This window comes from Paenibacillus sp. FSL K6-1096 (assembly GCF_037977055.1).
Classification (GTDB): Bacteria; Bacillota; Bacilli; order Paenibacillales; family Paenibacillaceae; genus Paenibacillus_AQ.
Window position 1 is genome coordinate 576,714 of the sequence record NZ_CP150274.1, and the last position, 57,671, is coordinate 634,384.

Annotated in this window: 54 protein-coding genes (2 of these 54 cut by a window edge); 19 read left to right on the top strand and 35 right to left on the bottom strand. The window is 55.0% G+C overall.

Annotated elements, in window-relative coordinates; all coding sequences use genetic code 11:
- On the bottom strand, window positions 1–104 hold the 5' end (the start) of the coding sequence (rhaA, locus tag MHI24_RS02545; RefSeq protein ID WP_340023998.1) for an L-rhamnose isomerase. It extends 1,153 nt beyond the left edge of the window; only the first 104 of its 1,257 coding nucleotides appear in the window; it begins with the start codon at window positions 102–104; its stop codon lies off the left edge, out of view.
- Between the two features lie 34 nt (window positions 105–138).
- Window positions 139–1,599 carry a rhamnulokinase gene (rhaB, locus tag MHI24_RS02550; RefSeq protein WP_340023999.1) on the bottom strand — a complete coding sequence of 487 codons (1,461 nt, stop codon included), beginning with the start codon at window positions 1,597–1,599 and terminating at the stop codon, window positions 139–141.
- A gap of 244 nt (window positions 1,600–1,843) precedes the next feature.
- Here rhaB and MHI24_RS02555 point away from each other — a divergent pair, with 244 nt between their 5' ends.
- Complete coding sequence (locus MHI24_RS02555; RefSeq protein WP_340024000.1) at window positions 1,844–2,599, top strand: DeoR/GlpR family DNA-binding transcription regulator; 756 nt, start codon at window positions 1,844–1,846, stop codon at window positions 2,597–2,599.
- A 36-nt stretch (window positions 2,600–2,635) separates the two neighbouring features.
- Window positions 2,636–3,691: an ankyrin repeat domain-containing protein gene (locus tag MHI24_RS02560; RefSeq protein ID WP_340024001.1), complete on the top strand. Its 1,056-nt coding sequence runs from the start codon at window positions 2,636–2,638 to the stop codon at window positions 3,689–3,691.
- Window positions 3,692–3,719: 28 nt separating this feature from the next.
- Here MHI24_RS02560 and MHI24_RS02565 read toward each other — a convergent pair whose 3' ends face one another.
- The 6 genes from MHI24_RS02565 to MHI24_RS02590 form a co-directional block, all read right to left on the bottom strand.
- The gene (locus MHI24_RS02565; RefSeq protein WP_340024002.1) at window positions 3,720–5,009 is read right to left on the bottom strand and encodes an L-serine ammonia-lyase, iron-sulfur-dependent, subunit alpha; all 1,290 of its coding nucleotides are present in this window, start codon (window positions 5,007–5,009) and stop codon (window positions 3,720–3,722) included.
- A 280-nt stretch (window positions 5,010–5,289) separates the two neighbouring features.
- On the bottom strand, window positions 5,290–6,183 hold the full coding sequence (gnd, locus tag MHI24_RS02570; RefSeq protein WP_340024003.1) for a phosphogluconate dehydrogenase (NAD(+)-dependent, decarboxylating): 894 nt from the start codon (window positions 6,181–6,183) through the stop codon (window positions 5,290–5,292).
- Window positions 6,184–6,253: 70 nt separating this feature from the next.
- The gene (gene zwf, locus MHI24_RS02575) at window positions 6,254–7,795 is read right to left on the bottom strand and encodes a glucose-6-phosphate dehydrogenase (protein WP_340024004.1); all 1,542 of its coding nucleotides are present in this window, start codon (window positions 7,793–7,795) and stop codon (window positions 6,254–6,256) included.
- Between the two features lie 175 nt (window positions 7,796–7,970).
- Window positions 7,971–8,201, bottom strand: a complete 231-nt coding sequence (locus MHI24_RS02580) for a hypothetical protein (RefSeq protein WP_340024005.1) — start codon at window positions 8,199–8,201, stop codon at window positions 7,971–7,973.
- A 6-nt stretch (window positions 8,202–8,207) separates the two neighbouring features.
- Entirely contained in the window at window positions 8,208–9,425 is a 1,218-nt protein-coding gene (locus MHI24_RS02585) for a Ger(x)C family spore germination protein (RefSeq protein ID WP_340024006.1), read from the bottom strand.
- A gap of 1 nt (window position 9,426) precedes the next feature.
- On the bottom strand, window positions 9,427–10,938 hold the full coding sequence (locus MHI24_RS02590; protein WP_340024007.1) for a spore germination protein: 1,512 nt from the start codon (window positions 10,936–10,938) through the stop codon (window positions 9,427–9,429).
- A gap of 179 nt (window positions 10,939–11,117) precedes the next feature.
- On the opposite strand from MHI24_RS02590, the gene MHI24_RS02595 reads away from it, so the two are divergent.
- The 3 genes from MHI24_RS02595 (at window position 11,118) to MHI24_RS02605 (ending at window position 14,395) form a co-directional block, all read left to right on the top strand.
- A complete protein-coding gene (locus MHI24_RS02595; protein WP_340024008.1) occupies window positions 11,118–12,224 on the top strand; it encodes an endospore germination permease in 1,107 nt (368 codons plus the stop codon).
- Between the two features lie 98 nt (window positions 12,225–12,322).
- The gene (locus MHI24_RS02600) at window positions 12,323–13,183 is read left to right on the top strand and encodes an AraC family transcriptional regulator (RefSeq protein ID WP_340024009.1); all 861 of its coding nucleotides are present in this window, start codon (window positions 12,323–12,325) and stop codon (window positions 13,181–13,183) included.
- Window positions 13,184–13,288: 105 nt separating this feature from the next.
- Complete coding sequence (locus tag MHI24_RS02605; RefSeq protein ID WP_340024010.1) at window positions 13,289–14,395, top strand: glycoside hydrolase family 88 protein; 1,107 nt, start codon at window positions 13,289–13,291, stop codon at window positions 14,393–14,395.
- A gap of 101 nt (window positions 14,396–14,496) precedes the next feature.
- Here the strand turns inward: MHI24_RS02605 and MHI24_RS02610 are convergent, their stop codons facing one another.
- Together MHI24_RS02610 and MHI24_RS02615 are read right to left on the bottom strand one after the other, a co-directional pair.
- Window positions 14,497–15,138: an alanyl-tRNA editing protein gene (locus MHI24_RS02610; protein WP_340024011.1), complete on the bottom strand. Its 642-nt coding sequence runs from the start codon at window positions 15,136–15,138 to the stop codon at window positions 14,497–14,499.
- A 129-nt stretch (window positions 15,139–15,267) separates the two neighbouring features.
- Window positions 15,268–17,385 carry a glycoside hydrolase family 52 protein gene (locus MHI24_RS02615; RefSeq protein WP_340024012.1) on the bottom strand — a complete coding sequence of 706 codons (2,118 nt, stop codon included), beginning with the start codon at window positions 17,383–17,385 and terminating at the stop codon, window positions 15,268–15,270.
- Window positions 17,386–17,564: 179 nt separating this feature from the next.
- On the opposite strand from MHI24_RS02615, the gene MHI24_RS02620 reads away from it, so the two are divergent.
- From MHI24_RS02620 to MHI24_RS02635, 4 genes are all read left to right on the top strand, one after another.
- A complete protein-coding gene (locus tag MHI24_RS02620) occupies window positions 17,565–18,530 on the top strand; it encodes an AraC family transcriptional regulator (protein WP_340024013.1) in 966 nt (321 codons plus the stop codon).
- Window positions 18,527–18,877 carry a cupin gene (locus MHI24_RS02625; protein ID WP_340024014.1) on the top strand — a complete coding sequence of 117 codons (351 nt, stop codon included), beginning with the start codon at window positions 18,527–18,529 and terminating at the stop codon, window positions 18,875–18,877. Before MHI24_RS02620 ends, MHI24_RS02625 begins: the two co-directional genes overlap by 4 nt.
- A 232-nt stretch (window positions 18,878–19,109) precedes the next feature.
- Window positions 19,110–19,865, top strand: a complete 756-nt coding sequence (locus MHI24_RS02630; protein ID WP_340024015.1) for a YdcF family protein — start codon at window positions 19,110–19,112, stop codon at window positions 19,863–19,865.
- 59 nt (window positions 19,866–19,924) lie between these two features.
- The gene (locus MHI24_RS02635) at window positions 19,925–20,752 is read left to right on the top strand and encodes an aminoglycoside phosphotransferase family protein (protein ID WP_340024016.1); all 828 of its coding nucleotides are present in this window, start codon (window positions 19,925–19,927) and stop codon (window positions 20,750–20,752) included.
- 315 nt (window positions 20,753–21,067) lie between these two features.
- Here MHI24_RS02635 and ybaK read toward each other — a convergent pair whose 3' ends face one another.
- The 4 genes from ybaK to MHI24_RS02655 all read right to left on the bottom strand — a co-directional run bounded on the left by ybaK (window position 21,068) and on the right by MHI24_RS02655 (window position 25,217).
- A complete protein-coding gene (gene ybaK / locus MHI24_RS02640; protein ID WP_340024017.1) occupies window positions 21,068–21,550 on the bottom strand; it encodes a Cys-tRNA(Pro) deacylase in 483 nt (160 codons plus the stop codon).
- A 20-nt stretch (window positions 21,551–21,570) separates the two neighbouring features.
- Window positions 21,571–21,822 (bottom strand): YolD-like family protein, encoded by a 252-nt coding sequence (locus MHI24_RS02645; protein WP_340024018.1) that lies wholly within the window; start codon window positions 21,820–21,822, stop codon window positions 21,571–21,573.
- A 144-nt stretch (window positions 21,823–21,966) separates the two neighbouring features.
- A complete protein-coding gene (aspA, locus tag MHI24_RS02650; RefSeq protein WP_340026586.1) occupies window positions 21,967–23,382 on the bottom strand; it encodes an aspartate ammonia-lyase in 1,416 nt (471 codons plus the stop codon).
- Window positions 23,383–23,567: 185 nt separating this feature from the next.
- Entirely contained in the window at window positions 23,568–25,217 is a 1,650-nt protein-coding gene (locus MHI24_RS02655; RefSeq protein WP_340024019.1) for a hypothetical protein, read from the bottom strand.
- Between the two features lie 226 nt (window positions 25,218–25,443).
- Here MHI24_RS02655 and kduI point away from each other — a divergent pair, with 226 nt between their 5' ends.
- From kduI to kduD, 3 genes are read left to right on the top strand one after another with little or no spacing between them, the layout of a single operon-like run.
- The gene (kduI, locus tag MHI24_RS02660) at window positions 25,444–26,277 is read left to right on the top strand and encodes a 5-dehydro-4-deoxy-D-glucuronate isomerase (protein WP_340024020.1); all 834 of its coding nucleotides are present in this window, start codon (window positions 25,444–25,446) and stop codon (window positions 26,275–26,277) included.
- A gap of 34 nt (window positions 26,278–26,311) precedes the next feature.
- Window positions 26,312–27,067, top strand: a complete 756-nt coding sequence (locus MHI24_RS02665; RefSeq protein ID WP_340024021.1) for a DeoR/GlpR family DNA-binding transcription regulator — start codon at window positions 26,312–26,314, stop codon at window positions 27,065–27,067.
- A gap of 42 nt (window positions 27,068–27,109) precedes the next feature.
- Window positions 27,110–27,868 carry a 2-dehydro-3-deoxy-D-gluconate 5-dehydrogenase KduD gene (gene kduD / locus MHI24_RS02670; protein WP_340024022.1) on the top strand — a complete coding sequence of 253 codons (759 nt, stop codon included), beginning with the start codon at window positions 27,110–27,112 and terminating at the stop codon, window positions 27,866–27,868.
- A 64-nt stretch (window positions 27,869–27,932) separates the two neighbouring features.
- Here kduD and MHI24_RS02675 read toward each other — a convergent pair whose 3' ends face one another.
- Entirely contained in the window at window positions 27,933–29,363 is a 1,431-nt protein-coding gene (locus tag MHI24_RS02675; protein ID WP_340024023.1) for a hypothetical protein, read from the bottom strand.
- The gene (locus MHI24_RS02680) at window positions 29,360–30,112 is read right to left on the bottom strand and encodes an ABC transporter ATP-binding protein (protein ID WP_340024024.1); all 753 of its coding nucleotides are present in this window, start codon (window positions 30,110–30,112) and stop codon (window positions 29,360–29,362) included. Before MHI24_RS02680 ends, MHI24_RS02675 begins: the two co-directional genes overlap by 4 nt.
- Before the next feature lie 166 nt (window positions 30,113–30,278).
- Between MHI24_RS02680 and MHI24_RS02685 the strand changes: the two genes are divergently transcribed.
- Genes MHI24_RS02685 through MHI24_RS02695 form a run of 3 tightly spaced genes read left to right on the top strand, consistent with a single transcriptional unit; the run spans window position 30,279 to window position 31,593 of the window.
- Window positions 30,279–30,500 carry a helix-turn-helix transcriptional regulator gene (locus MHI24_RS02685; RefSeq protein ID WP_340024025.1) on the top strand — a complete coding sequence of 74 codons (222 nt, stop codon included), beginning with the start codon at window positions 30,279–30,281 and terminating at the stop codon, window positions 30,498–30,500.
- On the top strand, window positions 30,487–30,939 hold the full coding sequence (locus MHI24_RS02690; protein WP_340024026.1) for a hypothetical protein: 453 nt from the start codon (window positions 30,487–30,489) through the stop codon (window positions 30,937–30,939). Before MHI24_RS02685 ends, MHI24_RS02690 begins: the two co-directional genes overlap by 14 nt.
- A gap of 27 nt (window positions 30,940–30,966) precedes the next feature.
- Window positions 30,967–31,593, top strand: a complete 627-nt coding sequence (locus MHI24_RS02695; RefSeq protein ID WP_340024027.1) for an NUDIX domain-containing protein — start codon at window positions 30,967–30,969, stop codon at window positions 31,591–31,593.
- Window positions 31,594–31,728: 135 nt separating this feature from the next.
- Here MHI24_RS02695 and MHI24_RS02700 read toward each other — a convergent pair whose 3' ends face one another.
- Window positions 31,729–33,807, bottom strand: coding sequence for a beta-galactosidase (locus MHI24_RS02700; RefSeq protein WP_340024028.1), 2,079 nt, complete (start codon window positions 33,805–33,807; stop codon window positions 31,729–31,731).
- Between the two features lie 183 nt (window positions 33,808–33,990).
- On the opposite strand from MHI24_RS02700, the gene MHI24_RS02705 reads away from it, so the two are divergent.
- Window positions 33,991–34,857, top strand: a complete 867-nt coding sequence (locus MHI24_RS02705) for an AraC family transcriptional regulator (RefSeq protein WP_340024029.1) — start codon at window positions 33,991–33,993, stop codon at window positions 34,855–34,857.
- A 66-nt stretch (window positions 34,858–34,923) separates the two neighbouring features.
- On the opposite strand, the gene MHI24_RS02710 is transcribed toward MHI24_RS02705, so the two are convergent.
- Window positions 34,924–36,663: an ABC transporter ATP-binding protein gene (locus MHI24_RS02710; RefSeq protein ID WP_340024030.1), complete on the bottom strand. Its 1,740-nt coding sequence runs from the start codon at window positions 36,661–36,663 to the stop codon at window positions 34,924–34,926.
- On the bottom strand, window positions 36,660–38,399 hold the full coding sequence (locus tag MHI24_RS02715) for an ABC transporter ATP-binding protein (RefSeq protein WP_340024031.1): 1,740 nt from the start codon (window positions 38,397–38,399) through the stop codon (window positions 36,660–36,662). Before MHI24_RS02715 ends, MHI24_RS02710 begins: the two co-directional genes overlap by 4 nt.
- A 167-nt stretch (window positions 38,400–38,566) precedes the next feature.
- Here MHI24_RS02715 and MHI24_RS02720 point away from each other — a divergent pair, with 167 nt between their 5' ends.
- Window positions 38,567–39,436 carry a LysR family transcriptional regulator gene (locus MHI24_RS02720; RefSeq protein ID WP_340024032.1) on the top strand — a complete coding sequence of 290 codons (870 nt, stop codon included), beginning with the start codon at window positions 38,567–38,569 and terminating at the stop codon, window positions 39,434–39,436.
- A 178-nt stretch (window positions 39,437–39,614) separates the two neighbouring features.
- Here MHI24_RS02720 and htpG read toward each other — a convergent pair whose 3' ends face one another.
- The gene (gene htpG, locus MHI24_RS02725) at window positions 39,615–41,498 is read right to left on the bottom strand and encodes a molecular chaperone HtpG (RefSeq protein WP_340024033.1); all 1,884 of its coding nucleotides are present in this window, start codon (window positions 41,496–41,498) and stop codon (window positions 39,615–39,617) included.
- Window positions 41,499–41,723: 225 nt separating this feature from the next.
- On the opposite strand from htpG, the gene MHI24_RS02730 reads away from it, so the two are divergent.
- Window positions 41,724–42,173 carry a GyrI-like domain-containing protein gene (locus tag MHI24_RS02730; RefSeq protein ID WP_340024034.1) on the top strand — a complete coding sequence of 150 codons (450 nt, stop codon included), beginning with the start codon at window positions 41,724–41,726 and terminating at the stop codon, window positions 42,171–42,173.
- Here MHI24_RS02730 and MHI24_RS02735 read toward each other — a convergent pair.
- Both MHI24_RS02735 and MHI24_RS02740 read right to left on the bottom strand, forming a co-directional pair.
- On the bottom strand, window positions 42,136–42,855 hold the full coding sequence (locus MHI24_RS02735; protein ID WP_340024035.1) for an MBL fold metallo-hydrolase: 720 nt from the start codon (window positions 42,853–42,855) through the stop codon (window positions 42,136–42,138). The genes MHI24_RS02730 and MHI24_RS02735 overlap by 38 nt on opposite strands.
- A 46-nt stretch (window positions 42,856–42,901) precedes the next feature.
- Entirely contained in the window at window positions 42,902–43,798 is an 897-nt protein-coding gene (locus MHI24_RS02740; RefSeq protein WP_340024036.1) for a LysR family transcriptional regulator, read from the bottom strand.
- A gap of 120 nt (window positions 43,799–43,918) precedes the next feature.
- On the opposite strand from MHI24_RS02740, the gene dapA reads away from it, so the two are divergent.
- Window positions 43,919–44,794: a 4-hydroxy-tetrahydrodipicolinate synthase gene (dapA, locus tag MHI24_RS02745; protein WP_340024037.1), complete on the top strand. Its 876-nt coding sequence runs from the start codon at window positions 43,919–43,921 to the stop codon at window positions 44,792–44,794.
- Window positions 44,795–44,910: 116 nt separating this feature from the next.
- Here the strand turns inward: dapA and MHI24_RS02750 are convergent, their stop codons facing one another.
- From MHI24_RS02750 to MHI24_RS02810, 13 genes are all read right to left on the bottom strand, one after another.
- Window positions 44,911–46,329, bottom strand: a complete 1,419-nt coding sequence (locus tag MHI24_RS02750) for a DEAD/DEAH box helicase (RefSeq protein WP_340024039.1) — start codon at window positions 46,327–46,329, stop codon at window positions 44,911–44,913.
- A 795-nt stretch (window positions 46,330–47,124) separates the two neighbouring features.
- Entirely contained in the window at window positions 47,125–47,697 is a 573-nt protein-coding gene (locus tag MHI24_RS02755; protein ID WP_340024040.1) for a phosphate propanoyltransferase, read from the bottom strand.
- A 160-nt stretch (window positions 47,698–47,857) separates the two neighbouring features.
- Window positions 47,858–48,844 (bottom strand): membrane dipeptidase, encoded by a 987-nt coding sequence (locus MHI24_RS02760; protein ID WP_340026587.1) that lies wholly within the window; start codon window positions 48,842–48,844, stop codon window positions 47,858–47,860.
- A 123-nt stretch (window positions 48,845–48,967) separates the two neighbouring features.
- Window positions 48,968–49,228 carry a stage V sporulation protein S gene (locus MHI24_RS02765; RefSeq protein WP_238653721.1) on the bottom strand — a complete coding sequence of 87 codons (261 nt, stop codon included), beginning with the start codon at window positions 49,226–49,228 and terminating at the stop codon, window positions 48,968–48,970.
- A gap of 204 nt (window positions 49,229–49,432) precedes the next feature.
- Window positions 49,433–50,227: a TIGR00282 family metallophosphoesterase gene (locus tag MHI24_RS02770; RefSeq protein WP_340026588.1), complete on the bottom strand. Its 795-nt coding sequence runs from the start codon at window positions 50,225–50,227 to the stop codon at window positions 49,433–49,435.
- Window positions 50,228–50,379: 152 nt separating this feature from the next.
- Window positions 50,380–51,921: a ribonuclease Y gene (rny, locus tag MHI24_RS02775; RefSeq protein ID WP_340024041.1), complete on the bottom strand. Its 1,542-nt coding sequence runs from the start codon at window positions 51,919–51,921 to the stop codon at window positions 50,380–50,382.
- A gap of 309 nt (window positions 51,922–52,230) precedes the next feature.
- On the bottom strand, window positions 52,231–52,965 hold the full coding sequence (locus MHI24_RS02780; RefSeq protein WP_340024042.1) for a RecX family transcriptional regulator: 735 nt from the start codon (window positions 52,963–52,965) through the stop codon (window positions 52,231–52,233).
- Between the two features lie 115 nt (window positions 52,966–53,080).
- On the bottom strand, window positions 53,081–54,145 hold the full coding sequence (recA, locus tag MHI24_RS02785; RefSeq protein ID WP_340024043.1) for a recombinase RecA: 1,065 nt from the start codon (window positions 54,143–54,145) through the stop codon (window positions 53,081–53,083).
- 240 nt (window positions 54,146–54,385) lie between these two features.
- Window positions 54,386–55,675, bottom strand: coding sequence for a competence/damage-inducible protein A (locus MHI24_RS02790; RefSeq protein ID WP_340024044.1), 1,290 nt, complete (start codon window positions 55,673–55,675; stop codon window positions 54,386–54,388).
- Window positions 55,676–55,738: 63 nt separating this feature from the next.
- On the bottom strand, window positions 55,739–56,317 hold the full coding sequence (gene pgsA / locus MHI24_RS02795; protein ID WP_340024045.1) for a CDP-diacylglycerol--glycerol-3-phosphate 3-phosphatidyltransferase: 579 nt from the start codon (window positions 56,315–56,317) through the stop codon (window positions 55,739–55,741).
- A gap of 150 nt (window positions 56,318–56,467) precedes the next feature.
- Window positions 56,468–56,959, bottom strand: coding sequence for a YajQ family cyclic di-GMP-binding protein (locus MHI24_RS02800; protein WP_340024046.1), 492 nt, complete (start codon window positions 56,957–56,959; stop codon window positions 56,468–56,470).
- Between the two features lie 139 nt (window positions 56,960–57,098).
- On the bottom strand, window positions 57,099–57,260 hold the full coding sequence (locus MHI24_RS02805) for a hypothetical protein (RefSeq protein ID WP_238653727.1): 162 nt from the start codon (window positions 57,258–57,260) through the stop codon (window positions 57,099–57,101).
- Window positions 57,261–57,347: 87 nt separating this feature from the next.
- A protein-coding gene (locus tag MHI24_RS02810; protein ID WP_340024047.1) for a RodZ domain-containing protein crosses the window boundary here: on the bottom strand, window positions 57,348–57,671 show its 3' portion. 636 nt of this gene lie beyond the right edge of the window; only the last 324 of its 960 coding nucleotides appear in the window; its start codon lies off the right edge, out of view — the gene reads right to left on this strand; its stop codon occupies window positions 57,348–57,350.

The window sequence follows — 57,671 nt, forward strand, 5'->3', positions numbered from 1 at the left end:
ATTTTGATCCGGGCCAGCTTCTCCAGCACCTCATCCGTATTAATGCCATGAGCGGCATATAATTTCTTGGCTTCGTTATAACTGCTTGTAATGCTCTGATCCATGCTGTGGCCTCCTTAAGTATGGTGATGCTCTTCATCAATTGCCGGCGGTCTGAAGCTGTTCCCAGCGGGCCAGGAGCGTCTCCAGTCCGGGGACCGCCCGGGGCAGATAGGACTTTACGGGAACGGAACGGGCGATCACCCTCCGGGCCTCCTGAATACCGGTCAGCCCGCCCGTCCCGATCATCTGTACGGCCAGATTGCCAAGCGCCGTCGATTCGGACGGCCCGGCCAGCACCTCCCTGCGGGTGACATCGGCAGTCAGCTGGCATAGCAGCTCATTATTTGCACCGCCGCCAACGATCTGCAGCATGTCTATGCTTCTGCCGGTCAGCCCCTCCAGCTCGGCCAGATACGTATGGTAAGACAAGGCCAGGCTATCGAAGATACAGCGGGCCAGCTCGCCCGGCGTCTGCGGCACAGGCTGGCCGCTCTCCAGGCAGGCCTGGCGGATCTCCCGGATCATATCGTCCGGGTTCAAGAACCGGGGATGATTGCACGGAATCAGGCTGCGGAAGCCTTCGCACGCTCCGGCCTGCTCCGCCAGCTCAGCGAAGCTGTGCCTGGACCCGTCCAGCCGGCGCACCTCCTGGATCAGCCACAGCCCCATAATATTCTTCAGGAACCGGTACGTACCGTAAGCGCCCCACTCATTGGTATAATTGGCGGCCATCGCTCTGCAGTCATTGATCGGCTGATCCAGCTCTACGCCCAGCAGAGACCAGGTTCCGCTGCTGATATAGGCAGAGGACCGTCCCTCCGGCACCGGCGCACCCAGGACTGCGGAAGCGGTATCATGTGTCGCTACGCAGATTAGACGGCACTCGGGCAGATCATGCTTCACCCGCAGCTCCTGCGTAATGAAGCCAAGCTCTTCACCTGGTTCGGTCAACGGAGCGAACTTCTCCCGCCGCAGCCCGAGGAATTCCAGCAGCTCAGCATCGAAATCACGGGCCGCAAGATTCAGCAATTGCGTCGTGGATGCGTTCGTGACCTCGTTCATCTTGCGCCCGCTGAGCCGGTAATAGAGATAGTCCGGCACCAGCAGAATCTGGTCTGCCGCCTCCAGCTCCTTCCGGTCATGCACATACAGCTGATACAGCGTGTTGAAGCTGAGCTGCTGGATGCCGGTCTTGGCGTAGACCTTCTCCGGCGGAAGCAGCCGCCCGACCTCTTCCATCACCCCGTCCGTGCGGCGGTCACGGTAAGCGTAGACCTCGCTGATCCGCTTGCCTTCGCTGTCCAGCAGCACATAATCAACGGCCCAGGTATCGATGCCGAGTGTGCATTCGTGAATACCGGCGAGCTTCGCCTGGTGCAGACCGGTCAGTATCTCCTGCAGCAGAGCATCGATGTCCCAGTAGCAGGAGCCACCCTGCTCGCTGAAGCCGTTGCGGAAGCGGTGAAGCTCCTCCAGCTTGAGACTGCCGTCCACAAGCCTTCCAAGTACAAGCCGCCCGCTGGAGGCGCCGATATCGACGGCGATATGATTGTTCATAGGGAATCTCCTGTCTAGATAATAGGTGGACTATGCATATCGTTGCTCTTCTCATCGTAATGGGATATATCTTTGTTGTCAACAAATATAATATTTTACATGTTGATTTTATTTGTTTATTGTCCGTTTCACAGATTTAGTCTAGTGTAAATGTGGTTTTTGGCGGAGATTTCTGTTAACTTTATTGTACAACACAGATGATGCAATCTGAATGGACTTGATCTGAACCGGAAAGGTGATATGTATGCTCGCTGCCGAAAGACGCAAAAGAATAATCGACCTGATCCACCAGGACAAACGGGTGCTTGTATCCGACCTGAGCCGGATGTTTGAGGTTACAGAGGAGACGATCCGCAGGGATCTGGAGAAGCTGGAGAAGGACGGGATCGTCAGCCGGACCTATGGCGGTGCGATGCTGAACAGGCATACCAATGAGGATCTGCCGTTTCTGACCCGGGGTGCCCTTAATACAGATATGAAGCGCGACATCGCCATTAAAGCGCTGGAGTTGATTAATGACGGCGATACGCTGATGGTCGACCCCAGCTCGACCTCGCTTGAGGTGCTGAAACTGCTGGTCAACAAAAGCAATCTGACGCTCATCACGAATTCCATCCATATTCTGCACGAGTTCGCAAATTCAAGTCTCAACATTATATCCACCGGCGGTTCCCTGCGGCACCGTTCCTTGTCGCTGGTGGGTCCGGTAGCCCATGAGACCGTTCAGCGCTACAATGTGGACACTGCCGTGATCAGCTGCAAGGCCCTCGATATGGAGCGCGGGGTGACCGATTCCAATGAACCGGAATGTGAGCTGAAGAAGCATATGCTGCGCCAGGCGGAGAAGGTCGTGCTGCTGGCTGACCATACTAAGTTCGGCAAGACCGCATTCGCCGGACTCGCCGACCTGAGCCGGATCGATGTGCTGATTACGGACCGCAAGCCTTCCGATGCCTGGATGAAGCTGTTGGCTGAGAAGAACGTGGAAGTGCTCTATTAATGTCATTGCAATGATTCTAGAGAGGAGAAGCCGTATATGGGGAAAAAGAGGAAAACCTTGCCCGCCGATTTCGGCGAACTGGTGCTGTCAGAGGATATCGGTACGTTAAAGGCGGTTTTTGATAAATGTGACTGGAATGCGTACGGAGGCTACAGCAAAGGCACCGCACTCAGCTTCCGGCAAGTACCGGACGAGCTGGTCCGCTGGCTGGTGGAGCAAGGCGCGGACATCAACGCCAGAGACAGCTACCAGCGGACACCGCTGCACTCGCAGGCCGGAACGTGGTCAGGGAATCTCTCCCTGCTGCTTGACTTGGGTGCCGAGCTGGAGGCGCTCGATTATCAGGCCGAGACGCCGCTGCACGCGGCGGCCTCTGCTTACCAGGTCAGCGCCGTCCGGGAGCTGCTGGCCCGGGGAGCGAATGTCCATGCAGAGAACCAGCGCGGCTATACCCCGCTCGCCAAAGCCCTGCTGCAATGCCGCAACATCGATATCGTCCAAATGGCGGACATCTCGGAGCTGCTGCTTGCAGCCGGAGCGGAGGTCACGCCGGAGATGAAGGCAGCCGTCGAGAAGATTGGCAAGAATTTCGAATTCATCAAAGCTGATTTCAATAAAGAGTATCTGGATGAAACGGTAGCGGGGCTGCGCAGGCTCTATGCGATCTACCATGTTGACGCTGTTGCGGAACGGGTGATCCATGACGGAGTCTCCCCGATCCGCGTCTCCGCTGCCCGCTGGCAGGAGCAGCATCAGGCGCTCTGGGAGATGCTTGTGCCCGGTTCAGGACATGCCCGGACCGTACAGGGCGAGGTCATCCGCATTACAGGCCGGGTGTCTCATGAGATTCTGCATAACGGCGGCGGGAACTGGGATGCCGCTTACCGCCAAATGCTGGATGCGCTGCTGCGGCATCTGAGCTCAGGCACTCCGCTGGCCCCTGCCCGCCTGGAGGCAGCCTCCCGGCTTGCTGCCCGGCTGCGCAGCGGCTACGGCGATGATGAACCCGCCGGATTATGCGAGCTGGCGGTGGAGTGGGTCATTGCCAACCCGCAGCCCGTGCCGCTGCCGGAGCCGGATTACGAGCGCTGATGCCCAAGCTTTCAGCGTGAAGCAAGTGTCAGGAGGACGAACCCTTGGACAGCATAATGTTGAGAATCGCCTGGTCCGTTGCGGCAAGGCCCTCCTGGACCAGGGTCTCCATATTGCGGATCGTATCCTCCACCTGCTCGAAGATCACGCCATCATTGAGACTCGGCGATATATTATTCATAGCGAGGGTCGCGGACTGGATGGCTGCATTGGTAGCTGTTGAGATTTTGAGCGCACAGGTGGGCTTGGCACCATCGCAGATCATTCCGGAGGTAGAGGCAATCGTGTTCTGGATGCTGTGCTTGATCTGGTCCAGACTGCCGCCCATCAGATAGACGATACCGCTGCCTGCCCCTACGCCCCCGGCAATGCCTGAACCACAGAGCGGCGAGAGGCGGCCGATGTAATGCTTGACATGGATGGTGATCAGGTTGCTGAGCGCCATCGCTCTGGCCAGCGTCTCCTCATCCTTGCCGAGAAGCTCGGCAAGGGCGATGACCGGCATGGTGCAGGCAATGCCCTGATTCCCGCTGCCGGCGGTGGTCATGACCGGCATGGCGCTGCCGTCCATCCGCGCATCCGAGGCCGCTGCGGTGGCGGCAATAATCCGGTTGGCCACATCCCCGCCGAACAGATTGACGGCAGACTGCTGGCTCATTTTCCGGCCCACCTGCAGGCCATACTCCCCGCGCAATCCTTCCTCGGAGATGGCTTTATTCATATTCGCCCCTTCCAGCAGGAAGCGCAGATCCTCGAAATCGGTAGTCTGGATGAACGCATAGATGTCCTCCAGGGAGACCGAGTACACCTCATCAGCCAGCGTGTGAGGGTCTTCGCAGTCGGCCTTGTCCACTTTTGGCTCAAGCCGCTTGCCGTCCTTGGCAACGGAGACCACATTGGTATGCTCCTTGGCCACGATTACCGTTGCAGTATGGCTGCTGCTGCGTACTGTAGCCTCAATATATAATTTCTCCGGCGTATCCTTCAGCTCTACCTTAATCAGCTTCCGCTTAAGAATGTCCTCGGCCTTAGCCAGCTCCTCCGGGGTCAGCCCGGACAGAATCTCCAGCTTCCGGTGCGAGCGGCGCACTACCGCCCCCAAGGCCGCCGCAATCGGCAGCCCGGTCTGACCAGTGCCCGGAATCCCGACACCCATGGCATTCTTGATAATATTGCCGCTAAGGTGCAATTCAATCGCCGTCACTTCTTCCTCTACCAGCTCGGCAGCCAGGGAGACTGCATAAGCCACCGCAATAGGCTCTGTGCAGCCTTCGGCCGGAGCAATCTCCTGCCGTAATACTTCAAGTAGGTTCACCATTCACCAATCACCATTCCCTCTGTCTATCTGTCTGTAGTTATTACTATATAGTACATCAGATAGACAGCCCGGGGAACTCCCGTTATTAACCATCACCCGCCCAGCTTCACCGGCCGCTTCAGCCCTTCCGTACAGGCCCTGATTCTCCATCCACAGCCATGACAAAGAGCAGCACCTCTCCTTTAATGGAAAAATGCTGCTCCTCCGCTCGTCAAGCCCACACCACTTCCGGGGAATTCGGGTGCATTAGTTCCAGCTCAAGCCTCAGCCGGGCAGTTGTTTACTTCGTCTCGACCGCATGACCGCCGAATTCGTTACGCAAGGCGGCGACGACTTTGCCGGTGAAGGTGTCGGTCTCCAGTGACCGGTAGCGCATCAGCAGTGCCATCGCGATGACCGGAGTGGCCGCCTGCAGATCGAATGCCGTCTCCAGCGTCCATCTGCCTTCCCCGGAGGAATGCATGACGCCCTTGATTTCCTCAAGCTTGGCATCCTTGGAGAAGGCGCGCTCGATCAGCTCCATCAGCCAGGAACGGACGACAGAGCCGTTGTTCCAGACGCGGGCCACCTGCTCGAAGTCGAAGTCATATCCGCTCTTCTCCAGCACCTCGAAGCCTTCACCGATTGCAGCCATCATTCCGTATTCAATGCCGTTATGCACCATCTTCAGGAAATGCCCGCTGCCCGATTTGCCTGCATACAGATACCCGTTCTCTACAGCGGTATCACGGAACAGCGGTTCAACCACCGTCCATGCCTCTTCATCACCGCCGACCATATAGCAGGCGCCGTGGCGTGCGCCCTCCATTCCGCCGGACGTTCCCGCATCCAGGAAGTAAACGCCGCCCGCACCAAGCTCCTCATGCCGCCGGATCGACTCTTTATAATGGGAGTTCCCGGCTTCAATAACAATATCCCCCTTTGACAACAGCGGCTTAAGCTCAGCAATGACCGTATCTACAATCGTATGGGGCACCATAATCCAGAGGATGCGCGGAGATTCCAGCTTGCCGGTAAGCTCCTCAAGGCTTCCAGCCGCAGACGCCCCGTGCCCGGCCAGCTCCTGCACCGCAGCGGGGTTTACATCATACGCCACGACCTCATGATCATGCTCTAACAGATTCTGGCCCAGATTAAGGCCCATTTTGCCAAGTCCGATTAAACCAACTTTCATTATGAATCCCTCCGAAAAAGTGTAGTCATATATAAGCTAACTCTGTCCGCTTGCTGTTACAACTTGCCGCTTATGCTCCCGGCCGGATGACATCCGGCTCGATCCCGGCTGTCCGATGGACACGTGCAGGCTCTTCTGCATTCTCCGGTTCATCCAGCCACCAGTGGAACTCGCCAAGGAGCTGATCTGCCGCGGCCGGGCCATTAGATCCGGCAGGATACAGTTCCAGCGGCAGGCTGCCTTCTGCTGTTGCTTCGATTATAGGCTGAACCCATTGCCAGGACAACTCTACTTCCTCCCAATGGGCGAAGAAGGTGGCATCGCCGAGCATCGCATCATAGATCAGATTCTCATAAGCCTCCGGCACATCGGAATTGCCCGGCTCATGCTTAATGCTAACCAGCTCAAGCTCACCGTGCTGAAGCGGGTTCTTAGTGTTCAGCGTCAGGGAGATGCCCTCATGCGGGCCAATATCAATCACCAGCAGGTTAGGGTCAAGCGGCAGCTTGTTACGGTTCATGTTATGCACATCATTAAACGGCTCTTTGAATTCTATAACAATCCGTGTGGCTTTCTCCTTCATGCGCTTACCTGTACGAATGTAGAACGGCACATCCTTCCACAGCGGATCATCGATCCATAGGCGTGCTGCAATATACGTCTCATTCTGTGAAGTGGCTGCGATTCCCGGTTCAGCGGTATACGCAGGCACTTGCTGTCCGCGCATCTCCCCCGCTGCGTACTGGCCGCGCACTACATGCTGTGCTACCTCTTCGGGGAGCAGGGGCCGGACGGAACGGATGACATGCCGCTTTTTGCTGCGGACGTCTTCTGGTGTACTCCCTTTCGGAAGCTGCATCGCCATCATCATGAGCAGTTGCAGCATATGGTTCTGGAACATGTCGCGCAGCGCGCCAGCCTTATCATAGTAACCCGCCCGCTCTTCCACACCCACCGTCTCACTGGCGGTAATCTGGACATTCGCGATATACCGGTTCTGCCACAAGGCCCGCAGCACAGGGTTAGAATATTTCAGTACCTCCAGGTTCTGCACCATCGGCTTGCCGAGGAAGTGGTCTATGCGGAAGATTTCCTCCTCTGCAAAAGCTGCACTCAAGCTCTCATTCAGCATGCGTGCCGACTGCAAATCCCGTCCGAACGGCTTCTCGATGATCAGACGCTTCCAGCCCTTGGTATCCCCGAGTCCGCTGGCATTGATATTACCGGCAATCTCCCCGAAGAATTCGGGACCGACCGACAGATAGAACATCCGGTTCTGCGGGAGTCCCAGCTCTGCTTCGCGGCGCTCTACATGTCCAAGCAGCTTCACATAATCCTCAGGACGTCCCACATCCAGCACACTATATTCGAAAGCCCGCAGGAAATTCTGCAGCACTTCTGTATCCTCTACCGTCCGGCGCGAGAAGGTACGCAGGGAATCAAGCACCTGACGCCGGAATGTCTCGCTTGAGAGCTCCCTTCTGCCCAGCCCAATGACAGAGAGAGGACCGGAAAGCTTACCGTCAGCGAACAGGTTGAATAGAGCGGGGAAGATTTTTCGCTTCGCCAAGTCCCCGGTTGCGCCAAAAAGTACAAATGTCGATGATTCCACTTTCATTCCTCCCGTTATTATCTTTTTAATATATAGTTACTTATTATTACTAATGAACTTTATAAATTACATCATACGACTATAAAATCAATTCGTCAATCTCATTTCGACATTTACGATAATTACCCAAACATGCCAAATAGCAGGCCTTCCATCAGAAGACCTGCTGAGAAACTCAGAACCAGGAAGAGACCAGATCATTAAACGGTTTATAGAGCACTGCAAGAAACAGCAAAGGGCTGGGGACCTTGATTCCCAGTAGCGTACAGACCGAGGCAGCTAGTCCGCCAATCCAGAGCACGAAGTACACCAGGCGGTCCCGCCGCCTCTGCCTGCCCTTCAAGGATGGGAGATCAATCGCCATACAGCCTACAGCCAGAATGAAGAACATCGTCACCATCAGCACGCGGGATCACTCCTTGATTTCATCAATGAAAGAATTATCGATCGTTCCTACCCGGTTGATGATTACCTCAGCCTTGTAATGCACGGGCAGGTGTGCGAGATAGTTCTCCTGCTCTTTCAGTTTGTACCACGCCTTGGGGCTCTTCCGGTAGACCGATTGGCCGAATCCAAACGAATCCACATTATAATTTTCAGTAATATTCTTTACCGCCTCCTCCATCCGTTCTACAATCCGCTCCTGTGTCTTCAGCTCCAGTTCATGGATTTTCCTCTCGTTATCCAGCTTGTCCGGCCCTTCGATTTCCTGCACATTACATAACGCCTTTACACTCAGAAAAATATGCGGCTCGCCCTCTATGATTTTCACCTTGCGCTTGGTTGTAGTATCTAGAGCCTCCATCACGATCAGGCTTCCATTCTTGTCTTTGAAGTATCCTGTGTTCTTCGTCACATTATCAATGATATAGTTGTAGCCCACCGTGATACCATCATCCATCCAGCCGATCAGCTTGTCCTTTTGAAAGAGAGCAACGCTTTTATACTGAAGCCTTGTGTTTGGATTGGTCCGCTCCACATTGGCCTTGTCGCCGCCCGCTTCGGGGTCTCCTTCTATTTCCACACCCGTCAGGACGGGATTTCTCCCTTCATACAGCAGATCCTCAATGAAATCGTCCAGCGTAACAGCTACGGTTGTGGAGGAGATTCTATAGGACTTGTCCAGTGAATTAAATAATTTGTTCGCGGGCAGACGGTCCAGCGGGGTAAGCACCTTCAGCACGTTCCCGGCAGTCGTCCCGCGTGCCACCATGACATAGAAATCCATGCGCGGCTCCCGGCTCCGCTTGATCACATCGAGCGTCTCGGCAAGGCCTTCACGCGCCAGTTCCTCCCCGACCACCATTACACGGATATGTCCCAGATACGGGGAGCGGGGGCTGAGCAGATTGAACTTGCGCAGCGATTCGTAGATTGTTTTGACCTTGAAGCTATAGAGCACGACGGGTACACCGCTTCCCCCTGAGCCTCCGGCGCTCTGTGAGGTGATAGAGGAAGGGATCACCACCTGCATGGTGACCATATATCCATCCTCCACCTTGTCCAGACCTAACCCCAGCACAAAAGCCAGCTCGTTCAGCTCCTTGCGCTCCCAGCACCCGGTAAGCAGCACAGGAAGCAGCAATAAGGGCAAGCAGACCGACAGGACCTTCATCATCCGCTTCTTCATCTTAAGACCCTCCCTGCTTCTTTGGAGGAGCCTGCCGCCGGAGGTTCTGTGTGCGGTTCTGCTTGGGTCTCGTTCTGAGCCGCGGCCAGGTCAGCCTGAAGATGGAATCCTTAAGATCCTCCTGGATGTAAGGGCCGATCGGGCTCATGTAGGGAACGCCGAACGAGCGCAGGCTGACGAGATGCAGAACAAGCACGAACACACCGCATAGAATCCCGTACAGTCCCATGAATCCGGCCAGCCCAATCATTACAAAACGCATAATTCTTGCTGCAACAGCCATCCCTGCTTCCGGAATGACAAAGCTGGAGATTGCAGTAATCGATACAATGATCACCATGGCCGAGGAGATGAAGCCGGCGGCAACTGCCGCCTGCCCGATGACCAGCGTACCGACAATGGAGACCGCCTGGCCGACATTCTTCGGAATTCGCACTCCCGCCTCGCGCAGAATTTCGTAGGTCACCTCCATTAACACCGCTTCGACAAAGGCCGGAAACGGCACCGTCTCCCGCTGGGCGGCCAGACTGATCACAAGATTGGTTGGAATCATCTCCTGATGGTAGGTAGTGACTGCCACATAGAAGGCGGGTGCGAACATCGTCAGGAAAAAGGCCAGAAACCGAATCCCCCGCAGCAATGTAGAGATATCCGCCCGCTGATAATAATCCTCCGCCGACTGAAAGAACGAGACAAACACCGTTGGCGCAAGCAGGACAAACGGAGTGCCGTCCACAAGAATGGCGACTTTCCCCTCCAGGACCCCTCCGGCAATCGTATCTGGACGGTCACTGTTATACATGGTCGGAAACGGCGTAACCGCTGTATCCTGAATGAACTCCTCAATATAACCGCTCTCCAGAATGCTGTCGGTATCGATCGCATTCAGGCGGCGCTTAACCTCAGCGACCAGATCGGGACTGGCAATGTGCTTCAGGTACATGATCGATACGCTGGTCTGGGTCACCCGGCCGATCTGCATGGTCTCCAGCCACAGCTGGCTGTCTTTGATTTTGCGGCGGAGCAGGGCGGTGTTCGTCCGCAGGTTCTCGGTGAAGCCCTCCATCGGGCCGCGCACCACAGACTGCGAGCTGGGTTCACTGACATTGCGGTCCTCCCAGCCGGGCAGGCCGATGCGCAGCGCCTCCGCCGAGCCCTCAACCATGATCATCACGTTGCCGGACAACAGATCATGAATGAAGGGAGTAAAGTCCCGGACGATGGTCACATCACCGGCCAACAATACGCGCTTGCTGAGAATCTCTATTTTCCGCTGCGGATTCTCTTCCTCCAGCAGAGCACAGATCCGCCCCTCTTGCAGTGAATACAGAATAGAATTATGCAGCAGCTGATTGTCGATAAGGCCGTCAATATAGAAAACAATAAGCTCCGTATGTTCACCCAATTGCAGCCGTTTGCTTACCAGATCCGTGCTCTGGCCCAGCTGGCGGGACAGCTGTTCCGCATTGTTCTCCAGCCGGGTGGATAATTTGCCGTTCGTATCGTCTGTCATCTGCAGCCCCACCTCTTCTTCTGAGCAATTCTGTACGGTGATAGTTTGGTTGGAGGGTTAGATAATTATTCCTGAGGGAGAGCCTGCATATCCGGCACATATTTCTGGAAGGAGCTGTCATACTAAGAAGATTGCAGCAAGACCTGATCGTGTCCATTTGATGGAAAGGAGAACTAGGGGTGAGCATTGAAAAGGAACGTATCAGCACAGCGCAGATGGTTATTCTCGGTCTCTTCACCTTGATTGGTGACATGGCGCTCGTCTATCCGACTACCATGACCACCGGAGCCCATCAGGATGCCTGGATCGCCGCACTGATCAGCATACCGCTCGGCTTGGCGCTCATCTTCCTGCTGGTCACCGTCGCAAATATCAATCCGGAGCGGAGCATTATTGAAATCGCCCAGATGGTGCTGGGCAAATGGGTGAGCATTCCGGTAAACGTATTCTATCTGAATTTCTTCATCCTCGCCGCCTCGACATATGTCCGCGAGATGGAGGATTTCCTGACGACCCAGATTTATGAGGGAACGCCCGGCGGAGTCATCCGCTTCATGAGTCTTGTGATTCTGGTGTACGGCCTGCGTCTGGGACTGGAGTCGGTGGGCAGAGCCGCACAGGTGTTTTTTCCGCTGTTTGCCTTATTTCTGGTCTCGCTGATGGTTCTCTTGTTCCCGCAGGCTCGGGTCGACCGGCTCTACCCGATGATGACTACACCTCTGCCGGAGATGCTGCATACTGTTATGTTCGGCGTGTTCTATCCGTTCGGAGAGATGTGTGTCTTCCTCATGATCTATCCGTATGCCCGCAAGAGCAGCAAGGTCAACCGCGATATCTTCTTGTCCATGTTCCTGGGGGCGGTGGGGCTGAATCTGATTCTGTTCCTCTCCCTGACCGTGCTGGGTGTCTATTTCTCAGAGCATAATTTCTATGCCGCCTACATCCTGGCCCAAAAAATCAATATCGCCAACTTTCTGCAGCGGCTGGAGGCGCTGATGGCGACTGCCTGGATTATTACTACTTATTTCAAAACTGCGGTATATTTCTATGCCTTCGTCCTGGGAACTGCCCAATTGTTCAAGCTGAAAAATCACCGTCCGCTCATCTTTCCCACTGCGTTTCTGATTTACGGACTGTCAGAGCTGAGCGCTCAAAATATCGTCTTCTATGTGAAGGAAATCCCGGTCTATTGGGTTGATTGGGATTTCACAGTCGCCTTCGTGCTCCCGCTGGCCATCCTCATCGTCTATAAAGTGAGACAATCCAGAGCATCCCCGCAACAATAAAAAGGAAGCTGCCCCGGGTAGCCTCTCCGGCAAATGACTATTATAATAGGAGCAATGAAATGTTTCTATTTTGTCATTACGGGGAGCTGGCTTGCAGCATGATGAAACAGCTGTTTGAACCGATTCGATTCCCGGACCGGCAATCGCTGATCTGGCAGTACCGCCTCTATACCGATGATCATTACAAGGGCTACTACCACTGGCACCAGTGCTGTGAGATCATGCTCGTCCACAGCGGGCAGGGCAGCATCGTGGTCAATCAGCAGATGTATGACATTAACCGCGGCATGCTGTTCTTCTTCCAGCCATATCAGCTTCACCGGGTCTCTTCCGAGGTATCTCCGGACAGTCCGTTCGTGCGTACCCTCTTCTATATCGACCCGCTGACGGCAGAGCACCTGCTGCAGGGCTTCGGCAAACGCAAGGCCGTCTTCACCGCATTATGGCAGGACAGCAGCAGTACTTGCGGGTTCAACCTGGGGGACAGCACGGAGGCGGCAGAGTGGGCCTGCCGGAACTATAATATGGGCCGCCGGGCCGCAGCAGGGGATGATTCCGAGGATATCACCCTCCTGCTGCTGCAGCTTCTTGACTGCATCGGGACAGGCGGGAGAGCGCCTGAAGGAACAGGAGAGCGGCGTAATCTGCGCTATTCTGAGCAGATGATGAGCTGGATTGAAGCCCATTACCAGGAGGAGATCACACTGGAGCAGCTTGCCGCGCTGACCCATCTGTCGAAATCCTATGTCTCGCGGATCTTCCATCAGGAGACGGGCAGCCGGCTGATGGATTACCTCACCGCCCGGCGGCTGAAGCAAGCCTGCCGCCTGCTGGAGACAACGGATTTATCTGTCGAACAGATCGGAGCCGCTGCCGGCTTCCCGAATCCGTCCTACTTCAACCAGCTGTTCAAGCGGGTGCTCGGCACCACGCCGCTGAAATACCGGAAGGAACGTTGAGAATCAGGACAATAAAACAACATTTTCTCATATTAAAGTGCAACTTCCTATTATCCGAAAGCGCTATACTGAGGCCATATCCTATATTCTATGGAGGCATCAGCGATGAACACAGCCTACTGGCAGGAAGTAATGAACCGTCTGGACAAGAAGGTATCCGGCATGAACGCACAGATGGACGGGCGGAGTCCGCATGCTGCCGGAGCAGACGGTAAATATGATAATCCCGCAACCGACTGGTGGACCTCAGGCTTCTGGCCCGGCATGCTCTGGGTCATGTATGATATGACCGGCAACGAAGCCTATAAGGATGCTGCCTGGCCCTGGGACGGGAGAATTGGACAATGGTTCGCGAAGCCGACCGAAGAGCTGCATCATGACGTCGGATTTCAGTTCCTGGCGACAGCGGTGTTCAAGCATACGCTGACCGGGGATGCGGACGGCCTCCGGCTGGGGCTTGAAGCCGCTAATTATCTGGCAGCGCGCTACAATCCGGCGGGCCGGTTCATCCGCGCCTGGAACGGGGACAAGCACGGCTGGGTGATCATCGACTGCATGATGAACATCTCGCTGCTGTTCTGGGCCAGCCGGGTGACCGGTGATCCGCGCTACAGCCATATCGCCGTAAGCCATGCCGAGACAGCTATGACTTATGGCGTGCGTGAGGATGGGTCCACCAAGCATATTCTCTCCTTCGATGCTGCGACCGGTGTGTATATCGAGAACTTTGGCGGACAGGGCTATTCCCCAGAATCCTGCTGGAGCCGGGGATCTGCTTGGGGGCTATACGGCTTCACGAACACCTACCGTAACACCGGGGACGCGCGCTTCCTCAATACTGCCAAGCGCATAGCCCATTATTTCATCGCCGCTCTCCCGGATGACCACGTGCCACACTGGGACTTCAGGCTGGCAGATGACAAGCGTATGTTCAGAGACAGCTCGGCTGCCGCGATTGCCGCCTCCGGCCTGCTGGAGCTGGCAGAGCTGGTACCGACGGGCGAGCAACGCGTGTATGCGGATGCCGCCCAGCGCATCCTGCGCTCGCTGACAGAGCACTATGCCACCTGGGATCAGCCGGAGCACGAGGCCATTCTGCTGCATGGCGCGGCCAGCGGCGATTCGCTCACCGATGTGTCGCTGATCTACGGCGACTACTACTATGTCGAAGCCGTAGCCAAGCTGAACGGCTGGAAGCACCGGGTGTTCTAGTTCCAGGCAGGCTGCAACAGGCTCAGGCAGCTTGCCTGGACGCGTGAGCCGAATGTAATCGGAAAACCGATTACATTCGGTGCTGCGTGGGCACAGTTGTTTTATTCACATAAATAGATTTCGATTCTTTCTTTCCCTCTCCCGATATTATTCCGCTTCAGCTTTATTTCTCCAACTTCACCTGTTTTCTTCAAATGAGTGCCGCCGCAGGAGACCTTTGAGAAGCCTTTAACCTCCCAATATCTTCGTCCATTTGCTTCGTCGCTGAAGGCACTAATAATGTCCAGATCTGCCTCAACGATCTCTTGGAATTCTTTCCCGATCCAAGGAAAGGATTTTGAAATGTTCTCATGCCATGCGAAATCTATGCGGGCTTTATCTTGAGAGATATGAGCGCCTATTTTCTCTATACCTGTCAACTGCTTATAAGCTAATTCTAGTACAACCTCCGCAGCAAAATGCAGCCTCATAAGTCTGTAACGACGTTCCCAATCTACAGTCATCGTCACCTGATCACCAACTTTTAAGTCATGCCCTTCTTCTATTGTATAAATGATTTCATGACCCTCTTTTTGGGCTTGATGGACGGAATACCCGTGAATTAATCCTGTATCACTCTCTTGTCCTCCAGAGAAAGCATACAAGATGGTTCTTTCCACTGTAATGTCATTGCCATTTACACTGGATACACGAGTATCTAATTTTGTTAAGTATGGGTCTGTCCAAAATACTTTTTCGACCATATTAGCACCTCTACTTTTGTTTATTATATTATACAAAAATAACAATATAAAAAACAAACAGCAAATCCCCGCCATGGGAGATTCGCTGTTTGTTTTGTTGCCGCCGGACATTTATCCGGCTTCAACTGCCTATGCGCGCTGCTCTTCCAGCCACAGAATGGCCGTGACCCCACGCGGGTAATATTTGCTGCCGGTAATCTCGCCGGAGATAATCTGGTCGCTCCAGCTCCAGATTGAGAGCTCAGGATGCGTGAGCCAGGCGCTATGGGCCTGATCGGCGGCGCGTCCCTGCTCGGTCCATTCCAGACCGAGAATCTGCCGGGCGATGAACTGGGAGAGATAGATTTTGCTCAGCCAGCTGTTATTGCTGGTGGAGGAGATTTTCCAGCCGCCGTCGGCGAACAGGCAGACCCCTTCAACCAGCACCGCCTTCAGGTGAGTGTCCAGCGCCTTAATATACTCTCCGAACCGTCCCCCGCGCTCAAGTGCTTCCTTGCAGCCGGTGAAGTACGGGAACACCAGACCTTCGATGGCCGGAATAATCTTCGAGTCGTTCCCTTCCCCGATGACTGCCGGGATATAGCCGTCCTTCGTCACGCTGGCCACAATCGTGGCCGCGCAGAGCTCGGCCTGCCGGCCCGCCGTCTGTGACAGCTCGGCATTGCCGTTCTCGCGGAAGATCCGCTCCATGGCCAGATACGCGGCCCAGCATTTGCCCGCCAGATAAATATTGTTGCGCGCCTGGCCCAGGGAGACGTCCAGACTGTCATAGGTCGTAATCTCCGCGCCGCCCATTGTCCGCGAGCTGTCCAGCGCCATAACGCCGTTACGCTTCGCCGGATCGGGATGATCCCGGTTCACCATGCTCTGCAGACAGCTCTCCAGCACGGTCAGATTGCGCTCCATCCAGCTGCGGTCGCCTGTGTGCTCCACATAGACGGCCGCTGTAAGAATCCAGTTCACCAGCTGCTCATGGGTCATATGCGAGAAGCAGCCGTCGATGCCATACAGCTCATAAGAGGAATACCCCGGACGCGACACCGCATTGGCTACCCCCATATCATGGGTGAAGCTCAGTCCGCCCGGATATTCGGTCTCATCGCCCGGGAACCGGACGGTATCCACATAGCTGAACCGGTCGACGAACATATCGAGTTCATTGCGTACGGTCCAAGGGTTCATCTTCAACTCATAGAAAAGCTGGTCAACCGTCAGATCGAACGTATTCATCATCCGGTATTCGCCTTCATTGACAATCCAGAACGGCTCGCCCTTGTGGCTCAGCAGCTGTGTCGAACCGTAATAACTGCGGATGGCGTGAGCCAGCATGAAGGTCTGGTCTTCACTGAGGCCCGTTCCCTCCAGCATGGCATTCGCCTGTTCAGCCTGCTGCTTCAGCGTATCGAACTGTGACAGAGCGTAATCCGCCACCGCCTCCACATTGCTGTAATAGCGGTTGTAGTAGTAACCGGCATCCATCCCCGACGTCACATAGCCGGAACGGTGGAAGCAGACCGCGAAACGGTACGTCTTCCGCTCTCCTGCCGGAACATCCATAATCAGCGCTCCGACCTGGCCCAGACCGAAGGTCCAGTTCTCCTCCAGCTCGGCTGCGAGAATATCCTCCATTGTAAAATGCATCGCCGCCTTCACACTTCCCTGCTCGGCGGCAACCGCCAGGAACCGGCCCTGGCCGACGCCCGTCAGCTCAGCCTGTCCTCCGTCGAATCTTCTCAGCGCACTGTAGGGATCATTCCCCTGGAAGCCGAAGAAGGCGCGGCGGGCCGAGCTGCCGGATGTATTATCCACTTCAAGCTCTACCAGCACCGCCGGCAGCAGTACCTCCTGAAGCTCCGCATCCGAAGCGGACTGCGGGTCTGGAACCGGCCGGACCGGCGAGAGAATGCGGAAGGTCAGATCCCCGGCCTGCCAGGTATCGGTCGCCAGGCGGAAATCGCGGGTAATCTCCTCATCCCCGTAGTGAAAGAGAATCTGCGGCTTATCCGGGTTCGGGTCGGGATTCTCAATGTCGTAGCGCTTGCTCTCATCATCGCTGCCCTGCTCATGGAACGGCAGCGTATCGTAACCGCGGCCATCCCTCCGCTCCAGGCCGATATATATATTCTGTCTGGGCGGTCTGCCCAGCTCCAGGTCGAAGCCGCCGGATGCTCCCTTGAATCCGAGGGTGAAGCTTGAGAAAGACCCGATCGGTGAATGATGGGCGTTGAAGAATTTATTCGTTGGCATAACGTAAATGCACTCCCTCCAGGCTGTCTCCCGGCAGACTGCCGGGCTATAGCTCTATGTTAGCGCGGCTTCCGCCGGGGCAACAGGCGCAAAGCCGCCATTTATTTGGACAAATCTGCCTTACCCTGCGGCCTATGCTATAATAGAGCCATCTTGCCATACAGAAGAAGAGGTTGACTATGAATGTATTAGATCCCGGTACACAGCACTCCGTGGACGGACGCATGTCCCCGGATATTCAGGCTGCCTTCCATATCTTCGCCGCCCATTGGCGCAAAGTGAACAGGGAATGGCAATATCCGGCCCATACCCATCCGATGTTCGAGATCAACATCGTGCTGCAGGGCTCCCAGCGGATGACGGTCGGGGGACAGTCTTATCTTCAGCACAGCGGGGAGATTCTGTTCATCCGCCCCGGTGTGCAGCATTCCAGCCTGGGCTCTGATTCCGGGGAGGACATGTCCTATTATTGCCTGCATTTCGACATCGATGACCTGGTGCTGCGCCGCTCGCTGCTGACAATGGATACCGTCAGCCTGAGCGGAGACACCCCGGAGCTGGCGGCCATCCGCTCCTCGCTGGATGCCATCATCAGCTCGACGATCCTCCCGGATGCCAGCGACGCCCAGAGGGGCCGGCTGGTGGCGCTGAATGCCTCGCTGCAATTCTTCGCCGCGCTCAGCGGCTGGGTGCTGGCAGCCCTGCCTTCCCCGGCCCGGAGCACGCTGCCGGGTGTCACCGAGAAGACGGTTGCCCTGGCGAATGCCATTGAAGGGCTGCTGCAGGAATCGGTCTTCACCGCTGCAGCAGAAGGCAGCCGAGCCGGCAGCATCGAGGATATCGCGGCCCGGCTCGGCTACAGCCCGAACCACTGTAACCGTGCCTTCCGGCAGATCTACGGGCTGCCGCCAAGGCAATATCTCTCCGGGCTCATTATCCGCCATGCCAAGCTGCTGCTGCTGGACAACAGCCTGTCGGTAGAGAGCATCGCTTACCAGCTCGGCTACCGCGATGTCTCCCATTTCAGCAAGCAGTTCAAGCGCTGGACCGGCCTGCCTCCGATGGGCTACCGCCAGCTGGCGGAGGAGCCGGGGAAGACGAACGAGGGAGCGCCCCTCCCCCGCTTAGGAGGAGGACCCCAATGAAGATATACAATTTCAAACTAGAATCCGGCAAACCCGTAACAGCCTTCAATTCCAATTTCATCCTATCCCGGATCATCCAGACTGAGGAGAGAACGCATATCGGCTGCGTATATCTACGACACCAGGGAGTAATAGGTTTTCATCAGGCGACATGTCCGCAGCTGCTGTTAATTCTGAACGGTGAGGGGTATGTGCGCGGAGAGGAAGCTGAATTTACAGCTGTGAGTGCAGGTCAAGCCGTCTTTTGGGAGCAAGGGGAATGGCACGAGACCCGGACAGATTCAGGATTGACTGCAATTATTATTGAAGGTGATTCGCTGAACCCTGCCGCCTATATGACTCTCTGACTGACAATGAAGAGGACTGGGATTCCGCTTCATTTGGAAAACCACCGAAAGCGCACATGGAGGACACATGAAGCACGAAGCAGCGCAGCCCCGATCCACGACTTGTCGAATCAGCAAGTCCAATTGAGAGCTCCAGCCGGACTTGTGGTACCATATAACTAGAATCGAGCTGCTATGCGGATGAATTTTTTGTTAAATATCTTGTATCCTATATGTAAAAGTTGGTGAACCCTTGATCTATTTCATTAAATTCGTCTACAGCTTTGTGCTGCCGCCCGGCCTCTTCGTCATCCTGCTGCTCGGTATGGCGGTCTGGCTATGGAGACTGCGCTCCCGCCGGCCCGCGCTGGTGCTGCTCGGCATCACCCTGCTGCTCTACCTGTCGATGACCCCGGTCGTGAGCGACCTGCTGATCGGCAGCCTGGAGCGCAAATATGCTCAGCCCTCCGCCCCCGAGGGGGATGTCATAGTCGTGCTGGGCGGCGGAGCAACCTCCGGCACCCCGGACCTGGACGGGCAGGGCAATATGTCCGGCCCGGCGTCGAACCGGCTGCTGGCGGCAGCGCGGCTGTACCGGGAGACCGGGCTGCCGGTGATTTTCTCCGGCGGCCAGGTGTTCGCGGACAGCGGCAATGAAGCCGACATCGCCAAGCGGCAGCTCATCGGCCTTGGCATTCCGGCGGAAGACATCCTGCCGGAGAACCGCTCGCTCAATACGGAGCAGAACGCGGTCAACACCGCGAAGCTCATGCAGGAGCATGGCTTCAGCCGTCCGGTGCTCGTCACCTCCGGCTTCCACATGCCGCGCAGCATGGTGCAGTTCGAGCATGCCGGTCTTGAGCCTCAGCCGTTCCCTGTGGACTACCAGGCCAGCCGTCCGATGTCCCTCTACGCGGGCAAATTCACCCCCACGGCCGGGTCCGTCTCCACGACAGGCCTGGCGCTGAAGGAATATCTCGGCCTGCTGGCCGCGAAGCTGCTGCCTTAACATTTGCTGGCTGGCAATGCGGGCAAACGTAATTTTGATTAGTAAGTGAGGGATCTCAAATGAACCAGACGAATGAAGAACGCCTGACCGGCGGAAATGTGAATGAGCTTGTGCGGATCGGCGACACCGTGCGTCGTCCTACAGGATATTGGAGTCCCAATGTTCATGAACTGCTGCTCCATCTGGAGCAGCAGGAGTTCGCCGGAGCGCCGCGCTTCTTCGGTCTGGATGAGGAGGGACGCGAGATCGTCTCCTTCCTGCCCGGAGAGGTTGCCGGGAATGATTACCCGGAGCTTGCGCCCTACATGTGGTCAGACAGAGTGCTTACCGGGATTGCCCGCCTGCTCCGCCGGTATCATGACGCCACCCAAGGCTTCGTCCCTAAGGCGGATAGGCAATGGCAGCATATCTATACGGGGGCCGAGGCGCAGGAGGTCATCTGCCACAATGATGCCGCCCCGTACAATATGGTGTTCCAGCATGAGCAGCCGGTAGCGCTGATTGATTTCGATACGGCCGGACCCGGCCCGCGCATGTGGGATATCGCCTATTCCCTCTACACCTCAGTGCCGCTGGCGGGCTTTGCGCCCGATTATGCTACAGGGTCCACAGTGGCCTATGACAGCGGGCTTCATGGGGCAGACCGCGGCCGGCGGATCAGCCTGTTCTTTGAAGCTTACGGATTGCCCGTCCCGGAGGATCTGCAGAGCTGGGTCATCCGGCGGCTGCACGCTATGTGCGATACGCTCCGCAAAGGCGCTGCCGAAGGCCATCCCGCCTTCGTCACCATGGTGGAGGAGGGCCACCTGGCCCATTATGAGCGCGAGATTGAGTTCGTTTCCAGCCATTACGGAGAATGGATTTCACCGGACCTGGGCCGCGAATAAGCAGCCGTAATGCTGCACTGAACAAGAACAAAATTTGGACCACGCGCCTCTGCAACGCCGAATGTATTCGGTTTTTCATATACATTTGGCCAACACGCCCACACACCGCCCAATGTGTTCGGTTTTTCGCATACATTCGGCCTTCACGCCCCCGCCATACCCAATGTATTCGGTTTTTCGATTACATTTGGCCCACGTACCTCTGTAGCTGCAAATTGTATTCAGTTTTTCATATACATGCCCGGCTCTTCATCATTTCCTAATCAATCAAAAAGGCCGGAACCCTATAACCATAGGTGTTCCGGCCTTTTGACGTTACTGCTCATCCTTGATGAGATCCGCAAATACGGCAGACACGGCTTCAGCCAGCAGACCTGGCGCAAGCTCCATCTGCACGCCGATCCGGCCTGCGCTGACAGCGATGGCCGGAAGGGCCTCCGCGCTGCTGTGAATGAACGTCGGATACAGCTTCTTCATCCCTACCGGAGAGCAGCCTCCCCGCACATACCCGGTCCACTTCAGCAGCTCCTTAAGTGGAAGCATCTCAATCTTCTTGACTCCCGCAGCTCTCGCTGCCTTCTTCAGATCCAGCTCTTCCGCCACCGGAATCACAAACACATAAGCCTGCGGGCCGCTGTGCGCGACCAGGGTCTTGAATACCGTCTCAGGAAGCAGGCCGATCTTCCCGGCCACCGCATTCCCGTGGATCTCCCCATCCCCGCTGTCATAGCTGTGAATGGTGTAGGATGTCTTATGCGCATCAAGAATACGCATTGCATTGGTTTTGCTCACCTGCATGTCCCGTTCCCTCCCGGCGGTTAATCCCGCGGATAATTGACCTGCATAATATCCATGAACGGAACCTTGGTGATGACTTCATTCTGCCTCAGATGCACCTTGCCGGTACGCGAGTCCATCGTAACGATTACGCCGCGGACCGCTTCCTCCATTCCCCAGACCGTGAGCAGAATCTCAGATTCCTCCTGCTGTGCCTCCACGAGCTGGTTGCCCAGCTCCTCCAGTACGAACTCGTCACGGGTGGGCCGTTTTGCCACTTTTGCCTTCGCCACACTATGCCTCCAGTAAGCCATTACAGAATATATGATAACGCTGGTGTAAATGCTCCTTAACAGTATACCATGTCCGGGAGCCTGATTTTACACGAATCGTGATGATGTATGGCTTACTTGTGCGTTCACAGTAACTACTGGCCCTTAATCGTTATGCAAAAGCGCCGCTCCCGCAATCCCGGGATGGGTCATTTCGTACGGATCAAGGATCAGATTCAGCTCTTCCTCGCTCAGCACATTGTATTTCAGGCACAGGGCGCGCACGGATTCTCCGGTCAGAATAGCTTCACGGGCGATCCGCGAGACCACCTCATAGCCCAGGTGCGGATTCACAGCCGTAATGATCCCGACACTCTGCTCCACTTCACGGGCAAGCTTCTCCTTGTTGGCTTCGATGCCCGCCAGACAATAGTCGGTGAAGACCTGGAAGGAATTGTTCATGATGCTGATTGACTGGATCAGATTGAACACCATCACCGGCTCCATCACGTTCAGCTCCAATTGGCCGGCCTGGGCGGCGAGACAGATCGTATGATCATTGCCAATCACCTGAAAAGCCACCTGGTTAATCACCTCGGCCATCACCGGATTCACCTTGCCCGGCATAATGGACGAGCCCGGCTGGCGGGCCGGCAGCGTAATTTCAGCCAAGCCCGAGCGCGGTCCGGAGGCCATCAGGCGCAGGTCATTGGCGATTTTGGACATATTCATCATGCAGACCTTCAGCGCCGCCGAGACCTCGGTGTAGGCATCTGTGTTCTGCGTGGCATCAACCAGATGCTCTGCGCTGACCAGCGGCAGGCCGCTGATCTCGGACAGCAGCTCCACCACCCGCTTAATATAGCGGGGATCGGCATTAAGGCCGGTACCGACCGCGGTCGCGCCCATGTTCACCTCATAGAGATGGCCCCGCGTATGCTCGATACGCTGAATATCACGCTCCAGCACCCGGCTGTACGCCTCGAACTCCTGGCCCAGACGAATCGGCACGGCATCCTGCAGATGGGTGCGGCCCATTTTGATCACCGGATCGAATTCTACGGCCTTCTGCCGGAACACTTCATGCATGTTGCGCATGGTGACAAGCAGCTGCTCCAGCAGTGATAGCGTTGCGATATGTATCGCTGTCGGGAATGCATCATTGGTCGATTGCGCCATATTCACATGGGTGTTGGGGCTAAGCTGCAGATAATCGCCCTTGGCCTTGCCCAGCAGCTCCAGCGCACGGTTGGCAATCACTTCGTTCGCATTCATATTCAGCGAGGTGCCCGCTCCGCCCTGAATCGGGTCAACGATGAACTGGTCATCCCATTTCCCGCCGATCACCTCATCCGCAGCAGCCACGATAACGTCACCAAGCCCCTTATAGAGCCGTCCGATTTCCATATTGGCGAGTGCGGCCGATTTTTTGACAATCCCCATAGCCTTAATCAGCTCATGATGCACACGGTAGCCGGTAATCGGGAAATTCTCTACCGCCCGAAGCGTCTGTATCCCGTAATAAGCCTGATTCTCGACCTGCTTGCTGCCTAGAAAATCCTTCTCCAGCCGGTATTCCATCTCTGTCACACTGCTCCCCTCAAGTCATGCGCAGCAGATTGCTCTGCTGTCTATAGTTGTCTTATTCTTCCCTGGCGTCTGTAAGGATATGACAATAATCACAATTTTACAGCTGCCTGCCCTCATAATACCCTATGGGGTGCTGAAAGTACAAAGAATAATGGAAGCAATGCTGAACTGCGGACTTACACTGAATATTCGTCAAAAGAAACCGGCTTCCCGTAGATCTGCGCCTGGGCCTCACCCGGTCCCGCAGCCCGTAGCTCAAGCCGGTCCCCGGAGAGCCACGATTCATATCCGGCCGACAGCACGTTCCCGTCCGCAAATACAGGTGCCCGCTGCGCGGCGGCTGCGGCGAAGGCCTGAGGCCCGGAGATTCCCAGTGCTTCCGCCTGCGTTGCACTCAGCGCCTCAACCACGGCTCCGCCGCCCTTGCCTTCGCACACGATCTCCAGATAATCCGGCCGCTCCAGCAGCGAATATCCGTGCATAAGGTAGACGGCAAAATATACACCACCCGCATATCCGAACAGCGCCTGCGGCTGTCTGATCCATTGGCCTAACGGCAGAACCCCGGTAACTGCGGCGGTCTCGTCTTCGGGAACCGGGAACAGCGACATAATGGTATTCCGGTGATACAGCACCTCCATATACCGGCTCTGATGCCGCGGATCGCCCGCGCTGTAGCCTTGCCCCGGATGGAAGAAGTAGAGCCGGTTCACGCCTTCAGCTGCTCCTACCGGCAGCGAGAAGGACCAGCGGAGCTGTTCATTGTCGAACTCCTCCACCCGCTCCCACATGCCGCCTGCCGCATAATCCCGGCAGATGTAGGCGTAAGAATGCAGCGCTGGCTGGCGCACCTGTGATCCGGCAATTACTTTCTCCGTTGTGGCCCGGACCTCCACCGGCGAGTCGCGGTTCACAGCGGTATGACGCGCCTGCTCAGGCGCTTCATAGAACAGGAAGCCCGCATATTCAGTGCGCGGCATCGCTGCGGGCAGCGCGAAATCGCCGAACTGTACATAGTCATGCAGCAGATTGCCGTCTGCCGGAACATCATGCGGCCAACCCCTGGAATGGGCCCCCGCCCACGCTCCCCGCAGATACCACCGGCTCCGTTCGGTCCACAGGAAGTCCAGCATTTCGCCAAGGAGTCTTTTGGTATCGCTGTCCTCTTCCAGCTCCCAGGCGCAGGTGAAGGCCTGCACCCAGTGCCAGAACCATGGCAGGCTGCCATATTCAGGCATCCCCTTCGTCCGTATATGCGCAAGCGTAATCTCCAGACTGTGCCTTCCGTCCTCCAGCAGCTCTTCGTCCCCGAACAGCCTGCCGAAAATCAGCTTCGCCGCTGTATATTTCGCTTCATGATGGCTGAATTCCGCTACCTGCTTCCGAAAGAAGCCGCTGCGGTAGATATGGCCGAGCGCGGTATGGAAGGCCACCCGCAGCCCGGCACTGAACTGTGCGGAGTACCGCTTGCAGAACCACACCATCAGACTGCCCATAATCTCCACCGGCAGCTCATGCGGAGCGGCCTCCCTTGGCACGGGAGACAGGCTCAGCGGCCAGTGTCCATAGAGCGCAGTCCCCGGCCTGCGGTTCTGGAGCAGCACCGTCTCCAGCAGCACCGCCTCCGCCTTCTGCCTGGCTTCCTCCCGGCCAAGCGGAAGCTCCCGTGCATCATCTGCCGCAGCAGCAAATAAATAGGAAGCATAATAGAAGTTATTCCGCACATCATCATGGAACCATAATCCGCTGTCCAGCAGCGGGCGGCGGCATGCCTCAGCCGCGATGGCGGAGATGATCTCCTGCCGGCGGCTTGTATAAGCTATCATTTTGCTCACACTCCATCATGTATTTTTCCTGCCTGGATGCTGTCTGTAGCTCCCGGCGTTTCAGCTCTATTGTGCACACTTTCCGTTCATATGGCAATCACTTCAGCAAATAAATGAACTAAAATAAACGTACTAAAAAAGATTATGCCTTGCAAAGTGAACGTAAATGAATTAAATTGTACCTATACGAACGAAAATATGTTTTTCTAAGGAGACTGAATATTCGATGGAAAGACGTTTTGCATCACATCCGAATGAAGTGAAGCAGTTTGACACAGAACGCCTGCGCAAGGAGTTTCATATCCCGGTGATTTTCGCTCCGGACGAGCTGAAGCTTGTGCTGACCCATGAAGACCGGATGATCATCGGCGGCGCCAATCCGGTGAACGGCGAAGTGGTGCTGACCACGGATCTCAAGGAGCTGGGCGTCACCTACTTCCTGGAGCGCCGGGAGCTGGGGGTCATCAATGTCGGCGGCAAAGGTTCGGTTGTTGTAGACGGAACTGAATATGAGGTTGATTTCAAGGAATGCCTGTATGTAGGGCAAGGTTCGAAGGACGTTGTATTCAAAAGCGCGGACAGCGCCAAGCCGGCCAAATTCTATCTGAACTCCGCTCCGGCGCATCAGTCCTACCCGACTGTGAAGACTACCCTGGCTGAATCCGAATCCGGCGCCATGGGCGGTCTTGAGAATTCCAATGAACGTACCATTCACCGCTTCATCCATACAAACGGCGTACAGAGCGCACAGCTTGTTATGGGGATGACCCAGCTCAAGCCGGGCAGCATGTGGAACACGATGCCATCCCACACACATCCGCGCCGGATGGAAGCGTATTTCTATTTCGACCTGCCGGACGATTCCATCGTCTTCCACCTGATGGGCGAGCCTACCGAGACGCGCCACATCGTCATGCATAATGAACAGGCGGTCATCTCGCCAAGCTGGTCCATCCACAGCGGTGTGGGCACTCATAACTATACCTTCATCTGGAGCATGGCCGGAGATAACAAGCGGTATGACGATATGGACCCCGTAGGCATGAAGGAATTACAATAGAAGCAAATCAACTACGGAAAGATGAGGCAGGCGGATGAACCCGATACGGCGGCATGAGATGATTATGGAAGTGATGTTGAACCAGAAGGATGTAACGGTGAACGAGCTCAGCGAGAAGCTTCGGGTTACCGGCAAAACGATCCGCGAGGACTTAAGCAAGCTGGAGGAGCAGGGGCTGATTCTGCGTGTCCACGGCGGTGCCGTGCTGGCCCAGAGCGACCAGTTCGGCATTCTCCCCTCCAGGAATCCGCTGGATAAGTATGCCGAGGAGAAGGCGGAGATTGCGGAGCGCGCCCTTAAGCATATCGAACCGGAGGACATCATTGCCCTGGACGGCGGAAGCACAACGCTGGAGATCGCGCGAAGCCTTACGAATATGCCGCTCACCGTCATCACCAATGATGTCTACATCATCAGCGAGCTGGCGCCCAAGGACAACATCCGGCTGGTCGTGCCCGGCGGCTACCGTGTCCGCAACATGCTGGCCGGTCCCGAGGCCGTAGCCTATGTCCGGAAGCTTAATATTCAAAAAGCCTTCCTCTCGGCCACCGCCGTTCATATCGAGCATGGCCTGTCCATCTATACCGGCGACTTAATCGATTTCAAGCAGGCACTGGTCGCTACCGCGCGCCAGGTGTTCGCTGCCTGCGATCATCACAAGTTCGGGCATTCTGCCCTGCGCACCTTCGCCTCCCTCCAGGAGGTCGACGTCCTGCTGACCGACAGCGGGCTGGCCCAGGAGACCGCCGAGCAGTTCCGCGAGGCCGGCGTCAACATTGAATGCGGCTAATTACAGTATTTTATCACTGATCTCAAAGGAGAGAATATTCAGATGTCATCCTCATTATTTAGTCTGGCAGGCAAAACTGCTATTGTAACCGGCGCCGCCCAAGGTCTTGGACAAGGCATTGCCCTTGCCTTCGCAGAAGCCGGAGCAGACGTAATCTGCGTCTCCCTGAACCCGAGCGACGAGACCGTAGCTGCGGCTGAAGGCTATGGCGTGAAGGCGCTCAGCATCGCTGCCGACCTGAGCGACCATTCCAAGCTTCAATCGGTATTCGATGAGGCGGTCAAGTTCACCGGCAAGGTGGACATCCTGGTCAACTGCGCGGGCATGATCCGCCGGACACCGGCTAAGGACCACAGCGAGAAGGACTGGTTCGATGTCATTAACCTCAACCAGAACACGGTGTTCCTGCTGTCGCAGATTGCCGGACGCCACTTCCTGGAACGGGGCAGCGGCAAAATCATCAACATCGCCTCCATGCTCTCCTACCAGGGCGGCATCAACGTGCCGGGCTACACGGCCAGCAAGCATGCCGTAGCCGGACTGACCAAAGCGTTCGCCAATGAATGGGCAGGCTCCGGCCTGAACATCAACGCCATCGCTCCGGGATACATGGCAACCGAGAACACGGCTCCGATCCGCGCGGATCAGAACCGTTCCGATGCCATCCTCGACCGCATTCCGGCCGGACGCTGGGGCACCGCTGAAGATGTGAAGGGCCCGGCGGTATTCCTTGCCTCCGCTGCCTCCGACTATCTGAACGGCCACATTCTGAACGTAGACGGCGGCTGGATGGCCAGATAACACCCTCTAATACGACCCCCCGGTTGCTTCTTATGAAGCGCAGCCGGGGGTTTGGTGCGTCCATTTATAATCTGCTCATGACTTGAGGACGCGTAATATGGTCTGAAATTTTCATTAGGCAGATCAGATCGCCAAGCAGCAGGATAGCGGAATAGATTAACGCCCACAGCAGCGGGTCCGGGGCCAGGTAGAGAATTGCCAACACCGGGAGGACGAACAGAAACGACAGCAGGCTTGTGGCATACAAGCCGTGACGCGGAGTTCGCAAGCGTACAGAAAGAATAGCCGCGATTAAGATCATGGACATGGATGACAGGAGACTGACGGGGAACAGCAGGATAAGCTGCAGGACCGTATAGCCCGGGATGGGGGCCAGCTCAGGCATCAGGAGCGGGATCATCCGGATGCCCGCCCATGTCAGCAAGGAGGAGACGGCCAGCATGGCCGCAGTCACCAGGACCGGAACGGTACACTTGGCAAGCAAGACCGGCCGGAGCTGCAGCGGCGTGGATAACAAGGCTTCTCCTGTCTTATAGACCTTCTCACCGCCAATGGAGTAGGCGATTAAGTTGGACGGCACTCTCGGAATGAGCAGAACCGTCAGAATCACCGCATAATTGAGGTCGAACGTCCCTGTAAAATACAGCAGCAGACACACCAGGGCAACCGGCGAGAAGCACAGCAGTCCAAAGCTGAGCAGCAATGATTTTAGAGCCATCAGTGCCTTCCATTCAAATTTCAGCACAATGCCATACTGCGACTTCGGCCTCGGCAACATGGATGAAGCACGATGCTTATACCCTCTCTCCGGCCTCCGGGTTGTTCCCGGCTTGAAGAAATCCGGCTGCTTCATTCGCGCGACCTTCACCGAATATACCGTCAGGACACTTAGGTAAATCTGTGCACATACAGTTCCCACGGCCATTGCAGACAACCAGTCAGCGTTCGCGATAACCCCCAGACACACCACGAACAGCAGACCTAGAGGATAAGCCATCCACGACACCCGGCTGTTGGCGGCCCGCATATCCCCCGATGTTGAAGAAGCATACACTCCCGCAAAACAGATTGCGCTGTAATTCAATACTGCCAGGACCATAACACCAAGCCATTGCCATGGAAGCAGCGCCGGTTCACCCCTGACCAGAAAGTATGTTAACGCGGAGCAAAAGAGGGTTAAGGTGAAATAACTGACCGCAAATAAGCAGCAGAATTGAAACTTCCTCCAGATAATGCTGCTCCCGCTCAATGGACTCGACAGTAGTGTTTCCAGGGTCCGGTGCTCCCGTTCACCCGCCAGGCTGTCGGAGAGCAGAGGTCTTAATAAGATTGCCGTAAGCAAAGCACCTATGGTTAAGGCAGCTTCTATCCCTCGCGTGACGATGGGAACAATGATGCCGGTAATGGCGATAGACAGGCCGTAAAAGAGAAGCATTCCTTTTTCACTGCTGAACTCTGCGCATGCTGCACGAAAAACAGGATAGGATCGTGTCATTGCCGTCCTGCCCCCTGTTCAAGCTCCATATACAGCTTTTCCAGACTGAATTGTCCGTGCTCCATATAATGCCCGCTGTCTTGGAGCGCTGCAATTGAGCCGGTAAAGAGATTGCGCCCATGCCGCAAAATCGTAATTTGATCACACATTTTCTGGACCTCCTCCAGATTATGCGTGGTCATGATGATCGTCGTGCCCTGCTCCTTGGCAAGCCGTAATAACATCGTTCTAAGATCTGCTGTGCTGACAGGATCAAGCCCGTTCGTCGGCTCATCCAGGATCAGTATGCGCGGGCTGTGAAGCATGGCACGGATCAGGGCAGTCTTTTTGCTCATACCGGTTGAAAGACCTTTTACAAGGAAATGCTTCTTGTCCTGCATCGCGAACGTCCGCAACAACTCATCAATGCGTCTCTCCGATTCTGCACGGCACATGCCGTAAATGTCTGCGTAATATATCAGATTGTCCAGGACAGTCAAGGACTCGTACAGCCCAACATCCTCAGATAAAACGCCACACATCCCCCGTACTGTACTCCCGTCCTTAATCGGATCGCATCCAAACACCGTGACCGCTCCACCGTCCGGCTCCAGCAGCCCCAGAAGCAACCGCAGGGTTGTCGTCTTACCCGCTCCATTATGCCCAAGCAGCGCGTAGACCTCCCCCTCTGCTATTGCAAGATTAAGCCCGTTAACGGCAGCCACTTCGCCAAAAGACTTGCTGACCCCTTCAAACCGTATATCGCCCATACTCCCCGCCCCACTTTAAGATCATCTTTATGTATAGCTTACTGCACATTTTTGGTGTAGTCAACTATACATAATTGGTGTAGTATACTTGACTATTCTCTGGTATGTACACCATAATATTAGAGTTAAGGTGAACTGTTATTGATCCAAAGGAGGTGGCGTCCAGGTGAAAACAAAAATACGCGAGCTGCGCAAAGAGCGGCGGATCTCCCAGGAGGAATTGGCTAAGGCCCTGCGCGTAACGCGCCATACCATCACCTCGATTGAGAACGAGAAATATACCGCCTCCCTGCCTCTCGCTTATAAGATTTCCAGGTTTTTCGGTTTGCCGATTGAGGACATTTTTGATTTCTCAGATGTGGAGGATATCGATTATGACATCTTTTGAACAGGAGCTAAGACGGCGGATACGTATTATGACTCTCTACGCAGTTGGTATCGGAATGACCATCATTGCTGCGTTTGTACTTAAAATGTTTGAGGTTGGCAGCACCGGTTCGCTTGACAGCTGGGACACCGGGATTCTTGCCGGATTATTGCTCGGTACGGGAATCACAGTCTCCCTCCGCATTGCCCGGCTCCGCAGAGCCCTCCGCAGCTCCGAGGTTCTGGAAGCCTTACATATTGCCGAGAAAGACGAACGCAACCGGATGATTGTCCTCAGAACGGCCAAGGCCAGTATGACACTTACCATCCTCCTGTTATCTCTTTCCGCCGTTGCCGCTTCCCTTATCAGCAAGGTTGTTTTCTTAACCATTTTTATTATTTTAGCCGCACTATTGGCGCTGTACCTTGTGCTGGCGGTCTATTATTCCCGGAAAATGTAACTTATCTATACGAAGGAGCCTACCGGTATGAATGAAGAATTACTGGCTACGTTTGATGAGCAAGGCAACCGCACCGGGGCTGCTCCCCGGGACGAGGTTCACCGCCGCGGCCTCTGGCATGAGACCTTCCACTGCTGGTTTGTGCGCATGGATGTGAGCGGGCTAATGATCTACCTGCAGCTGCGCAGCCTGCAAAAAAGAGACTACGCCGGTCTGCTCGACATCACCGCTGCCGGACATCTGCTGGCGGATGAGACCGTTAGGGACGGTGTCCGTGAGGTCCAGGAGGAGCTGGGGATCGCGGTTGCTTTTGACGGGCTGAAGCCGCTGGGGGTTATCCCCTACCAGATGGATACCGCCGGATTCATTGACCGTGAGCGGGCCCATGTATTTGTCTACGAGAACCGCTATGCGCTGAGTGAGTTCACATTGCAGCAGGAAGAGGTCGCCGGAATCGTCCAGGCCCGCTTCGCGGACTTGCGCAGCTTCATCATCAACGGAGCCAGCAGCAAGCTTCATGTAGAAGGCTTCCGGGTTGCTGATAACGGCGAACGAATCATGCTGGACGAGCAGGTGGACTTCACGCAATTCGTTCCGCATGAGCGTGAATATTATATGCGGGTGATTGAAGGTATTGAGGCGCTATATCGCTAAACCATGTGGCCGTTTCGCGGGTCGGCTGCGGGGCGGGAGAGCACCAGGCCGATTACATCCCGGTAAACGCAGCGCAGCGACCCTCCATCAACAGGAGAATCGCTGCGTTGTTTGAATTATGCACTTTTCAAATATCTAAACCTTCGCTGCCCCGCGCTTCAGAATCGCCAGCCCGTTCACGGCCAGCTTCAGCTCGTTTGGTGCGGCTGCGCCGGATTCCACATCGGTGTACTCCCGGCCGTCCAGTGTCACTACCTGCTCCTCGCCGCTGAAGTTCTGCACGAATACATAATCATGCTCGCCGTCAGTACGCAGCTGGGCAGTCACGCCTGTTGGAAGCTCGCTGTTCAGCGTGCGGCTGATCCGCTCCTTGCCGGCAATGGCAGCATACAGGTCCACATAGAATTGCAGGTCCTTGACGCGGGTGGCCAGATGATACGCTTTACCGGCTCCCAGCTTGTTCACAGTGAGTGCCGGACGTCCGGCGTAGAAGTCGCTGCGGTAATGGCCCAGCGCCTCGGCGCCTTCCAGATGGATCAGCTCGGCGATCTCATGCGCATCGTATTCACCGCTCAGCTTCAGGCTGTTGCCCGGGTCCATAACCAGGCCGTTCAGATCGCGGCTGTGCAGCCCTTCAGTCTCCTCGGCCCAGATGCCCAGCGTTCTGCGCAGCGGTCCGGGGAAGCCGCCCAGATGGCACAGATCCGTCTCGCCGACCACGCCCGACCAATAGGTCGCCAGCAGCGTGCCGCCCTGCTCCACGTACTTCTCGATCCGCTTGCCGTTCTCCTCGCTGATCAGGTACAGCATCGGAGCAATCACCAGCTTGTAGCCGGACAGGTCATCCCCAGAGCCTACGAGATCAGCCGGAATTCCCAGCTCCCATAGTCCCCGGTAATGCTGCAGCACGGTCTCTTCATATTTCAGCCCGGAATTGCGGATGCCCTGGGCATCCTTCACCGCCCAGCGGTTGTCCCAGTCGAACAGGATCGCCGTCTCTGCCGGTGTAGTCGTGCCTACAACATCGGTCAGCCCAGCAAGTGTGCGGCCTACCTCAGCCACATCGCGGAAGACGCGTGTCTCCGCATGGCCGCTGTGGTCGATGACCGCGCCGTGGAACTTCTCGCTGGAGCCGCGGCTTTTGCGCCACTGGAAGTATTGTACGGAATCCGAGCCATGCGCCACGGCCTGGAGTGAGGACAGCTTGTGCATGCCCGGACGCTTCAGCTTGCTGACCGACTGCCAGTTAGTCAGGGAAGGCGTACTCTCCATGAGCAGGAACGGCTTATTCTTGAAGCTGCGGTACATATCATGGTGCATTGCAGTCCACGCCGCCAGACGGGCATCGTCATCGTCCTCTGTGTATCCCCAGTCCGGATACGCATCCCAGGAGACCACGTCAAGAATCTTCGCCATCTTGCGGTAGTCCACGCCATCGATCATATGCATATTGGTTGTGACCGGCAGCTCAGGATTGAAGCGGCGCACCGAATCAATCTCATGCTGGCAGAAGTTGATGGTCTGATCGCTCACGAAGCGGCGCCAGTCCAGGTTGAGGCCGTGAACCTGTGTCTCTCCGTGCGGAGCCGGGGATTCGATCTGCTCCCAGGAGGTATACGTGTGGCTCCAGAAGGTTGTCCACCAGGCATGGTTCAGCTCATCCAGGTTGCCGTTGTACTTCGCCTTGAGCCAGTCTCTGAAGGCATTCTGGCAGTAATCACAGTGGCATTCGCCGCCGAATTCATTGCTGATATGCCAGCCGATAACCGCCGGATGATGCGCATAACGCTCAGCGAGCTTGGAATTGATCAGAGCGGTCTTTTCCCGGTAGACCGGAGAGGTGAAGCAATGGTTATGGCGGACGCCGTGCAGATTGCGCACCCGGTTGCGTTCCACGCGCAGTACCTCAGGATATTTCTCGGACATCCAGGCCGGACGCGCCCCGCTCGGAGTTGCCAGGAAGGCATAGATTCCGTTCTCCTGGAACGAATCCAGCAATTGGTCCATCCAATCGAAATTGAAGACGCCTTCTTCGCGCTCCAGCGATACCCAGGAGAAAATCCCCACAGACATTACGTTGCAGCCCGCCAGCTTCATCATGCGGATATCTTCTTTCAATACCTCAGGGTATTTCAGCCATTGCTCAGGGTTGTAGTCGGCACCGTGTAGCATAAATGGAACCTTGCTGCTGATTGCCGGAACTTTGCTGCTCATTATATTTCATCCTCTCTTGTGTGTGTAAGGTTAGAATGAGACTTTTCACTGATCTGAACTCTTCTTCAGCGTTGTCCCTTGGGGGTGAAACCGTTTATACTGTTAATAATAAAGGATAATCAGTGAGCGCTGGTAGGATAATCATAGCGACTCCATAGCACAAAATGAAGATGAGGTGTTCACTTGCTCCCCTTCTCCCTGATTGAAATGCCGCGCGACCTGAGCGCGTTCCCGCTGTACCCTTATTCGGTCGGCCGCCATATCCAGTATCACCATGTGCGTCCTGCGGGATTCCCGGTGCACCAGATTTTCCTGATCCGCAGCGGCACCGGCCGGTTCCGGGATCTGGAGAGCGGCATAGAAACGGTGCTCCAGCCGGGTATGGCGTATGCTTTTCCGCCCGACCGGGGGCATGATTATTATCCGTTATCCCATGAGCCATGGCATGTGGGCTTTATCGGGTTCCACGGAAGCCAGGCCGGTGCTGTGCTGGAGGGACTCGGCCTGCTGCCCCCAGTCCCGTTCCAGCCTGAACGGTTCAGCGAATGCTGGGAGCTGCTGGGCAGCATCTGGCATAAGGTGAACGGCAGCGCTACCAGCCGCCAGGAGGAGCAGCCGATGCAGGAGCTGTCCGTGATGCTCTACCGGCTGCTGTTGATGCTGCACCGCAGCGAAGTATCCGCAGGGCCAGTGACCCGGCTGGAGAGCGAGAATGTCCGCAACGATGCGCTGAACAAGGCGGTCAGCCTGATCAACGAGCATTTCACCGAGCCGCTGCTGATCACCAATCTTGCCGCTGCGGTCGGCTACTCCGTCCAGCATTTCCAGCGGCTGTTCCTGCAGGAATACGGCGTGACGCCGCATAAGTATCTGCAGAACCTGCGGCTGCAGCGGGCGATGCAGATGCTGACGGAGGACCCGGAGCGTCCGGTGCAGGACATCGCCCTGAATCTCGGCATGGAGACCAATTACTTCATCCGTGTCTTCCGCAAGGCTTATGGTGTGACACCGGGAGTGATGAGAAGCCGGCTGCATCCGGACAAGCAATAAAAAAGCTGCGGCCCCAGCTTCCAGAGGAAGCTTGAGCCGCAGCTTTTTTGTGTTAGACCGTATATTTTATACCGCAGCGAACTGGCTGTTGTACAAGCGGGCATAATAGCCTCCGCGTCCCAGCAGCTCGTCATGGGTTCCGCTCTCCACCACATCTCCATCCTTCATGAACAGAATCATATCCGCCTCGCGGATCGTCGACAGGCGGTGGGCAATCACGAAGCTGGTCCGGCCGGAGATCATCGCCAGAAAAGCCTTCTGAATCCGTGCCTCGGTCAGCGTATCAATGCTGCTCGTCGCTTCATCAAGGATCAGCATCGGCGGATCAACTAGCATGACGCGGGCAATGGTCAGCAGCTGCTTCTGGCCTTGGGAGAGGTTATCGCCTGACCGGCTGATGACCGTGTCATACCCGCCCGGCAGCCGCTTAATGAAGCTGTGCGCATTCGCAGCCTTGGCGGCAGCAATGACCTCAGCATCGGTGGCGTCCCGTTTGCCGTAGGCAATATTGTCGCGGATCGATGCACCGTACAGCCATGTCTCCTGAAGGACCATTCCGAAATTGCGCCGCAGACTGTCGCGGGTGATCGTGGTGATGTCCCGGCCGTCGATGGAGATCGTACCGCCGTCCACCTCGTAGAAGCGCATCAGGAGGTTGACGAGCGTCGTTTTGCCTGCACCGGTCTGGCCGACAATCGCCACGCGAGTGCCCGGCTTCACCTCCAGACTAAAGTCTTTGATCAGCGGGCGTTCAGGGGTATAGGCGAAGCTCACATGGTCGAAGGTAATCGTGCCCTGGCTGCTCTTCATCTCATAAGCACCGGGCTGATCCGGGGCCTCCTGCGGCAGATCCAGAATGTGAAAGATACGCTGCGCCGATGCCGTCGCAGACTGGAGCTGCGTGATGACACCGGTGATTTCGTTAAAGGGCTTCGCGAACAGACTCGAATAGATCAGGAAGCTGGACAGGTCTCCTACCGAGAACATGGCCTTGATGACCAGCGCACTGCCGACCATCGCAATCACCGAGAAGGTAATATTGTTGACCAGCCGGGTGGCCGGGTTCGACAACGAGCCGTAGAACTGTGACTTGACTCCAGTCTGGTACAGCTCGTTGTTCCTTTCAGCGAATTTGGCGAAGGAACGGTCCTCATAATGATAGGCCTGCACCACCTTCTGGCCGCCGACGATTTCCTCCACATAGCCGTTCAGCCCGCCGAGAATTTTGGCCTGCTCGCGGAACAGCTGCTGGGAACGCATCGTAATGAACCGGGCGACAAAAAAGGCCGCCGGAGCTGACAGCAGAACCACCAGCGTCATCACCGGACTGATATAGAGCATGAGCCCGATGGCTCCGGCTATGGTCACCACGCCGGTCAGCAGCGTGGAGAAGCCCTGCAGCAGCCCGTCCGAGACGGCATCCATGTCATTCACGAACCGGCTGATGCTGTCGCCCTGCGGATGATTATCATGGAACTTCAGCGGCAGCACATCCAGCTTGCCGAACAGATCGCGGCGCAGATCATACACCGTCCGGTAAGCCAGCTTATTGGTGTAATAGGTCAGCAGCCAGGTGAAGAAGCTTCCGGTCAGATAGACAGCCCCCAGGATCAGCAGCAGCCGGAGAATTTCCGGGAAGTCCACCTGATCCGGCCCGATCATATAGTCGATCGCCCGGCCGATCAGCAGCGGGCCGATCAGGCTGGCGATGACGCTTAGAATAGCGCAGAAAATAGCGCCGTAGGTTATTTTGCGGTACTTGCGCGTATAGGTAAACAGACGTTTCCAGGTCGTCGTAGTATTCATTGCATAGCCTCCTCGCTTGAGAGCTGCGACTCGCAGATTTCCTGATAGACCCCGCAGCCTGCCAGCAGCTCCTCATGGCTGCCGATGCCGGCAATCCGCCCTTCCTCGAAGACGATGATCTGATCCGCCTGTCTGACCGTACTCACCCGCTGCGATACCAGCAGTACCGTCATCTCCTTGCTGGTCTCGTTCAGCGCACGGCGCAGAGCGGCGTCTGTAGCGAAATCCAGCGCGCTGGAGGAATCATCCAGAATCAGGATCGAAGGACGTCCTACCACAGCGCGGGCAATGGTCAGCCGCTGCTTCTGGCCCCCGGAGAGGTTATGCCCCCCGCGGGCAACGGGAGTATCGAGTCCCTCCGGCAGCCTGCTGATGAATTCCTCCGCCTGGGCGACCGCTGCGGCAGACATAATCTCCTCCCGGGTAGCCGTTGCCTTACCCCAACGGATGTTGTCGGCAATTGTTCCGGTGAACAGCACCGCCTTCTGCGGCACGATGCCGATCCGGGTGCGAAGCTCCTCCAGCCGGTAATCGCGCACATTCACGCCCTCTACCCTGACCTCCCCTTCCACGGCATCGTAGAAGCGCGGAATCAGGTTCACGAAGGTGCTTTTCCCTGATCCGGTACTGCCGATCAGGCCAACCGTCTGCCCGCGGCGGATATCCACATTGATATTCTCCAGGGCCAGCTCGCCGGTCTTGTTATAACCGAAGGAGACATTGCGGAAGGAGATGACCGGCGCGCTGACATCCGGCCGGGCTGCTGGCGCATCCGGTGCAGCTTCAGGCACGGAGGCGGCCATGGCGAGCACCTCATTAATCCGGTTCGCTGACGATGATGCTTTGGTGAACAGAATGACCAGATTCGAGACTACGATCAAGGCGAGCAGAATCTGGGTCACATAGTTTATGAAGGCGATAATCTCCCCTTGAGACAAGCTTCCGCCATCAATGTGAATACCGCCCACCCACAGAATGGCGATGATGGCCGCATTCACGACCAGCATGGTCAACGGGCTGAGCCAGGCGGAGATCCGGCCGACCCGGATGGCGGTCTGGGTCAGATCCTCGGATGCCTCATCGAACCGCTGCTTCTCCCGGCGGCTCTCGGCGAAGGCCCGGATCACCCGGATACCCGACAGGTTCTCACTGAGCACCAGGGCCAGGGCATCCAGCTTCGCCTGGTATTTACGGTACATCGGGGAGCTGCGCGTAATAATGAAATAGAGAATAACGCCGATAACTGGCGTAGCGGTAATCAGAATCAGCGACAGCCGCAGATCCAGAATCATCGCCATCAGAATCGCGCCGATACAGATGAACGGCGCGCGGATCACCAGCCGGATCAGCATGGCGACGGCCAGCTGAAGCTGGTTGACATCGTTCGTAATCCGATTAATTAAAGACGGCGTGCCGATAATATCTAGCTCGGCATAAGAGAGCGAAGAAATATGCTTGAACATTTTGTTGCGCAGCGTGGTCCCGAAGCCCTGCGAGGCCCGCGCCGCATAATATTGGCAGATCATAGAGCAGCCGAAGCCGAGAATAGCCATCAGCACCATCAGGGAGCCCATCCGGTAGACATAGGCGCTGTCTTGTTTGGCCACCCCGTTATTGATGATCAGCGCCACAATCGTCGGCAGCAGCAGCTCAAGAATTGCTTCCAGCAGCTTGAAGATCGGCCCGATAATCACTTCTTTTCTGTATGGTTTCAGGAATCCGGCAATCTTGTACACAATTATCCACACCTAACTTAGCATAGTATGTAATCCCTCTTGCAAATCATTTAAGACCCGTTATGATTATGTCATACCTCTTTACATATTAATAATATTGGTTTCGTATCCAATCCATATGGATAACGTATAGCACAATTCAACCGGACCGGAGGATCAAGACACCCATGGATATCCGTCAATTGAAATACTTCCTGGCCATTGCCGAGGAAGGCCAGATTACATCCGCAGCCAGGAAGCTGCAGATGGCCCAGCCCCCGCTCAGCCAGCAGCTCAAGCTGCTGGAGGAGGAGCTGGGCGTCAAGCTGGTGGAACGCGGCCCGCGCAGCATTCAGCTTACAGAGGCCGGAATGATTCTGCGGGGCCGTGCCCAGCAGATCCTTGAGCTGACCGAATCAACCGCCAGAGAGATCAATGATTATGCCCGGGGACTGAAGGGGAGCCTGGCTATCGGCACGGTCTCCTCCTCTGGCGCTACGCTGCTTCATGACCCGCTGGTAGAATTCCATAAGAACTATTCCGGGGTTACTTTTGAGATTCATGAAGGCAACACGTTTATGATTATCGACCTGCTGAACAAAGGGATTGTCGAAGTAGGCATTATCCGTACCCCGTTCAATACCAGCAATCTGGAATGCCTGTATTTCCATTCCGAGCCGATGATCGCGGTCATGACTGCCGATTATGATTGGGCCCGTGGCCAGAGTGCTACCCAGCTCTGCGAGCTGCATGATAAACCGCTGATTATCTACCGCCGCTTCGAGCAGCTGATCCGCGAGACCTGCCTTACGCATGGCTTCGAGCCGCAGATCTTCTGTATGAACGATGACGCGCGGACCACCCTGCTCTGGGCCAATGCGGGACTCGGAATCGGTATTGTGCCCAAGTCTGCGTTTGAGCTGGCCAATCACAGTAACCTGATCTATAAAGAGATCCTTTGCGAGACCCTGCGCACCCGCGTGGCCGCTGTCTGGGTGAAGGACAAATATTTGTCGTCGCTCGCGGTCAAGTTCATCGAGACCTTCAAGTCGCTCTGAAGCAGCGGCCCGCTAGGTCCCGGACCCCGCATTCAGGAGGATGTCCAATCCCGGCGGCAATCATCCGCAGGCACCCGGCGGCTGCATCCCGGGGCAGACGCAAACACCCCCGCCACCAGTCAGCACTGGTAGCGGGGGTTATTAACCTTTGTGGTCCGAGGCCGGAAATGCGCCGGTTTTAGACCATGATTTTGCAAATATCGTTCGTGAACTGCACTGGGTCGTTAACCTGGAGGCCTTCAATTAGCAGCGCCTGGTTGTACAAGAGATTGGTGTAGAGGCCCAGCTTCTCCTTGTCGCCTTCTGCCGCAGCCTTCAGCGATTTGAAGACATCATGGTGAATGTTGATTTCCAGCACCTTATCCGCCTGCACATCCTGGCCGCCGTTCGGCATGGCCTTGAGGATTTTCTCCATCTCGATCGTCAGCTCGCCTTCAGTGGACAGGCAGACCGGATGGGACTTCAGCCGCTTGGAGGCTTTGACTGCCTTCACTTTGCCGGACAGAATGCCCTGCATTGCTTCGAACAGGTCCTTGTTCTCATTCTCTTCCTCTTCAGACGGCTTATCCTCGGCGCTCTCTTCAATACCCAGATCACCGCTGGAGACATTTCTGAATTCCTTCTCCTTGTAGGACATGATCATCTTGATCGCGAATTCGTCGATATCATCGGTGAAGTAGAGCATCTCGTAGCCCTTATCGGCAACCAGCTCGGTCTGCGGCAGCTTCTCAATGCGCTCCACCGATTCGCCGGAGGCATAGTAGATATACTTCTGGTCTTCCGGCATTCTCTCCACATATTCAGCCAGCGTCACCAGCTTGTTCTCCTTGGAGGAGTGGAACATCAGCAGGTCCTGAAGCGTCTCCTTCTCCATGCCGTAGTCGTTGTAGACCCCGAACTTGAGCTGTCTGCCAAAAGACTTATAGAACTTCTCATACGACTCGCGCTCGTCCTTCAGCATCGACAGGAGCTGGCTCTTGATCTTGCTCTTGATGTTCTTGGCAATCAGCGTCAGCTGGCGGTCATGCTGCAGCAGCTCACGGGAGATGTTCAGCGACAGATCCTCCGAATCGACCATCCCTTTGACGAAGCTGAAGTAGTCCGGCAGCAGATCCGCACATTTGTTCATAATCAGCACACCGTTGGAATAGAGCTCCAGGCCCTTCTCATATTCCTTGGTGTAATAATCAAACGGCGTATTCTCAGGAATGAACAGAATAGCGTTGTAGACCACCGCGCCGTCTGCACTAATATGAACATGCTTCAGCGGCTTATCGAAGCCGTAGCGCTTCTCGGCATAGAAGTTGTTGTAGTCTTCTTCGGTCAGCTCTTTCTTGTTCTTGCGCCAGATCGGCACCATGCTGTTGATGGTCTGCTCCTCGGTGACATCGATGAACTCATTCTCTGCATCTTCCTTAGGCTGTTTGCTGGTAATGTCCATCTTGATCGGGAAGCGGATGAAGTCCGAATATTTCTTGATGATCGATTTCAGGCGGTACTCTTCCAGGAATTCGTCGTAGTTATCTTCTTCGGTGTTTGCTTTGATCTTCAGCGTGATCTCTGTGCCGACCTCTTCCTTCTCCCAAGGCTCAATCGTGTAGCCGTCCGCACCCTGGGATTCCCATTTGAACGCCTGGTAGCTGCCCAGCGCCTTACTGATTACCGTCACATCGTCAGCCACCATGAATGCGGAATAGAAGCCTACCCCGAATTGTCCGATGATGTTGTGTCCGTCCTTGGCTTCATTATCCTTCTTAAAAGCAAACGAACCGCTGTTCGCGATAATCCCCAGATTGTTCTCCAGCTCTTCCTGGGTCATCCCGATTCCGGTATCGGATATGGTTAAAGTGCGGCTTTCCTTATCGGTAGTAACCTTAATGTAGTAATCCTCTTTATTAAATACCAGACTGTCATCGGATAATGCCTTGTAATAGATTTTGTCGATGGCATCGCTTGCATTGGAAATCAGTTCCCGCAGAAAAATCTCCCGCTGCGTATAGATGGAGTTAATCATCATTTCCAGCAGTCTTTTGGATTCAGCTTTGAACTCTTTTTTAGCCATGAATAAATAAATCTCCTTTCAGAAATAACCTTCGGATGTCGGAGCTCGGTTTAGCACTCCACTCACCCGAGTGCTAACACTCCCTTTTATATAACATATTCTAGTTTTTGATGTCAATATCTTGCTGCACAACATAGGCTGCCGAAAAAAGTTATGCAATCTATTTTAGTCCATGTTAGCATTCGGATGTACTTCATTTTGGCTTGCTGAAAGGAACATGAGAAGATGAACATTCAGCTCGAAACGATTCCCGAAACACGCATAGCGTATGTAAGGCGGACAGGCCCTTACGGGCCGGAGAACGCGCTGGCGATGGAGCAGCTTAAGCAATGGGCCCGGGAGCAAGGCTTGATGCAAGGCCCGGCGGTGATTTTGGGCATCCCCCAGGACAATCCTGCAATTACACCGCCGGAGCATTGCCGGTACGATGCCTGCATCAGCCTGCCGGAGCATCCGCCTGCGGATACCTCCGTTACCTATGGAGTCCTGCCCGGCGGAACCTACGCAGTTGTAACCATCGCCCACACGGCAGAAGCCGTTCAGCAGGCATGGGCGGAGATCCTTCCGGCGCTGTCACACAGCGGTTATATGCTGGATCAGCAGCGGCCTGTCATTGAAAGGTACAAAGAAGATCTGGTTAGCAGGCATCTGTGTGAGCTGTGTTTTCCCGTGTGACACGGTGTTGTCCGCCATGGTAGCAGTAATAGGTATGCGCATTAAGCGCCTGTAAGCGGTCCAGAGATTGCTCTGCGCGCTCCAGGTCGAGGCAGTATTGCGGATTGGCCACCACCAGCCGGTTCTGCTCACTCACCGCCGCATCGCCTGTAATCACACTGTCCAGCTCAGGACAATACAACGAGATATGGCCTGACGTATGCCCCGGGGTGGCAAGGACCTGGACCTTGGCGTCCAGAATCCATTCGCCATCCCGCACTGTCCGGTCTACCGCAACATGCTGCAAGGCTTGAAGCTCCCCGACGAACCTTTCGCCAAAAGCCCGCTCCTCCTCCGCCATCTGCGCCAGCAGCTCTTTAGCCTGAACGAGCCGTTCCGCTTCGGCAGCGCCCGAAATGAACGGGGCTTCCGCTTCGCTTGCTATAATAGTAAGCGCCGGATACTTCTCCCGGAAGTCACGCAGCGCACCGATATGATCGTCGTCGTAATGAGTGATAATGATGTGGCTCAGCTTGGCCGGATCATAACCCTGGCGCTGTATCTCTTCCTCTATTAAAGGCATGAACCCCGGATACCCGGCATCGACCAGCGTCAGCTTTTCCCCGGAGACAATCAGGCTCGGATAGATCAGATATGGCTGTCCTTCATATAGAAACTGGATGGGTAATTCGATAATCTTCATAAAAGACCTCCGCAAGTGACATTGTCCTTCCTCTTATAGCACCGCTTTATATCACCGCTGCCTTCGCCTTGGCATCCTCCTGCAGCAGCTGAATCAGAGACTGCAGCGGCAGCGACTTCCACTTCTTCGGATGCAGCAGCAATTGCAGATCGAAATGAATCTCCGGGTGGGCAAAAGCCAGCTCCGACAGATTCCCCCGCTCGATCTCCTCCTCAGCCACAATTCGCGGCAACAGCGCAATGCCCAGCCCGTTGCGGACACAGCGCTTGATTGCCTCCAGATTGGACAGCTCAAAGCCGATCCGGAACACAATCCCGTGCTCGCGCAGCAGATTCTCGAACAGGCTGCGGTAAATGCAGCTCTCCTCGGAGACAATCAGCTCACAGTTGTTCAGATCCTGCAGCGTCACTTCCTCCAGCCGTGCCAACGGGTGACTGGCAGGCGCGACCAGGACAAGCGGCTCATCGCGGATGACCGTTCTCGTCAGCTGGCTGTCTGTGGTGCTGCGGTCCAGCAGCAGGCCCATATCCACCTCGCCGTCCCTTATCTTGGCCATCAGGTTGGCCTCCTGCTCCGTCTGCAGATGAATATTGAGTCCGGGGAACATCGTCCGCAGCTGCTGCAGGAACGGCGGCAGGTAAAAGGCAGCCAGGGAATCAATCGTACCGATCGTCAGCGTTCCGCCAATCTGCTGGGCAATCGTCTCCTTGGAGCGGTCATACAGGTCGAGGATTTCCACGAACAGCTTCAGCAGCTCCTCCCCCGGCGGAGTCAGCCGCAAGGCGCGGCCATGCCGCTCCATCAGGGGCACCCCGTACTCCTTCTCAATCTTCTGTATTTGCATCGTGACACTGGACTGCGCATAGCCCAGCTCTTCCGCCGCGCGGGTGAAGCTCTGCCGCTTCGCCACCTCGCGGAATGTCCGCATATAGGTTAAGTCCATCTGTCTCACCCTAACATCAATAATATTGATAACCTTCATCATTTATTATAGCTAACGGCGATGCAATAATCCATGGTACAGTAAAATAAACGGATTATACAATCTTGGAGGACGATATTCATGTTAACAGAAGAACAGATTTATGGAATCTATGTTCCCGTGGTCACCCCGTTCCATGCTGCTGGCGAGATTGATCTGGAATCGTATCAGCGTTATGTGAACACCATCATCAAGAACAAAATTCATGGTCTGGTCGTCAATGGAACCACTGGAGAATCGCCGACAGTCAATATACAGGAATTACAGACGCTGGTGGATGCTTCACGCGAGCTGCTGAAGTCCAGCGATATCCCGCTTGTTGTAGGCACGGGTACGAACGATACTTACTCTACGGTAGCCCGGACCGAGCTGGCTGCGAATGCCGGGGCCGATGCCGCCCTTGTCGTTGTCCCTTATTACAGCCGTCCTTCCCAGGAAGGCATTATCGCCCATTTCCGCAAGGCGGCGGAGGTCGGTCTTCCGATCATCGCTTACGACATTCCCGGCCGCGCCGGGGTCGGCATGACGGTAGATACCGCGCGTACGATTCTGGAGATGAATAATGTAGTCGGGTTAAAAGACTGCTCCGGCTCCCCGCTGCTCGTCTCCGAGCTGTCCCGCTCCGGCGCTAAGCCCGTGCTCTGCGGCGACGATCTGCATTTCTTCGATATGCTGGGCTGCGGAGCGGCCGGCGGCATGTTAGCCTCCGCCAATGTGCATACCGCCCGTTACCTCAGCATCTATGACCAATACAGAGCCGGCCAGGTGGAGGAAGCCCGGGCCGCATTTGACCAGCTTGTGCCGCTAATGAAGCTGCTGTTCAAGGAATCCAACCCGGCGCCGATCAAATGGCTGCTCAGCGCGCGCGGCGAGATCGCTTCGGACACCCTCCGGCTGCCGATGACCTCGATTAGTTCCGCGCTGCGCGAGGAACTGGGCGCTTATCTGGCAGGGTAATCTCCTGCCTGCCAAGAATATAAACACCACAAAGAACCCGCCGCTCCGGCTGATAACCTGGAGCGGCGGGTTTTTAATGGTGAGCATTCATCGGTGTAAGCTTGGAAGCTTACCCGTTACTTCGGCATCTTGCGGTTGAACCGGTCACGGTTCGGGTTCGGATTCGGCTTGCGTGCCTGAGAAGCCTGGGGCTTCTTCGCCGGAGCCGCCTGGTTTTTATTCGCCGGCGCGCTTTGAGCTTTCTTCACTGGCGCACCCTGGCTTTTATTCGCCGTTTGAGCTTTATTGGATGCCTGGGCTTTTCTCGCTGGAGCTGCTTGGGCTTTATTCGCCGGCTTAGCCTGCGCTTTGCCCTGTGCTCTGCCAGGACGGTCGGCAAGCAAGGCCAGCTCGGCCGCTGACATCGGATAAGCATTGTCCCTTATCTGCGGAATTTCCTTGCCGATGACCTTCTGAATATCCTTCAGATACGGAATCTCCTCGGCTTCGCACAGCGAGATGGCTATACCGCTCATGCCTGCACGGCCGGTCCGGCCGATCCGGTGTACATAAGTCTCCGGGATATTCGGCAGGTTGAAGTTGATCACATGGGACAGCTCGTCAATATCAATCCCGCGGGCAGCGATGTCTGTAGCTACCAGCACTCTGGTTGCCCCGCCCTTAAAGTTCCTCAGCGCATTCTGGCGTTCATTCTGCGATTTGTTGCCATGGATGGCTTGGGCGGTGATATTGTTTCTGGTCAAATCCCGGGCTACACGGTCAGCCCCGCGCTTAGTACGGGTGAACACCAGCGCCGACACAATCGACTTGTCCTGCAGCAGACGGTTCAGCTGCTTCTGCTTGTTCCCTGTCTCCAGCATATAGACCGACTGCTCAATTCTGTCGACGGTGGAGGATACAGGGGTAATCTCGATTCTGACCGGATTGACCAGCAGCGTCTTCACCAGCTGCGAGATCTCCGGCGGCATAGTGGCCGAGAAAAACAACGTCTGCTTCTTGGCCGGCATCTTGGCAATAATCCGCTTCACATCATGAATGAAGCCCATGTCCAGCATCCGATCCGCTTCATCCAGCACCAGAATCTGCACATGCTGCAAGTCCACACGCTGCTGTCCGATCAGATCAATCAGTCTGCCCGGCGTAGCAATCAGGATGTCGGCTCCTATGGCCAGCGCCCGCTCCTGGGCCTTCTGTGACACCCCTCCGACAATCGCTGTTGAGCGGATTGGGGTGAACTTACTGTAGGCCTGGATATTCTCATGTATTTGCAGCGCAAGCTCGCGGGTCGGGGTCAGAATCAGGGAACGGATTCGCTTCGCGCTGCCGGATCTGCCCGGCTGCTGGCTAAGCAATTGAATAATCGGCAATGAGAAGGCCGCCGTCTTGCCGGTGCCTGTCTGTGCACAGCCCAGAATATCCCGCCCGGTAAGCGCCGCAGGAATCGACTCTTCCTGGATCGGGGTCGGGGAAGTATAATTCTCCAGGCTCAGCGCCTTAAGAATCGGGGGTATCAAGTTCAAGTCATTAAATGTCATTGGTTCTCCTTCATATTCAATCCATGGATTTATTCAACAAGTCATAACACATAATGATAACACAGATTGCCCGATAAGAGAATTTAGATTTTCTCAGCAGCACATAAATTCCCTTTTCTGCCTCACCGGCCGCTTGCATGGTGCGCATTGTTGCACAATTTGCAGGATTTATCTATAAATATTGCTGGCCGCGGTGTAATGTTGCATTTTTTGCAGGAATTCTGGTGTCTAGAGTAAATTGGCGCTGGATTTGTTGCATTTCGAGCAGGATTTCTGTATAGATCGTTTCTATTAGGCAGTATTGCTGCATTTCGTGCAGGATTTCTCTATAACTGTTACTGACTGGGGAGATGGGCCCCCATCCCTCAGCGCAGAAGCACCCATTGTGTTCGGTTTTCCGCATACATTCCGCCCACGCGCCTCCACCCTGCCCATTGTGTTCGGTTTTCCGCATACATTCCGCCCTCGCGCTTCCTCCCTGCCCATTGTATTCGGTTTTTCGCATACATTCGGCCCTCGCGCCTCCACCCTGCCCATTGTGTTCGGTTTTTCGCATACATTCCGCCCACACGCCTCCACACTGCACAATGTGTTCGGTTTTCCACATACATTCAGCCTTCGCGCCTCCACCCTGCCTATTGCTATTCGGTTTTTCACATACATTCGGCCCTCGCGTTTCCCGCCCTGCCGAATCAGGCTCACTCCATCCCCAACTCTCCTTTAGCTCTTGTTCAGCAAGCACGCAAAAAAGCAGAGGATCGCTCCCCTGCTCTGGTCATTCCCTACGGTATAAAACTAATCTACGATTTCAGCAGTATCGCCAGTGCTCGCACCGGCAGCATTCGCTTCGTCAGTATCGATGTGCATATCCAGCTTGAAGTTGTCGGAAACGCGCGCAATGACGTTCTCCAGCACCAGACCGCGTTCGCCGCCCAGACGGACCTTCAACAGCTGCTTATCAGAGATGCCCCAAGCTTCCGCTTCAGAGGTATGGAAGTGGATGTGGCGCGCAGCCACGATTACACCAGTCTCCAGTTCAACTTCACCGGCTGGTCCTTTGATCGTGATGCCTGGTGTTCCTTCAATATTGCCAGATTCACGGACAGGTGCTTTCACACCGAGGCTGAATGCGTCCGTGCGGGACACTTCCAGCTGCGAAGCCGGACGGGCTGGTCCGAGAATTCTTACTTTGTCGAACTTCCCTTTCGTACCAATGACAGCAACTTGCTCGTTTGCTGCAAATTGTCCTGGCTGAGACAGAGGTTTGAATTCGGTCAATTGATAACCAGGGCCAAACAATGCTTCTACGTGCTCCTGCGTAAGGTGAATATGCCGGGCCGACACACCTACGGGTACAGTCTTGCTCATTTTGTAAGTCACTCCTTGTATTTTCTCTAGTATCTGTACAAGCCACTGAACATTATACCTCTTCTTACCCGAAAATAAAAAGATCCATGTCACAATGAGCCGCTTTTTTTCGACATATTACGATTTTGTGACTGGAATTACCCACATTTATCCATCCCTTTTATTCCGTTCCCGCTGCATCTGGATTCGGGTCTGCCACGGAAGGAAGCTGGTCCTCCAGGTAACGGAGCGCATTCCCGCACAGCCAGCCTCTCACCTCATCCTCCGGGTAATAACGCAGCAGCAATTCAGCGAACTCCGCGTACTGTCCCGGATGCTCCAGCCCTTTCACCCAGGCATCAATGCCGTCAAAATCTGAGCCGAACATCAGCACTCCGCTACCGCCCAGGCCGCAGATATGCTCAATGTGCCTCCGTACATCATCACGTTCCGCCCCGCCTCCTTCCCGGACGAACCATGGCACAAAGGTAAGCCCGATACGTCCGTTCATGGCAATCATCGCCCTGATCTGATCATCGCTAAGATTTCGGGGATGCCCACAGACGGCTGCTGCATTGGAGTGAGACGTAATGAACGGCCGCTTACTCCTCTCCGCAAGCTCCCAGAAGCCGGCCGGCGCCAGATGGGACACATCCAGCAGCATTCCGCTCCCGTTACACCAGTCAATGAGCTGCCTTCCCCGCTCGGTGAAGCCGCCGCCTCTCCGCTCCAGCACCCCGTCTGCCGCCCAGTTGGCATAGTTCCAGGTTATGCCCAGGAAGCGTACCCCAAGCTCGAAGCATAGCCGGGCATAGAACAGCTTGCCCTCCAGACCGTCCACGCCTTCCAGAGACAGCATCCCAAAGGCTGGGCCAGCCAGACCTACCTCCTTCACCTCTTCCTTCCAGCGCAGCCAGCGGAGGCCCCCGGGGCAGGCTACCCGCTCACGGTAAGCTTCAATCTGACCGAGAATATCCTCGAATCGGGCCCGGCCGCGCTCTGCCGACAAATAGATTGCAAATACCTGAAGTGCCACATTCCCCTCCGCCAGCCGTTCACTGGTCACATCCAGCCGGGGATCATTGCTGAAGTCCATCCCAGGATAGGCCTCCAGCTTGCTGAGCGCATCGCAGTGAAAATCAGCCACGTTCAGCTTCCTGTTCTCCATCATTCATCAGCTTCCTTTCTTCCGCATACCTCATATGTATGCCCCCGGCTGCCGAAACAGTCAGAACAGCAAAAAGCCTGTTTACATAATCGTAAACAGGCTAAATCTTAATCAATCTCATTATTATCTGGGTTCAACGATAAGCTTGATCGCCGTCCGGTCTTCCCCGTCAATCACGATATCCGTGAACGCCGGGATGCAGACCAAGTCGACTCCGCTAGGTGCAACAAATCCCCGGGCGATGGCAACAGCTTTGACTGCCTGGTTCAATGCTCCAGCTCCAATCGCCTGTAGCTCGGCCGATCCCCGTTCGCGAAGAACACCTGCTAATGCGCCAGCAACGGAATTTGGATTGGATTTAGCTGATACTTTTAATACCTCCATAGTAAGTACCTCCCCTGGGAAAATGATGGTGTTCTTCTTCCACTACAGTAGATGTTATTCGCGGGAGAAGAATTAATTCCTTCTTTTTGCGGACTACTCCGGAGAAAATAGTTCAAAAGATACTCTTTTTCGATATAATAAATATCACACTCTACCCAAAACAAAAATCAATTTTACCGAATTACCTATTTGCGGTTCAATTCCTTAACTCATCACCCATTCATCTTCACGCAGCCTGATTTTCTCCACCCGTGTTGCCTTCCCTGTAGCTTCATCAAGCTCAGCGAATAAACCGTGCAGCTGCCACTTGCCTTCATCCACAACGAACCGGGAAGGAAGCTGTGTTGTGAATTTATACAGAATCGCATCCTTTTCCATACCCAGAATTCCTTCTCTTGAACCAACCATACCGGCATCGGTCAGATAGGCCGTCCCGCCGGGCAGGATCACCTCGTCATTGCTCTGCACATGAGTGTGTGTGCCCACCACAATCGAGGCCAGGCCGTCCATGAAGTAGCCCATCGCTATCTTCTCGGAGGTGGCTTCAGCATGGAAGTCTACCAGGATACATTTATGCTCCCTGCGCAGCTCCTCCACAATCTCCTCGCCGATCCGGAACGGATCATCAATGGCCGGCAGGAAGGTACGCCCCTGCAGATTCACAATCGCCAGCTGTTTCCCGTTTCCCTTCACGACCGTGTATCCTCTGCCCGGGGTTCCCGGCGGGAAGTTGGCCGGACGGATGATCCGCGGCTCGTCGTCAATGAATTCAAAGATATCCTTGTTGTCCCAGGTGTGGTTGCCCATCGTGATCCCATGGATACCCCAGTTGAAAAATTCATTGGCAATCGCGGTCGTAATTCCTCTACCGGCGGCCGCATTCTCACCATTGGCGATAATTACATGCGGCTGATATTTACTTTTTAAGGAAGGCAGCATTTCACGCAGCGCTTTTCTGCCTGTATTGCCTACGATGTCTCCGATAAATAAAACTTTAATGATCTTCTCCTCCTATGTTGTATAGTAAGAACCAAAAATCGCTGCATAAGTATAATTTCACCTATTCTAGCTTCTTCCAAACGCTTCGATCCCAACGGGGAAATACACAATTCAAGAAAAAAAGCCCCGCATGGGGGCCTTTAATCCTGTGTTTATTTGGCGTATTCTACAGCACGGGTCTCGCGGATTACCGTAACCTTGATATGACCCGGATAATCCAGCTCACTCTCAATCATCTTCGTAATATCGCGGGCCAGACGGAAGCTCTCGGCATCATCAATCTTCTCAGGCTGTACCATCACGCGAACCTCGCGGCCCGCTTGAATGGCGTAGGATTTCTCGACGCCCTCGAAGGACTCCGAAATCTCCTCCAGCTTCTCCAGACGCTTGATGTACGTCTCCAGGGTCTCACGGCGTGCGCCCGGACGTGCAGCCGACAATGCGTCAGCAGCTCCGACCAGCATCGCAATCACCGATGTAGCCTCGCAATCCCCGTGATGGGAAGCGATACTGTTGATAACCACCGGATGTTCCTTGTACTTCTTCGCCAGTTCGACGCCAATTTCAACATGCGAACCTTCCACTTCATGATCAAGCGCTTTGCCGATATCATGAAGCAATCCGGCACGTTTTGCAAGCACGATGTCTTCCCCAAGCTCACCGGCCATCAGTCCAGTCAGATAAGCAACCTCCATCGAGTGCTTAAGTACGTTCTGACCGTAGCTCGTACGGAATTTCAGGCGGCCCAGAATCTTGATCAGATCCGGATGCAGGCCATGAACGCCAACCTCGAAGGTAGCTTGTTCACCATACTCACGAATCCGCTCATCAACTTCCTTGCGGGATTTCTCCACCATTTCTTCAATCCGGGCAGGATGAATGCGGCCATCCGCCACCAGCTTCTCAAGTGCCGTACGGGCCACTTCGCGGCGGATCGGATCGAATCCCGACAGAATAACAGCTTCCGGCGTATCATCAATAATAAGATCAATCCCGGTAAGAGTCTCCAGTGCACGGATGTTACGGCCCTCACGGCCAATAATCCGGCCCTTCATCTCTTCATTCGGCAATGTCACTACGGATACCGTAGTTTCCGCCACATGATCGGCTGCACAGCGCTGGATCGCCAAGGTAATGATCTCGCGGGCCTTTTTGTCCGCGTCCTCTTTGGCCTGCTGTTCAATCTCCTTAATCATCTGGGCGGTTTCGTGACGGACTTCCTGCTCCACATTGCTGAGAATGATACTTCTGGCATCATCGATGCTCAGATTGGAGATACGCTCCAGTTCAGTCACCTGATTCTTGTAGATCACATCAATTTGCTGTTGGGTCTCATCGATTCGTTTCTCTTTGTTAGCTACCTGCTCTTCTTTTCGCTCAAGCGATTCCATTTTTTTATCCAGCGATTCTTCCTTTTGCAGCAAACGTCTCTCTTGCCGTTGGATTTCATTCCGACGTTCACGAGTTTCTTTCTCAGCTTCGGTACGGATTCTGTGAACTTCGTCTTTGGCCTCCAATACCGTTTCCTTCTTCAGCGCCTCAGCCTCTTTCTTCGCGTTCTCCACGATGACTACGGCTTCCTTCTCTGCGCTTGAAATTTTAGCTTCTGCAAGGGATTTACGAATAAAATAACCGAATCCAAAGAATGCTGCAGCTACAACGAGAACGATAATGACCCAGATCAATGGTTCCATCTGTTCACCTCCTCGTTGACATCCTCCAAGGCTCTTCCTCGGGTAAATGTGCAGTTGTTAAACTATCCGTTCATCACCATACAAAAAACCGGTAATACACCGATTGCCATACTGCACATGCTGCACATGCACACTGCCCGCCTTATACGGCGTTAACATATTCATATGAGTTGTACGTGAACCGGAACACAAGAGTCTGCTTTTTGGGAAGGAAAAAGGATTCTTAGTTTATGCCGATTCATGTTATATTTTATTATTTATAAAAAGACCTTGTCAAGAGAGTCGATAACCGCTGGAAAGTCAAGCGAATCAATCCGGGAAGTACATCTCCTCCTCATCCGGGCCGGAATCCTCCTCTTCCCGCAGAATTCCGAGCACCCGGCGCACCTGCTCACCGGAGAATCCGCGCCTCATCAGATAGGCTCCCGTCTTGCGCCGTTTATCGGCCGCGTCTCCGCGGAGCAGGTTCCATTTCTTCCGTCCGGTCTGAAGCGCACTCTCCAGCTCCTGCTCGGGGGTGATCTCCTCCAGTGTCTCAGCAATCAGGGACGGATCGATCCCCTTCTCGCGCAGCTCCTGGCGAATCCACATCTTCCCCTTGCGCTGGTAGGTCATCCGCTGCTCTGCCCACTGTCTGGCATACAGGGGATCATCCAGCAGACGTTCACTCTGCAGACGCAGCAGCACCTCAGATATAACAGTCTCCCCTATTTCCTTCTCTCTTAAACGGCGGGCCATCTCCTGAGTAGTTCTCGGCTTGCGTTCCAGATATCTCAGCCCTTCCACATAGGCCCGCTGGCGTTCATCGGCTGCCACAATGTCCTCCAGATCAGCCTTCACGAACGTGCTTCCGGTAATCATCCGGTACTTAATCATAATATCCTCGTGAACAGTCATGCTATAGGCTCCGAAATGAATCAGATAACGGTAGTTCGACTTCTTCAGGCGCTCTACACGCGTAATTACCAGTTCCTCATCATCGGGGAAATCCGCCAGCACCTGCTCCTCCTGTTCCTCCGGTTCAGGATTCAACTGTATAACCATGCTGTAACTCTCCTTATCACCTAGACAGAATGCCCATGTATTTATATTAACCTTGCAGCATTAAAAGAAAAGCACCCTGTCAAATCCTTAACAGGGCGCTCACTGATCTTATCTTCTATTCAATCTCCAGCAGCAGCTTCTCTTCTTCCTCCTGCTCAGCGGCAGCCTCCGCTTCAGTTGGTGCAGCAACCAGAGTTGACAAGTTGCTGGCTTCACGGATCTTGTTCTCGATCAGCAGGGCAACATCCGGATGTTCCTTCAGGAACTGCTTGGAGTTCTCACGGCCCTGACCCAGGCGTTCGCCGTCATAAGAGTACCAGGCTCCGCTCTTGTTGACGATATCCATCTCGGTTCCGATATCCACCAGGCTTCCCTCTTTGGAAATCCCTTCGCCGTACATGATATCCACATCCGCTTGCTTGAACGGAGGCGCTACCTTGTTCTTCACAACCTTGATCTTCGTACGGTTACCAACCACATCATTACCCATCTTGATGCTCTCTACACGGCGCACATCCAGCCGGATGGACGAGTAGAACTTCAGGGCGCGTCCGCCTGGCGTAGTCTCAGGGTTACCGAACATAACACCAATCTTCTCGCGAAGCTGGTTAATGAAGATGGCAATCGTATTCGATTTGTTGATCGCACCGGACAACTTGCGGAGTGCCTGAGACATCAGGCGGGCCTGCAGACCGACATGGGAATCACCCATATCGCCTTCGATTTCAGCCTTCGGTACCAGAGCTGCAACAGAGTCAACTACAATAATGTCTACCGCACCGCTGCGCACCAGCGCTTCGGCAATCTCAAGGGCCTGTTCTCCCGTATCCGGCTGGGAGAGCAGCAATTCATCAATGTTAACGCCCAGCGCATTCGCATACTTGGGATCAAGCGCATGCTCGGCATCGATGAAGGCAGCTTGTCCGCCTTGCTTCTGTACTTCAGCGATGGCATGAAGAGCCACCGTTGTCTTACCGGAGGATTCCGGTCCATACACTTCAATAATACGTCCTTTGGGAAGTCCGCCGATACCCAGTGCAATATCAAGTGCCAAAGATCCGCTAGGTACAACTTCCACTTTCATGTGGGTCGATTCGCCCAGTTTCATAACCGAACCTTTACCGAATTGTTTTTCTATTTGACGAAGCGCCATCTCAAGCGCTGCACGACGATCTGACAATCAGACCACTTCCTTCACTGTTTATAGTATTATAATAACGTGTTTTGAGGGTCTTGCCAAGCATTTTTTAGAACATACATTCGTTTTTTTTGAGTTCCGGGATCGGACTTCCTTTTAATGTAAGATTATGCCTCCTTCCAGTGAAAGCATTCTTATCCATATTTATAAACAAAAAACCGCAGCATGATTACTCAAGCCACGGTTCTTCCGCATATCCGAATTATATAACGACCAGAGCGGCTATTGCAAGGCCGAGCCCTCCAGCGGGGTGGACACCTTGCGCTCCTCCAGGCGGCGCCACAGACGGTACAGCAGCGCCTTGACGGTGCGCAGGCGGATATTCTCCCGCGTTCCCTTCAGATTCAGCTCATAGACCTCCGTCTTGCAGCCCCGCTCTGCCAGCCCGACAAATACAAGGCCGACAGGCTTGCGCTCCGAATACCCCGGTCCGGCTACACCGGTAACCGACAGGCCAAAGTCCGTATCGCCAATCATGCGCACCTGCTCCGCCAGCACCTCGGCCACCTCCCGGCTTACCGCTCCGGGAGCGTCGGGACCCTCCAGCATGGCGGAAGGCACATTCAGCAGCTTCTTCTTGATGTCATTGGAATAGCAGACAATCCCCCCGGCGAACATGGAGGCGCTGCCCGGAATATTCGTGATGCTCTCCATGAGCAGACCGCCGGTGCAGCTCTCAGCCGCGCTAAGCGTCAGTCCGGCATCCGCCATCCAGTCCACAATCAGCTGCTCCAGCGGCACATCAATGTTGGCATAGAGATGCTCCGGCAGAATAGCGGCAATCTTCTTCTCCAGTGCATCAAGCTTAACCATCGCCTCGCGTTCGGAAGGAGCCTTCGTGGAGATCCGCACGGTTACTTCGCCTTCCTTAGCATAAGGCGCTATAGTCGGATCGCTCTGGCTGCGGATCAGGTCGATCAGCTTATCCTCCAGCAGCGATTCGCCAATGCCTGCGAACTTGAGCATCTTCGAGTAGATCGGCATTTCATTCGTAAGGGCATGCTGCTGCAGCCACGGCTTGGCCTTGTCCGTGAACATCGGCTTCATCTCCCGGGGCGGCCCCGGCAGCACAATGTAATACTTGTCCTGCTCTGCATAGGCAAGTCCGACCGCCAGCCCAATATCGTTGGCGAGCGGGGTGGTTCCTTCAATCACCAGGGCCTGCTTGCGGTTATTCTCGGTCATCACAATCTTGCGCTCATCGAAGAAGCGCTGCACATGATCCATGGCAAGCTGGTCAATATGAAGCGTGCGGCCAAGGGCCGCCGCCAAAGCATCCTTGGTCAGGTCATCCTCGGTCGGACCGATTCCGCCGGTGAACAATATAATATCCGCCCGGCTCCGGGCGATCCCGATTGCCTCCAGCAGACGGTTCTTGTTATCTCCGACCACCGTCTGAAAATACACGTCAATGCCCAAAGCCGCCAGCTCTGTTGAAAGAAACTGCGCATTGCTGTTCACGATTTGTCCAAGCAGAAGCTCTGTTCCAACCGCAATAATTTCCGCTTTCATAGCTGGTTCTCTCCTCTGTGTAGTAAATCTGTAAAATTTCACGCTGTAGCGACTCTTCCGGTCCTAAAACTCCAGCAATTCCTTGTTCTTGACGAAATAATCAATGCCTGAATAAATCGTAATGAGCGCCGCCGCCCAAATCGCAATATCATCCACAGGGATACTGACGAACTGGAACGGGAAGTTGTTCAGCAGCAGCAGCGAAATGGCGACGATCTGGACGACCGTCTTGATCTTGCCCCATTGGCTGGCAGCCACGACCTTCCCTTCCAGCAGTGCCACCTGACGGAGACCAGTCACGGCAAACTCACGGCTGATGATAACAATGGCAATCCAGGAGTCGCATCTGCCCAGCTCGACCAGCGAGATCAGAACCGCCGAGACCAGCAGCTTGTCCGCGAGCGGATCGAGCAGCTTCCCGAGATTGGTGACCATGTTGTATTTTCTGGCTATGTAACCGTCAATTCCGTCTGTACTGGCGGCAAGCAGGAAAATAACAGCCGCGACCAGATGGTTCACTGACAGCTGAAAGGAGCCCCAATGAATCGGTTCCGGATAGAAGCTGAAATCCACCAGCAGAAAAAACATCATAATCGGGATGAGACAAATACGCGCTAATGTAATGCGGTTGGGCAAATTCACTGAAGTTCCTCCCCTAGTCCATACGAATCCGGTATTCCACATTCTTCTTTAAAACTGCCTACGCTAGTATATTATAGCCACAATTGGGTGTCAAAAAAACAGAAAGCACCCCGCAAAGTAAGGGATGTATACACTGCGGGGTACATAGGCTTACTTTAAATTGTTAAACTGCAGGTCGAGCGGCAAATCAGCTTTGCGCAGAAGCTGGATAATCTGCTGAAGATCATCGCGGCTCTTACCGGTTACCCGGATTGTATCGCCCTGGATCGTGCTCTTGACCTTCAATTTGGAGTCCCGGATCAGAATGTTGATCTTCTTGGCGTTGTCCTGGTCGATCCCCTGCCGCAGACCCAGACGCTGGCGCACCGTGCCCAGAGCCGCAGGCTCAATCTTGCCGTAATCCATATTCTTGAGTGTGATTCCACGCTTCACCATCTTGGTCTGAAGAATATCAATCACAGCATTCAGCTTATATTCGTCCTCAGAGGTGATGATCAGCGCATCCTTCTCCAGCTTGAGGCTGCTCTTGCTGTTCTTGAAGTCAAAGCGGTTCGCGATCTCCTTCTCCGTCTGATGAACCGCATTGGTCAGCTCCTGCATATCCATCTTGGATACAATATCAAATGAACTCTCTGAACTCATGATTCCACTTCCTTTATCTACAATTAGTCTGTACCTATTATATGAGATAGGGGCTATGAAGTCTAATACTGGAAAGAGAACGCCGCTTAGGATGCAAAAAAACACGTCTCCCGGCTTCCGGGAGACGCTCACCTTCCTATTACCTGTTCCGCGCAGGAGCCCGGAACATATCCAGAATCCCCAGCAGAACATGTGCCAGTCCAAAGCCCAGAATGCCATACCCCCAGGCACTGGGTGTCAAATAATACCCGAGGAGGCTGACAATAATGCCAAGCCCTGTTACGATCCAGCTGACGGTCATGAGAGAATACACCTCGCTTTGGCGAAAGAACTGTAAATCATTCCTAGGTTCTCCAATCCGCCAAAGACTATACATGTGATCTGTCCGCTATTCTCCCGTAGTCCCGCCCTCTGCTGCACCATTCTCCGGACCGCCGTTACCGGAACCCGAGTTATCCAGCTCCAGAAGCAGGCGTGAAGAGGTCTTGCCGTCAGTGATAACCTGTCCATTCACTGTAATCGCTGTAGCCGGCGAATACCCCGATTTGATGTACATTCCTTCACTGTCCAGAGTGAAGCTCATATTGTCACCGGCCTTGGTGTTCCCGAAGCTAAGCTTCTCCCCTTTGGAGTTCTCGCCTTTGTACACTTCAAGCCAGCTGACCCCGGAAGCGGCAATCTCTACCTGGACCTGGCTGCCGGCAGGCGCAGA

What these genes read in the sequence shown, in the direction of transcription:
- rhaB (WP_340023999.1), bottom strand. Translation starts at nt 1,599, where the DNA reads ATGAACAATCATATCGCCGTCGATATCGGCGCCTCCAGCGGGCGGCTT.
- MHI24_RS02555 (WP_340024000.1), top strand. Translation starts at nt 1,844, where the DNA reads ATGCTCGCTGCCGAAAGACGCAAAAGAATAATCGACCTGATCCACCAG.
- MHI24_RS02560 (WP_340024001.1), top strand. Translation starts at nt 2,636, where the DNA reads ATGGGGAAAAAGAGGAAAACCTTGCCCGCCGATTTCGGCGAACTGGTG.
- MHI24_RS02565 (WP_340024002.1), bottom strand. Translation starts at nt 5,009, where the DNA reads ATGGTGAACCTACTTGAAGTATTACGGCAGGAGATTGCTCCGGCCGAA.
- gnd (WP_340024003.1), bottom strand. Translation starts at nt 6,183, where the DNA reads ATGAAAGTTGGTTTAATCGGACTTGGCAAAATGGGCCTTAATCTGGGC.
- MHI24_RS02585 (WP_340024006.1), bottom strand. Translation starts at nt 9,425, where the DNA reads ATGAAGAAGCGGATGATGAAGGTCCTGTCGGTCTGCTTGCCCTTATTG.
- MHI24_RS02590 (WP_340024007.1), bottom strand. Translation starts at nt 10,938, where the DNA reads ATGACAGACGATACGAACGGCAAATTATCCACCCGGCTGGAGAACAAT.
- MHI24_RS02600 (WP_340024009.1), top strand. Translation starts at nt 12,323, where the DNA reads ATGATGAAACAGCTGTTTGAACCGATTCGATTCCCGGACCGGCAATCG.
- MHI24_RS02605 (WP_340024010.1), top strand. Translation starts at nt 13,289, where the DNA reads ATGAACACAGCCTACTGGCAGGAAGTAATGAACCGTCTGGACAAGAAG.
- MHI24_RS02610 (WP_340024011.1), bottom strand. Translation starts at nt 15,138, where the DNA reads ATGGTCGAAAAAGTATTTTGGACAGACCCATACTTAACAAAATTAGAT.
- MHI24_RS02615 (WP_340024012.1), bottom strand. Translation starts at nt 17,385, where the DNA reads ATGCCAACGAATAAATTCTTCAACGCCCATCATTCACCGATCGGGTCT.
- MHI24_RS02620 (WP_340024013.1), top strand. Translation starts at nt 17,565, where the DNA reads ATGAATGTATTAGATCCCGGTACACAGCACTCCGTGGACGGACGCATG.
- MHI24_RS02625 (WP_340024014.1), top strand. Translation starts at nt 18,527, where the DNA reads ATGAAGATATACAATTTCAAACTAGAATCCGGCAAACCCGTAACAGCC.
- MHI24_RS02635 (WP_340024016.1), top strand. Translation starts at nt 19,925, where the DNA reads ATGAACCAGACGAATGAAGAACGCCTGACCGGCGGAAATGTGAATGAG.
- ybaK (WP_340024017.1), bottom strand. Translation starts at nt 21,550, where the DNA reads ATGCAGGTGAGCAAAACCAATGCAATGCGTATTCTTGATGCGCATAAG.
- aspA (WP_340026586.1), bottom strand. Translation starts at nt 23,382, where the DNA reads ATGGAATACCGGCTGGAGAAGGATTTTCTAGGCAGCAAGCAGGTCGAG.
- MHI24_RS02655 (WP_340024019.1), bottom strand. Translation starts at nt 25,217, where the DNA reads ATGATAGCTTATACAAGCCGCCGGCAGGAGATCATCTCCGCCATCGCG.
- kduI (WP_340024020.1), top strand. Translation starts at nt 25,444, where the DNA reads ATGGAAAGACGTTTTGCATCACATCCGAATGAAGTGAAGCAGTTTGAC.
- MHI24_RS02665 (WP_340024021.1), top strand. Translation starts at nt 26,312, where the DNA reads ATGAACCCGATACGGCGGCATGAGATGATTATGGAAGTGATGTTGAAC.
- kduD (WP_340024022.1), top strand. Translation starts at nt 27,110, where the DNA reads ATGTCATCCTCATTATTTAGTCTGGCAGGCAAAACTGCTATTGTAACC.
- MHI24_RS02675 (WP_340024023.1), bottom strand. Translation starts at nt 29,363, where the DNA reads ATGACACGATCCTATCCTGTTTTTCGTGCAGCATGCGCAGAGTTCAGC.
- MHI24_RS02680 (WP_340024024.1), bottom strand. Translation starts at nt 30,112, where the DNA reads ATGGGCGATATACGGTTTGAAGGGGTCAGCAAGTCTTTTGGCGAAGTG.
- MHI24_RS02690 (WP_340024026.1), top strand. Translation starts at nt 30,487, where the DNA reads ATGACATCTTTTGAACAGGAGCTAAGACGGCGGATACGTATTATGACT.
- MHI24_RS02695 (WP_340024027.1), top strand. Translation starts at nt 30,967, where the DNA reads ATGAATGAAGAATTACTGGCTACGTTTGATGAGCAAGGCAACCGCACC.
- MHI24_RS02700 (WP_340024028.1), bottom strand. Translation starts at nt 33,807, where the DNA reads ATGAGCAGCAAAGTTCCGGCAATCAGCAGCAAGGTTCCATTTATGCTA.
- MHI24_RS02710 (WP_340024030.1), bottom strand. Translation starts at nt 36,663, where the DNA reads ATGAATACTACGACGACCTGGAAACGTCTGTTTACCTATACGCGCAAG.
- MHI24_RS02720 (WP_340024032.1), top strand. Translation starts at nt 38,567, where the DNA reads ATGGATATCCGTCAATTGAAATACTTCCTGGCCATTGCCGAGGAAGGC.
- htpG (WP_340024033.1), bottom strand. Translation starts at nt 41,498, where the DNA reads ATGGCTAAAAAAGAGTTCAAAGCTGAATCCAAAAGACTGCTGGAAATG.
- MHI24_RS02730 (WP_340024034.1), top strand. Translation starts at nt 41,724, where the DNA reads ATGAACATTCAGCTCGAAACGATTCCCGAAACACGCATAGCGTATGTA.
- MHI24_RS02735 (WP_340024035.1), bottom strand. Translation starts at nt 42,855, where the DNA reads ATGAAGATTATCGAATTACCCATCCAGTTTCTATATGAAGGACAGCCA.
- MHI24_RS02740 (WP_340024036.1), bottom strand. Translation starts at nt 43,798, where the DNA reads ATGGACTTAACCTATATGCGGACATTCCGCGAGGTGGCGAAGCGGCAG.
- dapA (WP_340024037.1), top strand. Translation starts at nt 43,919, where the DNA reads ATGTTAACAGAAGAACAGATTTATGGAATCTATGTTCCCGTGGTCACC.
- MHI24_RS02750 (WP_340024039.1), bottom strand. Translation starts at nt 46,329, where the DNA reads ATGACATTTAATGACTTGAACTTGATACCCCCGATTCTTAAGGCGCTG.
- MHI24_RS02755 (WP_340024040.1), bottom strand. Translation starts at nt 47,697, where the DNA reads ATGAGCAAGACTGTACCCGTAGGTGTGTCGGCCCGGCATATTCACCTT.
- MHI24_RS02760 (WP_340026587.1), bottom strand. Translation starts at nt 48,844, where the DNA reads ATGGAGAACAGGAAGCTGAACGTGGCTGATTTTCACTGCGATGCGCTC.
- MHI24_RS02765 (WP_238653721.1), bottom strand. Translation starts at nt 49,228, where the DNA reads ATGGAGGTATTAAAAGTATCAGCTAAATCCAATCCAAATTCCGTTGCT.
- rny (WP_340024041.1), bottom strand. Translation starts at nt 51,921, where the DNA reads ATGGAACCATTGATCTGGGTCATTATCGTTCTCGTTGTAGCTGCAGCA.
- MHI24_RS02780 (WP_340024042.1), bottom strand. Translation starts at nt 52,965, where the DNA reads ATGGTTATACAGTTGAATCCTGAACCGGAGGAACAGGAGGAGCAGGTG.
- MHI24_RS02790 (WP_340024044.1), bottom strand. Translation starts at nt 55,675, where the DNA reads ATGAAAGCGGAAATTATTGCGGTTGGAACAGAGCTTCTGCTTGGACAA.
- MHI24_RS02800 (WP_340024046.1), bottom strand. Translation starts at nt 56,959, where the DNA reads ATGAGTTCAGAGAGTTCATTTGATATTGTATCCAAGATGGATATGCAG.
- MHI24_RS02805 (WP_238653727.1), bottom strand. Translation starts at nt 57,260, where the DNA reads ATGACCGTCAGCTGGATCGTAACAGGGCTTGGCATTATTGTCAGCCTC.